Genomic DNA, 56,966 nt, shown 5'->3' on the forward strand with positions numbered 1-56,966 from the left:
CCTGACATCAGCGACCCGAAATATTTTGGCCGAGGCGCCGGGATCGCGGTGCGTAAAGGCGACAGCGTGAACGTTGCACGTCTGAGTACAGCGATCGACGCCATCCGCGCCAACGGCAAGTACCAGCAAGTGATGGCCAAGTACTTCGCGTTCGATATCTACGGCGAATAAACCTTACCTGAAACCCTGTGGCGCCGGCCTCCTGCGGGCGCTTTGGGCTCGTCTCGCGCGCCTTTTGGCGCTCGTTTGAGGAACTTCATCATGCTTCACGGCTACGGATCGAGCATTCTCGATGGCGCCTGGCTGACCATTAACCTGGCCCTGACCTCCATGAGCATGGCGATTGCTTTGGGTCTGATCGGCGCGGCCTTTCGGTTGTCGCCACTGAAATGGCTGGCGATGCTGGGCGAAGGCTACACAACCCTGATTCGCGGTATTCCTGACCTGGTGTTGATCCTGCTGATCTTCTACGGCGGCCAGGATCTGGTGAACCGCATCGCCCTTGCGCTCGGTTACACCCGCTATATCGACATCAACCCCTTTATCGCCGGCGTCTGCACCATGGGCTTCATTTTTGGCGCCTATCTCTCGGAAACCTTTCGCGGCGCGTTTATGGCGATCCCTAAAGGTCAGGCTGAGGCTGGTGTGGCGTATGGCATGAGTGGCGGCCAGGTGTTCTGGCGGATTCTGGTGCCGCAGATGATTCGTTTTGCCATCCCGGGGTTCACCAACAACTGGTTGGTGCTGACCAAATCCACCGCGCTGATCTCGGTGATCGGCTTGCAGGACATGATGTTCAAAGCCAAGAACGCAGCGGACGCCACCCATGAGCCGTTTACGTTTTTCCTCGCGGTGGCGGCGCTGTATCTGATGCTGACCAGCGTGTCATTGCTGGTGCTGCGCTATCTGGAAAAACACTACTCGGTCGGCATCAAAGCCGCCGAATTGTGATTGGGAGCAACCCCATGATTCTCGACTACAACCTGATCTGGGAAAACCTGCCGCTGTATTTCAATGGCGCCTTGTTGACCCTCAAAGTCCTGCTGATTTCCCTGGCCTTCGGCCTGGTGCTGGCGATTCCGTTGGCATTGATGCGGGTGTCCCGATCGCCCCTGATCAACTTCCCTGCGTGGCTCTACACCTACGTGATTCGCGGCACGCCGATGCTGGTGCAATTGTTCCTGATCTATTACGGCCTGGCGCAGTTCGCAGCGGTACGTGAAAGCGCGCTCTGGCCGTACCTGTCCAGCGCAACCTTTTGTGCCTGCCTGGCCTTTGCGATCAATACCAGTGCCTATAGCGCGGAACTGCTGGCCGGCAGTCTGAAGGCCACGGCCCACGGCGAGATCGAAGCCGCCAAAGCCATGGGCATGTCGCGCTTTACCCTGTACCGCCGCATTCTGCTGCCGTCGGCCTTACGCCGGGCGTTGCCGCAGTACAGCAACGAAGTGCTGATGATGCTGCAAACCACCAGCCTGGCATCGATTGTCACCCTGGTGGACATCACCGGTGCCGCGCGTACGGTCAGTGCGCGGTTTTATCTGCCGTTCGAGGCGTTCATCACTGCCGGCCTCATCTACCTGGCCCTGACCTTCATCCTGGTTCGTCTGTTCAAGCTGGCCGAGCGTCGCTGGCTGGCGTACCTGGCACCGCGCAAGCACTAAGGAATTTTATGAAGCACATTGAATACCTGTTGCCGTGGAGTGCCTCGGGCACTGAACGCAAGCTGTCGCTGTTTCGTTTTGGCAGCGGGCCGCGCAAGGCCTACATTCAGGCATCCCTGCACGCCGACGAGTTGCCGGGGATGCGCGTGGCGGTTGAACTCAAACGACGTCTGCGGGTGCTGGAAGAACAAGGCCGACTGACCGGGGTGATCGAGCTGGTGCCGATGGCCAATCCGATCGGCATCGCCCAGATGTTCCAGGCCACCCATCAGGGGCGCTTTGAGTTTTCCAGCGGGAAGAATTTCAATCGCGACTTCCCTGAGTTGGCCGAAGCCGTGGCGGCGCTGCTGGAAGGAAAACTGGGAGACGATGTCGACGTCAACACCGCACTGATCCGCCGTGCCATGGCCGATGTCCTCGCCGACATGCCACCACCGATGTCGGAACTCGATGGCTTGCGCCGCCTGTTGCTGCAACATGCCTGTGACGCCGACGTGGTGCTGGACCTGCACTGCGATTTCGAGTCGATCATGCTGCTTTATGCCATGCCGCAAAACTGGCCGCGCTTGCGTTCGTTGGCCGCTCGACTCGGTGCCGGCGCCGCGCTGCTGGCCGAGGGTGCGGGCGGCAGTGCCTTCGATGAAGCCTGTGCGATCCCTTGGTTGCGGTTGGCCGAGCTCTTTCCTGAAGCCGATATTCCGCTGGCCTGTGTGGCCACCACCATCGAGTTGCGTGGCATGGCCGACACCGAACGCGAACAATGTGTCGATAGCGCCGAGGCCATTCTTGGCTACCTCGCCGAACAAGGCCTGATCAGCGGTGACTGGCCAGCAGCGCCACCGAACTGTTGTGAAGCGACGCCATTCGCCGGTGCGCAGTATGCCTATGCGCCGCATCCGGGGGTGGTGAGTTTTCTGCAACCGCTGGGTGCCCGGGTCAGGGTGGGCGATCCGCTGTTCGAAGTGCTGGATCCGCTGACCGATCGCCACAGTATCGTGCGCGCCAGCACCGACGGCATCCTCTATGCCCGAGAACGCCTGCGCTTTGCCCAGCCCGGTTTGTGGCTGGCCAAAGTCGCCGGTACCCGCCTCATTCGCCAGGGTCGCTTGCTCAGCGACTGATTCCAGAGAATAAAAACCATGTACAAACTTGAAGTTCAGGATCTACACAAAAGCTACGGCAGCCACCACGTGCTCAAGGGTGTGTCCCTGGAGGCGAAGGCCGGTGATGTGATCAGCCTCATCGGCTCCAGCGGCTCGGGCAAAAGCACTTTCCTGCGTTGCATCAACCTGCTGGAGCAGCCCAACGCTGGCAACATCGTGCTCAACGGCGAACAATTGAAACTGGTGACCAACAAACTCGGCGGGCTCAAGGCCGCCGAACCCAAGCAGCTACAACGCATGCGTTCGCGGCTGTCGATGGTGTTTCAGCACTTCAACCTGTGGTCGCACATGAGCGCTCTTGAAAACGTCATGGAAGCCCCAGTGCATGTGCTGGGCATAAGCAAAAAAGAAGCCCGGGAAAAGGCCGAGCACTACCTGAACAAAGTCGGCGTGGCGCACCGCATGGACGCCTGGCCGGCTCATATGTCGGGCGGCGAGCAGCAGCGTGTGGCGATTGCCCGCGCGCTGGCCATGGAGCCGGAAGTGATGCTGTTCGATGAGCCGACCTCGGCACTCGATCCCGAACTGGTCGGCGAAGTGCTGAAAGTCATGCAAGACCTCGCCCTCGAAGGCCGCACTATGGTGGTCGTGACCCACGAAATGGGTTTTGCCCGCGAGGTCTCCAATCAACTGGTGTTCCTGCACAAGGGTCAGGTCGAAGAACGTGGCGACCCGCGCGAAGTGCTGGTCAACCCACAGTCCGAACGCCTCCAGCAGTTTCTTGCCGGCAGCTTGAAGTAATCCGGCGCACGTTCTCGGCAGTCCTTTGTTCAGCGTTGCACACCAACGGTTGGCTTCGGATACACTCCAGCCAACCTTGTGCCACCCCTTCTCCAACCCTCAGGAAATGTTGAGCCGGATATGCCGACCCCATCGAAAAACACCACGGTCTATGCCGCACCGGTTATGCGCAAACTGGCGGAGATCGTTGGCGATTTGCAGCCGTCACTGCGCAAGGTGGCGGACTTTATCCTGCGTCACCCGCTGAGGGCCGCGACGCTGACCATCGAGGAGATGGCTCTCGAAACGTCCACCTCGCCAGCCGCGGTCAACCGTTTGGCCAAGGCCCTGAACCTGGGTGGCTACACCGGCATGAAGGCCGAGCTGGTCGCGACGTTGCAGCAAATGGTGTCGCCGGTCGACAAACTGCGTAACGAACTGGCGCATCGCCCTGGCGGCGCGTTTGGCCTGCATGAGCAAATCCAGAGCGCCAGCAGCAACCTCGCCACGGCGGCGACCAACAACCATGCAGACACCTTCGAAGCCTTCGTCACGCGCCTGACCACCGCGCGCAAAATCTACATTCTGGGCTTTGGCAACAGCGTCTACTTCGCCGGCCTCGCCGCCTCGACCCTGATGCCCTTCTGCGCCGACGCCACCGCCATCAGCATGGAAGGCGGCAACGAAAACGCCGCTTACCGTCTGGCCGCGATTACCGATCAGGATGTGTTGTTGGCGATCTCCCTGCCGCGCTATTCCCTCGACACCCTGCAACTCGCCCGTTTCGCCAATGAGCGTGGCGCCACAGTGCTGGCAATTACCGATTCACCCGCCTCGCCGCTCACCAGCATTGCCGAACACGTGCTGTTTGCTCCCGCCGACCATCCGGTGTTGACCAGTTCCAACATCGCGGTTCTTGCCTTGATCGAAGGCTTGGTGGCGGGCGTGATGGCGCGCAACAAGGAAGCCGTCAAGCTGGCGACCGAGCTGACCGAAAGCGTGATGGCTTACCTGCACATGCCGGGCAACAGCAAATCGGCGAAAGCCACAAAGCCGCGCTGACGTGTCCGGGCTTACCCGCGACCTGGTGCGCCACAGGGTTTGCGGGCGAGCGTCTGACTGGGAAGTTCGTTGAACAACGCCCGATAGCTGCTGGAAAATCGCCCCAAATGCCAGAACGACCAGTGCATCGCCACTTCGGCAACGGTGGTGTCCATCGCTGTGCGGCTGAGCAATTCGCGGCGTGCGCTGTTGAGTCGGCGCAAGCGCAGCCAATGGGTCGGGGTCATCCCGGTATACGCCTTGAACGCATGCTGCAACTGCCGCAACGAAACCCCGGCGACCTGCGAAAGCTCCAGCAGATTCAGGGTTTCCTCCGGGGCATCAGCCGCCCACTCACCGATGCGCTTCATCACCGAACGCTCTTCGGCGCGGCGCTGTAAGCCTCCGCGATCAAGGCAAACACACGCGTTGTCGAGGATGTACAGGCAGTCTTCCAGCAACTGCTGGGTCAACGCCTCCTTGCTCGGCGGATCGAGCGTCTGCCCCAGTCGGGTCAATGTCCCGCTGAGCCAGCGACTGAACAACGCGTTCTGCCCCGAATTCAGTGGCGCCATGAACAGGCCTTCGAGCCTGGCCACGTTCAAACCGTGACGCTGCACGAACTCCGGACCGAACACCACGGCGATTTCCTGGTAGTTCTCCGGGGTGATCCAGATGTTGCGGCTTTCGCCATTCAACACGTACAGCGCGTTGTCGCTGCGATCGAAACAGAACGCCAGCGAACCTTCGGGCGCGCTGAAATTCTGCTCGACCCGCGTGTTCATCTGTTCCTCGTAAATCTCCACGCCTTGCAGGTCCAGGTAGCGCACGCGCCCGGCGAAATGCCCCGGTGACATTTGTTGGTAATGCTGCACCCAACCCGGCGTGGCGCGGATTTGCTCGGCTACATCGGCGGTGTTGAACGCTTGGACTTGCAGGGGGTTGCACGTTGTCATGGGTGACCTTACGCACTCGTTTGGTGCGTTTTGGTGCTGCTGAAAGTGGATAGATGGAACGTCAAGGCTCGCCCAAGATAGTCGTCAACGCGCCACAGGGGAAGTGTGTGGTGGATGAAACCAGCCTCCCCGGCGTTAATAAAACCAATAACGAGGTCTTTATGAATGTCCCTTTCGATCAGCTGCTCACGTGGCTGAAAGATCACAAGATTACCGAAGTCGAGTGTGTGGTCAGCGACTTGACCGGCATCGCACGCGGCAAAATTGCACCCACCAACAAGTTCCTGCATGAGCGAGGCATGCGCCTGCCGGAAAGTGTGCTTTTGCAAACGGTAACCGGGGACTTTGTCGACGACGACATCTACTACGACCTGCTCGACCCGGCCGACATCGACATGGTGTGCAAGCCCGTCTCCGACGCGGTGTACGTGATTCCATGGGCCATCGAGCCCACCGCCATCGTGATTCACGACACCTTCGACAAGTTCGGCAACCCGATCGAGCTGTCACCGCGTAACGTGCTGAAAAAAGTCCTGCAGCTGTACACCGACAAAGGCTGGCGGCCGATTGTCGCGCCGGAAATGGAGTTCTACCTGACCCAGCGCTGCGAAGACCCGGACTTGCCGCTCAAGGCACCGCTGGGGCGTTCGGGCCGTGCGGAAAGTGGTCGTCAGTCGTTTTCCATCGACGCCGCCAACGAATTCGATCCGCTGTTTGAAGACGTGTACGACTGGTGTGAGCTTCAGGGCCTGGACCTCGATACCTTGATCCACGAAGACGGCCCGGCGCAGATGGAAATCAACTTCCGTCATGGCGACGCACTGGATCTGGCCGACCAGATCACCGTGTTCAAGCGCACCCTGCGCGAAGCGGCGCTCAAGCACAACGTCACCGCGACCTTCATGGCCAAACCGATTGGCGATGAGCCCGGCAGCGCCATGCATATCCACCAGAGCGTCGTGGACATCACCACCGGCCAGCCGATCTTTGCCGATGCCGACGGGCAGATGAGCGAGCTGTTCCTGCACCACATCGGCGGCCTGCAAAAGTACATCCCCAAAGTGCTGCCGATGTTTGCGCCGAACGTCAACTCGTTCCGCCGCTTCCTGCCGGACACCTCGGCGCCAGTGAACGTCGAATGGGGCGAAGAAAACCGCACCGTGGGCCTGCGTGTGCCGACCTCAACGCCGGACGCGATGCGCGTGGAAAACCGTTTGCCGGGCGCTGACGCCAACCCTTATCTGGCGATTGCAGCGAGCCTGTTGTGCGGGTATCTGGGGATGGTCGAGCGCATAGAGCCGAGTGCTGCGGTGCAAGGTCGTGCCTACGAGCGTCGCAATCTGCGCCTGCCGATCACCATCGAAGACGCTCTGACGCAGATGGAAGAATGCGAAACCATCGGCCGATATCTGGGTAACAAATTCGTCCGTGGTTATGTGGCGGTCAAGCGCGCCGAACACGAGAACTTCAAGCGCGTGATCAGCTCGTGGGAGCGAGAGTTCCTGCTGCTCAGCGTCTGAGATTTGTAGTGTCTATGACGGCCTCTTCGCGAGCAAGCCCGCTCCCACATTTGAAATGCGTACCCCTGTGGGAGCGGGCTTGCTCGCGAAGACGGCCTACCAAGCACCGAAGAAACGCCTGAAAAATCCAACAATTAGAAGAGGTGTCGTATGCGTCTATTGAAATCCGTGGCTCCAGTCGCACTGGCGTTGTTGTTCAGCGCCGTTGCACAGGCTCAGCCAACGGTCAGCGTCTACAACTGGACCGATTACATCGGCGAGACCACCCTCGTCGACTTCCAGGCGAAAAGCGGGATCAAGGTGATCTACGACGTATTCGATTCCAACGAAACCCTGGAGGGCAAATTGCTCGCTGGCCGCACCGGGTATGACGTGGTGGTGCCGTCCAACCACTTCCTCGCTCGCCAGGTGAAGGCTGGCGCGTTCCTGAAGCTCGATCGTTCGCAGCTGCCCAACTTCAAGAACCTCGACCCGAAACTGTTGGCGCTGCTGGAGAAAAACGATCCGGGCAACGAGCACTCGGTCCCGTACCTGTGGGGCACCAACGGTATCGGCTACAACGTCGACAAGGTCAAGCAAGTGCTCGGCATTGACCGCATCGATTCCTGGGCGGTGTTTTTCGAACCGGAGAATTTGAAAAAACTCAGTCAGTGCGGCGTGTCGATGATGGATTCGGCCGATGAAGTGTTCCCGGCGATCCTCAACTACATGGGCATGGACCCGCGCAGCGAGAATCCTGAGGATTACAAAAAGGCTGAAGCCAAGCTGTTGACCCTCCGCCCTTACATCACCTACTTCCACTCCTCCAAGTACGTGTCTGACCTGGCCAACGGCGACATCTGCGTAGCTTTCGGTTACTCGGGTGATGTGTTCCAGGCCGCGAACCGGGCCAAGGAAGCCAAGAACGGCGTGAACATCGCCTACGCGATTCCCAAGGAAGGCAGTAATTTGTGGTTCGACCTGTTGGCGATTCCCGCAGACGCCAGCAACCAGAAAGAGGCGCATGCTTTCATCAATTACCTGCTCGATCCGCAAGTGATTGCCAAGGTCAGTGCGTCGGTCGGTTACGCCAACCCTAACCCGGCGTCCAAGCAAGACATGGACCCTGAGCTGGTCAACAACCCTGAGGTTTACCCACCACAGGCAGTCCTCGACAAGCTCTACATTTCCACCACCCCGCCCCAGGCAATCATGCGTTTGATGACCCGTTCCTGGAGCAAAGTGAAGTCCAACCAATGAACCAGTACAGCAACGAACATGCTCGTTCCTATTACGCGGCATCGGCCAATGGAATGGCGCCCTACCCTACACTGGCCGAGGACCTTGAAGCCGATGTCTGTGTGATCGGCGGCGGCTTTACCGGCGTTAACACGGCGATCGAACTGGCGCAGCGCGGGCTCTCGGTGATTCTGCTGGAGGGCCGGCGAATCGGCTGGGGCGCCAGCGGGCGCAACGGTGGTCAGTTGATCCGCGGCATCGGCCACGACGTCAGCGGTTTTGCCCGTCATGTCGGTGAAGAAGGTGTGCGCTACCTTGAGCATGCGGGCGTCGAGTCGGTAGCGCTCGTGGGCAACCGCATTCGTGAGCACGGGATTGATTGCGACCTGCGCTGGGGGTTCTGTGAACTGGCCAATACTAAAGCGCAGTTCGCGGCGTTCAAGGCTGAGCAGCAAGGCCTTGCCGAATCGGGTTACGCCCACGAAACCCGACTCGTCGGGCCGGAGCAGATCCGTCAGCAAGTGGTGAACTCAGGCGTGTATGCCGGTGGTCTCGTCGACATGGGCTCGGGTCACTTGCACCCGCTCAATCTTGTCCTTGGCGAAGCGCTATTGGCGCAATCCCTCGGGGTGAAGATCTTCGAACAGAGCCCGGTGCTGGAGTTGATCCATGGCAGCACGGTGCAGGTTCGCTGTGCCGGCGGCACGGTGCGCGCCGGCAGTCTGGTGCTGGCGTGCAACGCTCACCTGGAAGAGCTCGAACCTAAGCTGAGCGGCAAGGTTCTCCCGGCGGGCAGCTACATCATCGCCACCGAACCGTTGGCGCCCGACGTTGCAGCGCAATTGATCCCGCAGAATCTGGCGCTCTGCGACCAGAAAGTCGGCCTGGATTACTACCGGCTCTCGGCAGACCGGCGTTTGCTGTTCGGCGGCGCCTGTCATTACTCCGGGCGCGATCCGGCGGACATCGAAGCTTACATGCGCCCACACATGCTCAAGGTCTTCCCGCAATTGGCCAACGTGCGCATCGACTATCAATGGGGCGGCAAGATTGGCATCAGCGCCAATCGTTTCCCGCAGGTCGGGCGCTTGAGCCAGCATCCGAACGTGTTTTACGCCCAGGGCTACTCAGGTCATGGCCTGAACGTGACCCACTGGTGCGCAAAGCTGTTGGGCGAAGCGATCCACGTCGGACACAGTCAGGGCTTTGACGTGTTCAGCGCCGTGCCGCACATGACTTTCCCCGGTGGACCCATGCTGCGCTCCCCGCTGCTGGCGCTCGGCATGTTCTGGTATCGCCTGCGCGAACTGCTCGGCTGACCGCCCAACTGATCGTTCCCACGCAGAGCGTGGGAACGATCTGTAACACCTCGTTCAGCCTTTAGATTTGCTCAATCGCTAGGCGCTTCTATATTGAGGAGGTGCTCTGACTTCCCTGCGTCCTGGCGAGTGCAGCCTATGGCTACGACTGACCCACTGATCATCTGCGAGCACTGCGACTGCGTGTATGAAAAAGTCACGCTCGCCAAACATCAGAAAACCCTGTGTACACGCTGCGGCGGCGTGCTTCAGCGCTATAACGGCCTGACGGTGGAACAACGTCTGGCGTTGACCTTCACCGCGTTGATGCTGTGGATTTTCGCCAACTTCTATCCCGTCATGAGCATCAGCCTCAAAGGCCTTAAAAACAGCGCAACACTCTGGGATTCGGTGCTGGCCCTGAGTCTGGGGCCGATCACTTTCATCGCCATGGTGGCGGCGATCGCGATGATCATCGCGCCGATGTTCCAGCTGTTGCTGCTTATCTGGGTCCTGAGCTTCGCCCTCGCCCACCAGCGCTCGCCCGGTTTCAGGTTCTGCATGCGCTGGCTGGAAACCCTCAGGCCCTGGAGCATGCTGGAGGTCTGTCTGCTGGGGGCGATGGTCGCGGTCATCAAACTCGCCGGATTGCTGGATGTGCTGCCCGGCATCGGCCTGTTTGCCCTGGCCATTCTCAGTCTGATGATGATCCGCATTGCCGGGCGCGACATCCGTGATCTATGGGACATCTTATGAACAGGCCCCCGGTGGCGAGTGAACTCAACCTGTGCCTGTGTCATAGCTGCGGCCTGGCCTGTGACATGACCGATGAACCTCACGAATGCACACGGTGCGGCGCGCCGCTGCATCGGCGCAAAACCAACTCATTGGCCCGGACCTGGGCCTACATGTTCACTGCCCTGGCGTTTTACGTCCCGGCTAATCTGCTGCCAGTGATGAACACCAAGATGGTCGGAAACGGCGCCGATAGCACGATCATGAGCGGTGTAGTGGAGTTCTGGCAGCACGGCGCCTGGGACATCGCCCTGATTATTTTCATCGCCAGCATCGCGGTGCCGGGCATCAAGTTCGTCGCCCTGACGCTGTTACTGGTGACCGTTCAGCGTGACAGCCAATGGGCGAACAAGCAGCGGTCAACGCTGTACCGCTTCGTCGAGCTCATCGGTTACTGGTCGATGCTCGATGTGATCGTGGTTGCCCTGGTGGCCTCACTGGTGAAGTTTCAAGCCTTGGCCGATATAGAACCGCGCCCCGGCATTCTGTTCTTTGGCCTGGTGGTGGTCTTCACCATGCTCTCGGCAATGAGTTTCGATCCACGCCTGATCTGGGATAAAGAGCGGAAAAATCCGCAAAACGAGGAGGTCATGGATGAAGTCGCAAGCCACTGATGGGCCGCAAGCCCCCGGCCAGGCCCCTGTTAAAACCCGTCGTTTCAGCGTTTCGCTGGTATGGATCGTGCCGATCGTCGCGGTGCTGGTGGGGATTTCCCTGGTCGTACACACCATGTTGCAGGAAGGTCCGACCATTACCGTTATGTTCAAAACCGGTAGCGGCCTGACGGCCAACAAGACCGAGGTCAAATACCGCAACGTGGTGATCGGCCATGTCTCGGACGTGGAACTGAGCAGCGATCAGAAGAGCGTCAACGCCACCATCAAACTGTCCAAGCAGGCGGAAAGTTTCACCCGCGAAGACTCGGAATTCTGGGTTGTGCGTCCGCGTATTGGCGCGGGCGGGGTGTCGGGTATCGATACTCTGCTGTCCGGGGACTACATTGGCGCCGACATCGGCCAAGCCGACGCCCGCGCAAAAAACTTTACCGGCCTGGAAAACCCGCCGCCGATTACCTATGGCGAGCCGGGCAAGCGCTTCACCCTGCACACCGATGACCTCGGTTCGCTGGATATCGGCTCTCCGGTTTACTTCCGCAAGATTCCGGTCGGCCAAGTGGTGGCCTACGCCCTGAATGCCGACGGTAAAGGGGTCGATATCGAGATTTTCGTGCATTCGCCCAATGATGCCTACGTGACCGAAAACACCCGTTTCTGGAACGCCAGCGGCATCGACGTAAACGTCGGCGCCAACGGCTTTTCGGTGAAAACCGAATCGCTGTCATCCATTCTGGTGGGCGGTATCGCCTTCCGCGCTCCGGATTACAGTCCCAATGATCAACCGGCCGTAGAGGACAAAGCCTTCGATCTGTTCGAAGACCAGCTAACCGCCCTCGCCCCGCCCAGCGGCAAGGGGCAATTTTTGAGCTTGCGTTTCGATCAGGCCTTGCGCGGGCTCAAGGTCGGTGCGCCGGTGGAATTCCTTGGCATCGAGTTCGGCAGAGTCGTGGCGGTCAATCTGGATTTCGACGCAAAAAAACGCAGTTTCCCGGTCAATGTCGGCATCCTGATCTACCCGCAACGACTCGGCCAGGCCCACACCAAAATGCTCGAGGTGTTGAAGCATGATCCCAATGACGAAGCCGCTGGCGTACGCCTGATCGGCAGCTTCATCGAAAACGGCCTGCGGGCCCAGGCCAGGAGCGGCAATCTGTTGACCGGTCAGCTCTACATTGCGCTCGACTTCTACCCCAAAGCGGAGAAAGTCGTGTTCGATCCAACCGCCCGTCCAGTCTCCATCCCAACCGTTCCTGGCAGCCTCGAACAATTGCAGGAAAAACTGGAGGGCATGGTCAACAAGATCAACCAACTACCGATCGAGCGAATTGCCGGCAACCTGGACAGCAACCTCGTCGAACTGCGCAAAGGCCTCGCACAGTTCAACGCCAAGACCCTGCCCGGCGTGCAGACTACGCTGGCGGATGTCAGCAAGACGCTGCAATCGGCCAGTTCGACCTTGGCCGAAGACTCGCCGCAACGCGAACAATTAGGTCAGACCCTCGACGAACTCGGGCGCATGTCGCGCTCCTTGCGTGAACTCTCGGATTACCTGGGACGGCATCCGGAATCGCTGATTCGCGGTCGTCCCGACAATGCCGCGCCGATGGACCTGCAGGGGCCGCCGCGCAAATGACCACAGGAGCATCACTCATGGTTTATCCGCTGAAGATCAGCTTGGTCACTGCATTGTTGCTACTCACCGCGTGCCGCAGTGAGCCGATTCAATTCCACACCCTGACCCCGGCCCAACCGAGCAGCAATTCAAGGACCAGCACTGCGGATATCCAGATCGAGGGGCTCAGCGTCCCTCCTCAGGTCGACCGCCCGCAGATCGTCATTCGCCAGGGCAACAGTGGCATGGCGATCCTCGAAACCGAGTGGTGGGGCGCGAGCCTGTCGGATGAATTGCGCACTGCCCTGGCGGACCAACTGGTCAACAGTAATCCCCAGCGCAAAATGTCGGTGCGCCTGGACGTGCAACGGTTTGACTCGATCCCCGGCCAATACGCGCTGATTGACGTCAAATGGCGCCTGCGCAACCTCGGCGAAAGCGATAACGCGCTGGTCACGTGCCGAAGCACTTTGCAAACACCTTCAGGGCCGTCCATCGATGAACTGGTAGCGGCTCAGCAGAGCAACGTCAAGCGCTTGGCCGCGTTGATCAGTCAGGCCGCCGCCGGAACACCGAGAGGCTGTCCATCGGCTCAGTAAAAGGTTTACTCGCGGTCCAGCTCAACGGTGAAACAACAACCGTTGGGCTGGCCGCTACTGAGTTGTACTCGCCAGTTCTGATTGCTGCAGATCCGTTGTACCAGTGAAAGGCCCAACCCCAACCCTTCACCTCGACTCTCGTCACCGCGCACGAACGGCTGAAATATCGCATGGCGTTCTTCTTCCGGGATGCCTATGCCGCTGTCTTCGATAATGAAGCCGTGTTCACGCAGGGTCAGTCGAATGTGGCCTTGATCCGTGTAGTGCCAGGCATTTCGCAACAAATTGCCCATGACCGATTGCAGGAACGTCAGGTTATGACGATCCGACGAAACGTGCTCGATGTCGTAAATGAATTCGATGCCCTTCTCCCGGATCAGTCGCCCCCAGATTTCAACCAGCGCATCGGCGACTTCTTTGAGGGTGGCATTCGCCTCCGAACCGGAATCCTCTCGAGCGCGAGCCAGCATCAAAAACGTTTCGACCAATTGACGCATTTCGTCGGTGGCCCGGGCGATTCGGCTGACCTGAGCCGCGGAACGAGGGTCCAGCGAGGGATTGCTCAGCAAAAGCTCACAGGAGCCGCCCAGCACCATCAGCGGTGTACGCAATTCGTGACTGACATCACTGGTGAAGAGTTTTTCCCGGCCCAGTGCTGCGCGCAGACGTCCCAGGGTCTGGTCAAAGGACTGCGCCAGCTCTCCCACCTCATCAGCCGCATAGTCGGGTCGAAGCGGCGACGCGAGGTCCAATAGTTGATCGCGATGACGCACCTGGCGCGCCAGGCGAATCACCGGAGCCATCACACGCCGAGCCAATAACCGGCCCAGCAGAATCGCCAGCAGAATGCTCAAAACGAAACCGACCATGACGATACCAAACAACATCCGCTCGCGCTGTTCGAGGCTTTGCTGATCGCGCAGCAACACATACTTGCGTCCATCCACGACCTCGACCATCGCGTAGAAATCGGCGCCGTGATACAGGATTTCCTGAAATCCAAGACGTAGCGATTCCAGCTGCGAATCAAGCGCCATGAGGCCCTTCCCTCCCTGGGTAAAAAACAGCTCGTCTTTTTCCGGTTGATGGGTCCACTGACCGGGATTGTCCATCGACAGCAGACGGTGCATCCCTCCTGCCAATCGTGTCGTCGTGAGCTTTCGTTCAACCACGTGCACTGTTGCGACGATGCCCACCGCAAATACGCCCGCCACCAACGCGCTCATCAGGGCGAATACGATGACGATCCTTTTCGTCAGGCTCTGTTTGAAATCCATTCTTTGTTTCCACTAGCAAGGTGTAAAAGATAAGAGTTCGCAAACATAAACTAACTAGACGCTGCCCATAATCCGTGCAAATTTTTCACATCCATTTCACTTGTCCCACACCTGCCGATATTTAGCCTCTCTTATACCACCTCAATTTTGAATCCGCGCTCTGGCTTGACTGATAGGTTACTCGTCATGGGCGTATTGTAAGTTATTCGCTATTGCGTACTGACGGGTAAATAAAACGTGATTAAATCTTCATTGCGCAAGCAGTTACCCAAGCGAGTCTTGAGCCCGCGGCTGACCAGACTGACGTTGTCGGCGGTGGCACTCATCGCTGTGGCGTTAGTGACGGGTTTTGTCTTGTGGCCAAGATCGCCGGTCAATCTGGGCACGACCGGATCCGACGCTACTACGCGCTTGATCAATCAGTGGCAAGCAGGCGAGATCATCGTACTGGTTCGCCATACCGAGCGCTGCGACCGCTCCGCCAATCCTTGCCTGGGCCCGGCCGACGGCATTACCCGAGTCGGCAGCGATGCCGCCGTGGCCGTGGGCCAAGGGTTCCAGCGCCTGGGTATGGACCAGACCGATGTCTTGAGCAGCCCGGTCACCCGTACGGCACAAACCTCGCATTCCATGTTTGGCAAAGACGCAATGACCCAGGAATGGTTGGCCAGCTGTGGCAAAACCCTGCGTAATGATGTGGTGGCGCACAAGCGTGCCCAGCACAATCTGGTGCTGGTGACACACAGCGGTTGCATCAGCGATTTCGAAGCCCAGACCGGTTTTAAACACGCGGCTTCGAGTGAGTATGGCAGTTCGTTATTTGTCCGTATTGATGCCAATGGTCAGCTGCAAGTACTCGGCATACTTAATGCCGGTGATTGGCACTCCTTGTTTAAAGACCCGTGGATCAAGCAATAAGTTTGCAGTCTTGATGAGCGGACCCTCGATAAAAGCTCTCAGCGCTCGTCGCAACTAACAAATACATGACCTGATGTTTGCAGTTCGGATCAGTATTGATTTACGACACAGATAAAGTTCCGCGCACGCTGAAATGCCCTGCGCACGTCCCCCTCCGAGCAACCTCTGCTGCGCCAAGGTCGAATCATGACACCTGATAACTTGCGGTCCTACGCTGCTGACGATTTACTGCGCCCCGCTGTCCAGACCTCCACCCTCACCGAACGCTGGGCCCTACCTGCGTTGCTGCTGGCGTTTTTGGTGTTTTATCTCTTGCCCCTGATGTCCCATGGACTGTGGACGCCAGACGAAACCCGTTATGGCCAGATCAGCCAGGAAATGCTGTTGAGCGGGAACTGGACCTCCCCGCATTTCATGGGCATTCGCTACTTCGAGAAGCCGATCGCCGGGTACTGGATGATCGCCATCGCGCAGGCCATTTTTGGCGACAACCTGTTCGGGGTGCGTATCGTCTCGGCACTGAGCACAGGACTGAGTGTCTGGCTGACGTACCTGATGGCCAGCCGCTTATGGGGCGACCGGCGCAAAAGCGTTGCCTGCGCAATGCTGTACATGAGTTTCGGGCTGATCGCCGGTCAGGCCGGATATGCCAACCTCGATCCGCAATTCACGCTCTGGGCCAACCTGAGTCTGGTCTCGCTGTGGTTCGCCATTGATAGCCGTTCTTTGAGTCGTCGCCTCGGCGCCTGGGCGCTGTTGGGCGTTGCCTGTGGGATGGGTTTCATGACCAAGGGCTTTCTGGCGTGGCTACTACCGGCGTTGATCGCCCTGCCCTACATGCTCTGGCAACGACGCATGGGTGAGCTGTTGCGCTACGGGCCGTTGGCGGTGCTTGTCGCCATGGTGGTTTGTCTGCCGTGGGCGCTCGCAATCCACCATCAGGAACCGGATTTCTGGCGGTTTTTCTTCTGGAACGAACACATTCGCCGTTTCGCTGCCGATGATGCTCAACACGCTCGTCCGTGGTGGTTCTACCTGCCGCTGCTGGTCGTGTCGAGTTTGCCATGGGCTGCGTTGTTGCCCACGACATTCGTCCAGGCCTGGAAACAAAAACGCCAGCCAACGATCGGTTTCCTGTTGCTCTGGCTGCTGTTGCCACTGGGGTTCTTCAGCCTGAGCAGTGGCAAATTACCGACCTACATCATGCCGTGCCTGTTGCCCTTGGCGTTGCTGATGGGCCATGCACTGATGACGCTGCTGAACCAGGCACGAGGGCGCGCGATTCGCATCAACGGAGTGCTTAACACCGTCATCGCCACGTGCGCCCTGATCGCCTTGTTGTATTTGCAGGCCACCAAAGAGGTCTATGAAAACACCGAGATGTTCAGTTTGTCCCTGGTGTTTATCGTGTTGGTCGGCTGGATTATCGCCAATGCCTTGCAAGTCCTGCGTCCATTGGTGTTCTGGGGAGCGCCGGCGTTGGGTATCTGGCTGCTGGTTGCGTTGCTGCCTGCCGCGATGCCCGCCCAGATCGTCGATAGCAAGATGCCCGATCAGTTCATTGCCGAGCATCTGGATGCCTTGAGTCAGACGACCTCGTTGCTGAGCAACGATTTGGGGGCGGCGGCGGCCTTGTCCTGGCGCCTGAAGCGGCCGCAGATCGCTCTTTACAACACTGTCGGCGAGTTGAAGTACGGCCTCGACGATCCCGCGATGGAATCAAGAAAAGTGACCAAGGACAGTGTCGGCCAATGGATGACCGAGGCCCGCAAAAAAGGCGCGGTCGGCGTGGTGATGCGAGTCAACAGTGTCCAGGAAGTGCAAGAAGTCGAGTTGTTGCCCATCGATGGCAAGCGTTATGAGCGCGGCAATCTGGAGATTCTGATTTTCCCGCAAAGCCAACCCTGACAATACCGGCAAAAAAGAGAGGCCCTTGGGGCCTCTCGATTCATTCGGGTTTAACAAACTGTCAGTGCGCGCTTTTACTGGTGATCTTCGTCGACAAGGTATCCAGCGCCTCAGTGCAGGCTGCCAGGTCCGGCGACCCCGTCCTGACCTGCTTCAATGCCCGGTCCAATGACTTGTCGATCGAGGTCCAGCCTTCAGGATCGATCGCACGCAATTTTTCCTCGGCCTGATCCCAGGCACTCTCCAGGTCGGTGATCCGTGCGCGGGCACCCTTCATGTCGCCGCTGGCGAGCAGCTGTTGAGTGTCGGACAGAATGACCTTCAGGTAAGACAAATCGCCCATGGACCCCGCGGTCGCGGCCACCACTGAGGGGGCGGTACTGCTCTGCTTGTTTTCCAGCTTCGCCAGCAGGGTTTTCAACGCCTCTGCACAGGCTGCCGGATCTGGCTTACCCGAACGCAATTGCGACAGCGCGCGGTCAATTGACTTGTCGACGGAGGTCCAGTTAGCCGGAGACTTGGGTTGCAAGGTTTCTTCGGCCCGATCCCAGGCGGTTTCCAGGTCAGTGATCCGGGCCTTGGCTGCCTTTATATCTCCTGCATCCACTAAGCGGGCGGTGTCCACGGTGATTTGCCGGAAGTTCGACAAGTCTCCCAGGGAACCCGTATCGGTCGAAATACTGAGCGCCGACTTGCCTGCCGTTGCCTGGGCGGGAATCCACAACCACCCGCCCACACCAACCATACACACCGCCAGCAGCGCGCCAAGGAACGGCGTTGATGCCAGGTGCGGGACAGACCGAGGATTGATCTTCAAGGGTGATCCAGCCTTGGCCGGCCATAGCTGGCGGCGCGACAGGGTCAGCCAGATCGCACTGGAGATGAAAATTGACGACGCTGCACCTGATATCAGCCCCAGCACAAGTGCCAGCGAAAACATTTGCAACGGCTCACACGCGAACAAATAAAGGCAGGTCGACGCCATCACTACCGTCAGCACGGTGTACAGCGAACGCCCCAGGGTCTGGCGGATACTCAAGTTGATCAAACGCCACAAGGACACTGGATCGCCGGGCGGGGATTTTTTCACATTCTCGACGATGCGCCCGAAAATCACGATTTTGTCGTTCAGCGAGTAGCCGATAATCGTCAATAGGGCCGCGATGTAGGTGACGTCGACCTCAAACTTGAACAGCGAAAATATCGCCGAGACGATCAGAATATCCTGAACGATCGGCAGCAGTGTCGCCAGGGCGATGGCCCAGGAAAAGCGCAGGCCGATGTAAATCGCGATACTGGCGAACGCCGCAATCACGGCGTAGATCGCCCGGGTAGCGAAGTCTCGCGCTACGCCTGGGTCCGCGGTGTTCTCTTCGTATTCGACGCTCTGGTACTTGCCTTTGAATGCAGCAATGATTTGCTTCAGATCAGCCGGTTTGAGCACTTCATCGAAGCGCACGGCGATGTGTTGATTCTGTGCGCCGCCTACAGCCACCGTGGCCGGTATGGTGCCCGCCTCGGTCATGATTTGGGTGGCCGTTTGCTGAGTAATCGCCCGGTCAACGTCGATGTCCAGCGCGGTGCCTGCGGTGAAATCGATGTCCAGGTTCAGACCGTGAGCACGGTAGTACAGCGATCCGGCGACGATGGTCAGCAATGACACAAAAATCGCTGTTTTGCCCAGGCCAATGAAGTTGAAACTGCGGGCTGTGGTCGCGGGTGATTTGCCCTTGCCGATCAACCAGCGCTGGCTGACCCATTGAGTATCGGCCAGCCACAGAACTAGCCGGCGAACCAGGAAAAAATTGGTGGCGATGCTGATCACGATGCTCACCAGCATCGTCAGCGCAAAACCCTGGATCGGGCCAATGCCCGCCGCAAACAGGGCGATCATGGCCAGTGCGGTCACCAGGTTCGCGTCGCGAATTGTCGGCAGCGAGCCGTTGAAACCGTTTTGCACGGCCTCGCGCAATGACCGACCGAGGCCGAGTTCTTCACGAACGCGCTCCAGACAGATGATGCTGGCGTCTGCCGCCATGCCAATGCCCAGCACGAACGCGACCACCGCCGACAGCGATAAGGTCGCCCCCGAGGCTGTGAATACAATCAGCAATAACCAGAGGTAGACCACCGTACAAAACGCGGCAAGCAAACCGGCGATGCGATACAGACCCACCAGCAGCAGGAAAATACAGGCGATACCGATCAACCCCGCTTGTACCGTTTCCGCCAGAGCCGTCTTGCCCAGCACGCTGCCGACGGTCTGGGTGTATTTCTCCGTCAATAGGGTGGGCAGTCCCTGAGCGCTGCCGAGCAGGGAACGCGACTCCTCGGCAGACGTCAGGCCGGCCAGTTTGACCCGAATGTGGTTGGCGCCTTCAACCCGGATGTCCGGCTCGGTAATGCCGATGCTATCGGCGCGCTTACTCAGGATCGCGACCGTTTGCAAAAGGTCATCCTTTGAAACCTCGGTTTTGCCCGGCGCCGGGTTTACAACGTAATAAATCTCGTAACCACCGCGAAACTCCAGTCCGAAACGCACATGGGTGGCCAGGCTGGAAAATGTCGCGGCCACCAGACAGGCCAATAGCACCGTCAGGAAGATGAACGACAGACGTCGACTGGAAAGGCTCATAAGGGAAGTCCAGGTGAGAAATTGGAAGGCGAATCGAACCCGCAGGATCATCGTTCGCCACTGCCGGGCAGTCTAAAGAGGTGAAAATGAACCGCTTGTTAACGAAGCCACGTTATTGCGCGATGGCTTGCCAGCGCGTGGCGGACATGCAATGAATGCCCTCCTGCGCAACGCCCGGACAGGGAGCGAGTGATGAAAGTTCTGGTGGCTGAAGACAATGTTTTGCTGGGCAACAGCATCAAGCGCGGGCTTGAGGAAGAAGGCTGGGTGGTGGACCTGGCCAGGGACGGCAAAGAGGCGTTGTACTACGCGCAATCGAGCGAATACGACGTACTGGTGCTGGATTGGATGCTGCCGCACAGATCGGGCCTGGACGTGCTGAAGGAACTGCGCGGCATGGGCAACGAGGTGCCGGTGATCATGGTCACCGCCCGAAGTGAAGTGGCGGATCGGGTTCAGGGACTGGATCGCGGCGCCGACGATTACCTGACCAAACCGTTCGAAATGATCGAACTGGTGTCGCGCTTGAATGCGCTCTATCGACGCTCGATCGCCCGAGGCGCGAGATTGCTGTCTCTGGGCAATCTGAACATCGAACTCGACACGTTGCGGGTCAGCATCGGTGACCGACCGCTGGTACTGACGGGCATGGAATACGATCTGCTGGTGGCTTTGGCCGGCAAGGCCAATCAGTTGCAGACCCGCACGGTTTTGCTGGGGCTGCTCTATCCTTTTGACAGCGAGCCGGACAGCAACAGCCTGGACGTTCTGCTCAACCGTCTGCGGCGCAAGCTGACAGGTGCCAACGTCGAGATTGAAACCATTCGCGGCAAGGGGTTGATCCTTCGTGTGGCGTAGCCTGGCACTCAACATAAAAATTGCCATCACCTTGTTCCTGGTGCAGGCGTGCGTGTTACTGATCGGGTTTGTGTGGCTGAGTCATTGGGTGCAAACCACCCGCCTCGATGAATTGCGTCACCATCTCGATACCCAGTCGGATGTCATCGAATCATTGATCAGTGTCGAAGACGGTGATCTGGTCTATCAGCGCCACGGCGAGTTTGCCTCGGAACTGGATCACGATCACGACATGTACTTCGCACTGTCATCGATATCCGGTGCGCTGCTGCAAGACTCTCAAGGCCCGACTCCGCCCATGCGCGAATCACTTCGCCGCGCCATGAATCAGGTTCGGGCGGGCGGCGAAGAAACGTTCCTGTTCGACGTCGGTTACGAAAAATGGATTGCGCAGATGGGCGACCTTGAGCGCAATAGCCCCGAGGGACCGATGAAGGCCAGGCTGCTGGTGGCTAGCAACGCACAACCGGTACTTGATGCGGTCGCCGCCTTCAAACGCGTGGTGGCGCTTGCTGCATCGGGAATACTGTTGCTGACGACGCTCGGCAGTTTTTTCGTGGTGTCGTTCTCCACCCGAAACCTGCGCAGCTTCGCCCGACAACTGCGCACATTGAAGCCGCCGGAGTTCACCCGTCGAGTGGTGTTCGAGCCGCATTCGGCGGAAGAAAAGCTGCTGTTCGACAGCTACGCGCAAATGGAAACCGCGGTCCAGGAGGTGTTGGAGCGCCAACGGCTGTTTATCGCCAACGCCTCCCATGAACTCAAGACGCCGATCGCTGCGGTGACCTCGGCACTGGAGGTGATTCTGGCCCGGCCCCGACAGGCCGAAGACTACGCACAGACCTGCCGTGATGTACTGACCGAAATGCAAGTGCTCAAACGCCTGTCACTCGGCCTGCTGAACCTGGCAGAACTGGAAGGCACCGCAGACACCGCCGGGCAGTCGAGCGTGCTGAATGACAACGTACTCGATGCTGTCGAGCGTTGGCGTAAAGCGGCGGAACAAAAGCAGCTCAATCTTTCCCTACGGTCGCTCGACGATGCCGGGGGCCGGGTGATGGGCACTCAGGAACAGTGGGAAGTGGTCATCGGTAACCTGCTGGACAATGCCATCAAGTACACCGACCCGGGCGGTGAAATTAATGTACTCGTTGCGCACCACCCAGGCACTGGCTTCACAATCGACATTTGTGACAACGGCATGGGCATGTCCGCCGATGAACTCAAGCAACTGGGCCAGGTGTTCTTTCGCGCCGATGCAGCTCGCTCACAAACATCTTCGTTCGGGCTGGGCTTTGCCCATTGCAAACGCATTGTCGAAACACTCGGTGGCCACATCACCGTGCACAGCGCTCCAGGCAACGGCTCGCGAGTGACTGTCTCGGTACCCGAGCCACACGCCAAATGACAGGAATTAACGATTAAATTGACGTTTTTTTCTCATTTCAGGCACTACATTCGCCGCGTCTTAAACATGCAAATGATTCGTATTGATCTACACTCATCGACGACCTACCTCGTCGACGCTGTCGAATCTGCGCGCACGATTAAAAAAACAGGAGCTGCCGACGCATGAATGCCCATTTTCCCTCTTTCCTGAAAACCGCACTGCTGGCCACCGCTCTGCTGAGCGCCGGCCACGTATATGCAGCTGAGGCCGATGGCATTGTGGTCTACAACGCCCAACACGAAAGCCTGACCAAATCCTGGATCGAGGGCTTTACCAAGGAAACCGGGATCAAGGTCACCGTGCGCAATGGCGACGACACCGAGATGGGCAATCAGATCGTGCAGGAAGGTGCTGCCTCCCCGGCCGACGTGTTCCTGACCGAAAACTCCCCGGCCATGGTGCTGGTCGACAACGCGGGGCTGTTTGCGCCGGTTGCGCCGGCCACTCTGGAACAGATCGGCAATGCTTACCGCCCGGCCCATGGCAAATGGGTGGGGATCGCCGCGCGCTCCACGGTGTTTGTCTATAACCCGAGCAAACTGCCCGAAGCCGAACTGCCCAAGTCGCTGATGGACCTCGCTGGCCCGAACTGGAAAGGTCGCTGGGGCGCTTCACCGGCCGGTGCCGACTTCCAGGCCATCGTCGCCGCCGTGCTGGAACTCAAGGGTGAAGCCGCCACGCTGGAATGGCTCAAAGGGTTGAAGGCCAATGCCACGATCTATCGCGGCAACAGTGCGGTACTGAAAGCGGTCAACGCCGGGCAGGTCGACAGCGGCGTGATCTACCACTATTACAGCTTCGGCGACCAGGCCAAGACCGGCGAAAACAGCAAGAACACCGCCCTGCACTACTTCAAGCACAAGGATCCGGGCGCGTTTGTCAGCGTCTCCGGTGGCGGCGTGCTGGCGTCCAGCAAACACAAGGAACAAGCCCAGGCGTTCCTCAAATGGGTTACCGGCAAAGATGGCCAGGCCATCCTCAAAACCGGTAAATCGTTCGAATACGCGGTGGGCAAGAACGCTGAATCCAATCCAAAACTGGTGCCTTTGCAGCAACTCGACGCCCCGACAGTCGATGCTTCAAAACTCGACAGTAAAAAAGCCGTGGAGTTGATGACTCAGGCGGGACTGCTCTAATTGATGCCTGAAACCTTGCCAGCGGGTGTCGCCGAGGCGATACCCGCGAACTTGCGACGACGATCCCGCGGCCTCTTCGCGGGGCGTGGTGGCGCGTGGGTGATCGGTTTGTCGGTGCTGGTGTCGCTGTTGTCGCTGCTGCCGATTGCCTTCGTCATCGGCGTATCGTTTCAGACAGGCTGGGCGACCCTTGTGCCGCTGGTATTCCGGCCGCGGGTCGCTGAACTGTTGATCAACACCGTTTTACTGGTGGTGATCACGATTCCGTTGTGCGTCACGTTAGGCCTGTCTCTGGCCTGGCTGACAGAGCGCACCAACCTGCCGGGGCGGCGCTGGTGGTCGTTGTTGGCGACCGCGCCGCTGGCGGTGCCGGCGTTCGTTCACAGCTATGCGTGGGTCAGTCTGGTCCCACCGATTCACGGGCTGTTTGCCGGGGTTCTGGTCTCGGTCATCGCCTACTTCCCGTTCCTCTACCTGCCGATTGCAGCAACCCTGCGCAGGCTCGATCCGGCCATCGAAGACGTTGCCGAATCGCTGGGGCTAAAACCCTGGGCGATATTTTTCCGCGTGGTGCTGCCGCAATTGCGCCTGGCTATCTGCGGCGGCGCTTTGCTGGTGGGCCTGCACCTGCTCGCCGAGTATGGCCTGTACGCAATGATCCGCTTCGACACCTTCACCACGGCCATCTTCGATCAGTTCAAATCCACCTTCAACGGCCCCGCCGCCAACATGCTGGCCAGCGTGCTCGCGCTGTGTTGCCTGGTGATGCTGACCGCCGAATCGGCCGCTCGCGGCACGGCGCGTTACGCCCGGGTCGGGTCGGGAAGCGCTCGCGAACAGCGAGTGGTGCGCCTGAAATCTGGAACCACCCTCCTCGCCCTGACCGTGCAGGTCGCGACCTGTGCGCTGGCGCTGGGCGTGCCACTGGTGACCTTGGGTAACTGGCTGATAGCCGGCGGTACGCAGGTCTGGCAGATGGACGAACTTCTGCCGGCGCTGGAGCAGACGCTGCTGCTCGGCCTTGCGGGTGCAGCCCTCACCACCTGCGCCGCCATTCCGATTGCCTGGCTGTCAATTCGCTCTCCGGGCCGGTTGCAACGTGTACTGGAAAGCTGCAACTACATCACCAGTTCGTTGCCCGGGATCGTCGTGGCCCTGGCATTGGTAACCGCCACCATCCATTTCGCCCGGCCGATCTACCAGACGACCATCACGGTGCTGCTGGCGTACCTGCTGATGTTTTTGCCCCGCGCCCTGGTGAGTTTGCGCGCCGGGATCGCACAGGCGCCGGTGGAGCTGGAAAACATGGCCCGCAGCCTCGGCCGCTCCCCCGCCCGGGCATTGTGGCTGATCACCCTGCGCCTGGCCGCGCCTGGTGCTGCCGCTGGCGCCGCACTGGTGTTCCTGGCGATCACCAATGAGTTGACCGCCACCCTGCTGCTCGCCCCCAACGGCACACGCACCCTGGCCACCGGATTCTGGGCCATGACCAGCGAAATCGATTACGCCGCGGCTGCGCCCTATGCCTTGCTGATGATTTTGCTGTCGCTTCCCTTGACCGGACTTCTTTATCACCAATCCAAACGAACGGCTGGCCGATGAACGCTCTTGAACTTCATTCCATTTCCAAGTCCTACGGCGCCCATCAAGCGCTGGAGAGCATCAACCTGTCGGTGCCAACGGGCAGCCGAACGGTCATCGTCGGCCCGTCCGGCTCAGGAAAAACCACGCTATTGCGGATGATTGCCGGCTTCGAATTCCCGGACTCGGGCCGACTATCACTCAATGGCCAAACGCTCGTCGACGATACCCATGAAGTCCCGGCGCACCAGCGTTTGATTGGTTATGTTCCGCAGGACGGCGCGCTGTTCCCACACATGACCGTGGCCGCCAACATCGGTTTCGGGCTTTCGATCAAGGGCGGTGCAAAACAGGAGCGAGTCGCAGAGTTGATGGACAGCGTGGCGCTGGATGCGAACATGGCCAATCGTTGGCCTCATGAACTCTCCGGTGGCCAGCAACAACGCGTGGCGCTGGCGCGGGCGTTGGCGCAACAGCCGCGCTTGATGTTGCTGGACGAGCCGTTTTCGGCCCTCGACACCGGACTTCGAGGCGCCATGCGCAAAATGGTCGCACGGCTGCTGACCGACGCCGGCGTGACCACCATTCTGGTCACCCATGACCAGAGTGAAGCCTTGTCGTTTGCCGATCAGCTGGCGGTAATGCGCGATGGTCGGCTGGTGCAGTCAGGCCATCCGCTGGACCTTTACCGCTACCCCGAGGATGAACAAACCGCGCTGTTTCTGGGGGATGCCGTGGTCATGCCCGCCAGAATCGAAGCCGGCTGGGCCCATTGCGATCTCGGTCGGATACCGGTGAACAACCACCGGAACAACAAATCGGCGCAGATCATGCTGCGTCCCGAACAACTGCAACTCGTCAGCATCCAGCCCAGCCCAACCGAGGCTGCCGGGTGTCGTGCCGTTGTGACCGAGCGGGATTTCAGCGGCAATACCTGCACGTTGACGGTGGAACTGGAGGCTTTGGCTTCCGGGCAACAGCCAGGTCGATCATTGATGGTGCGCAGTTCGGGCCTGTATGCGCCACCCGCCGGCAGTGCGGTTCACGTCTCGACGATCGGCCATGCCCACGTACTGAGCGAATCCTGAACCCCGACCATCAAAGATCGAACCGGTCCACGGCCCGACGCCGTTCGTTGTCATCGCGCACATCGTAGTTGGCCGTGGTCTGGATGTTGCTGTGATGGGCGAGTTTCTGGGCGATCGACAAGTCATATTCCTCAATCACTCGGGTAATGAACGAACGTCGAAAATCATGCGGCATGATTTTCACACCGACCTGCGCGCCCCGCTGTCGGGCGATGTAATAGATCGCATGTTTGGTGATGCGCTCGCGGGTGATGTGGCTGCCGCGGCGGATGCGGTTGAACAGGAACGAATCGTCCACTTCACCCTCCTTCAGTAGCGAGCGCCGCAGTTCCAGCCAGTCATTGAGCTTGGCGAATGCCCAGGCCGGTGCGTACTTGATCAATTGCTTGTTGCCCTTGGCGGTCACACGAAGGCTGCGCTCGGTGAAATCGACCTGGTTCAGGTCCAGGTTGACCGATTCCGATTTGCGCATGCCCGAGCCATACAAAATCCCGATGATCGCCGCATCCCTCAACCCTTGTGGCCGTGGATCGGCGGCGCAGACCGCCATCAATTCCTGGATCAGCGTGCGCCTGAGGTTTCGCCCCTGGGACAATCGCGTGCCGGCAATCCCTTTCACCGAACGCATTTTCAGCAAGTGTTCCTGACTGATCAGGCTCATGCGCCACGCCTCGTTCATCACCCCACGCACCGCGTTGACATAAAGCGAAGAGGTGTTCGGCGCGTAGCCATCCGTGCGCAAGGTGGCCACCAGTGCGATGACATCTTCAGGTTGCAGGTTGTGCCAGGGAATCTCCTCGACGTTCATGTCTTCGAAGCCCAACCGGTCAGCGGCGTCCTGCAAAACATAACGCATGGTCAGTTGGCTGGAGGGCGCCAGACGCGCCAGATACAGGGTCAACGGATTGGTCTTTGAGGGAGTTGAGTCGGTAGCGGGTAAGTCGATCAAACGAAACGGCCTTCAGTGGAAACAGTTCATTAAACAACTAAGGATTGAAACATCCTTCATGAAAAGCAGGACACTTCTGTAGGACTTTCTACTAGAAAACGCGATGAACGGCAGAAGCCTGAACAGTGGCTGTATGACCTCCAGATAAACGATTCGCCGACCGGTTTTTCATGTTCCTTTCACAAAATCGGGAATAACCTCAATGGACCCGCCCTGTCTCTTTGCGAGGGACCAACCTGCCGACCATCGCAGAAAATGTCAACCTATCTAAATCGTCAGGTATTTCGAGTAAGTAATTGATGCAGCTTTTGTTTTAGCGTCTACTCTTGCAATGGATCCAAATTTTTTTTAGCCTCACAGGCTATTCACTCTTCAGCCCCGAGGTGTCCATGAGTCAGGCTTTTCTCCCCTTCTCCCGCCCCAGTATCGGCGATGAAGAAATTGCCGCCGTAGAGCAAGTATTGCGCTCCGGCTGGATCACTACCGGGCCGAAAAACCAGGAACTGGAAGAGCAATTCGCCAACTACGTGGGATGCCGTCATGCCGTGGCACTGTCCTCGGCCACCGGCGGGATGCACATTACTTTACTGGCACTGGGAATTGGTCCGGGCGATGAAGTCATCACGCCGTCGCAGACCTGGGTGTCTACCGCCAACATGATCTGCCTGTTGGGCGCGACACCGGTGTTCGTCGACGTTGATCGCGACACGCTGATGAGTGACCTGGCCAGCATCGAAGCTGCGATCACGCCGCGCACCAAAGCCATCATTCCGGTGCATTACGCCGGTGCCGCATTCGATCTCGATCCGCTTTATGCCCTGGCCGACAAACACGGCATCCCCGTCATCGAAGACGCCGCTCACGCCGCAGGCACCTTCTACAAAGGTCGTCATGTCGGCGCGAAAGGCACGGCGATCTTCTCGTTCCACGCGATCAAGAACATGACCTGCGCCGAAGGCGCCATGTTTGTCAGTGACGATGAAGCCCTGGCCAGTCGTGTGCGCATGCTCAAGTTCCATGGCCTCGGTGTCGATGCCTATGACCGCCTGACCCACGGCCGCAAACCTCAGGCTCAGGTCATCGAGCCCGGCTTCAAGTACAACCTGGCCGACATCAATGCCGCCATCGCCTTGGTGCAGCTGAAGCGACTGGACGAAATCAACGCCAAACGCACGGAGCTGGCCGGCACTTATTTGCAGCGACTGGAAGGTTTGCCGGTGCAACCCCTGGCCCTTCCAGCGTATGCGCAGCAGCACGCCTGGCACCTGTTCATCCTGCGTATCGACACCGAGCGCTGCGGGCTGGACCGTGAAGCGTTCATGAAGGCCCTGCAGGCGCAGAACATCGGCACCGGCATTCACTTCATCGCCACTCACCTCCACACCTACTACCGCCAGCGCTTCCCCAACATCTATCTGCCCAACACTGAATGGAACTCGGCACGGCTGTGCTCGATTCCGTTATTCCCCGACATGACCACCGATGACGTCGATCGTGTGGTCGGCGCTATTGAAAACGTTATGGACTCAAGCCTGTGAAACCTTACCCGATCCGTTGCGTGTCAATCGTCATCCCGGTCTACAACGAGCAAGACAGCCTGCCCGAGTTGCTCCGGCGTACTGAAGCGGCATGTCAGCAGTTGCACCATGACTACGAGATTGTGTTGGTGGACGACGGCAGCCGCGACAACTCGGCGCAAATCCTCGAAGAGGCCGCCCATCGCGAGTGCAGCTCGGTGGTGGCGGTCATTCTCAACCGCAACTACGGCCAGCACGCGGCAATCATGGCCGGTTTCGAGCAGTGCAAAGGTGATGTGATTATTACCCTCGACGCCGACCTGCAAAACCCTCCCGAGGAGATCCCGCGGTTAGTGGCTCAGGCCGAGCTGGGTTATGACGTGGTCGCCACCGTGCGCAACAACCGTCAAGACTCGGCACTACGCCGTTGGCCGTCAAAGCTGATCAATCTGGCCGTGCAGCGCTCAACCGGCGTCGCCATGACCGACTACGGCTGCATGCTCCGCGCTTACCGGCGAACCATTGTCGACGCCATGCTCGCCTGCCGTGAACGCAGCACCTTCATCCCGATCCTCGCCAACAGCTTCGCCCGGCACACCACGGAAATCCTCGTGCCCCACGCTGAGCGCGAGCACGGGGAATCGAAGTACAGCCCCATGCGCCTGATCAATCTGATGTTCGACCTGATCACCTGCATGACCACCACGCCCCTGCGTTTGCTGAGCATCGTCGGCTTCGCCATGGCGGCCCTCGGCGTGCTGTTCGCCATTACGCTGATCGTGCTGCGCCTGGCCTTCGGCGCCCATTGGGCCGGCGACGGGACATTCGTGCTGTTCGCCGTGCTGTTCATCTTCACCGGTGGCCAGTTCATCGGCATGGGCCTGTTGGGCGAGTACCTGGGACGCATGTACGGCGATGTTCGCGCCCGCCCCCGGTTCTTTATTGAAAAAGTCCTGCGTAACCAACCCGCTGCCCCTGCTCCCGTTGTCACCGTTGACGGTCTCACCTCCATTTCTTCAGATCAGGTTCACTCATGAGTGCAAAAGCTGTTGTCTTCGCCTATCACGATATTGGCTGTGCCGGCATCGAATCCCTGCTCAACTCGGGCTTTGATATTGCCGCCGTGTTTACTCACCCTGATGATCCGAAGGAAAACGCGTTCTACGGCTCCGTTGCGCAACTGTGCGCACGCAAGGGCATCCCGGTGCACGCCCCGGAAGATGCCAACCACCCGCTGTGGATCGAGCGCATCAGCAAGCTCAACCCGGATTACCTGTTCTCGTTCTACTACCGCAACCTGTTGAGCGAGCCGCTGTTGGCCACTGCCAGCAAAGGCGCCTTCAACCTGCACGGTTCGTTGTTGCCGCGCTACCGTGGTCGTGCGCCGGCCAACTGGGTGCTGGTCAACGGTGAAACCGAAACCGGCGTCACCCTGCACCGCATGGTCAAACGGGCCGATGCGGGCGCAATCCTCGCCCAGAAAGCGGTGGCGATTGAGCGCAGCGACACGGCGCTGAGCCTGCACGGAAAACTGCGTCTGGCCGCTAGCGACTTGCTGCGTGACACGCTACCGGCGTTGCTTCAGGGCAAAGTCAGCGAAACCCCTCAGGACGAATCCAAAGCCACGGTGTTTGGCCGTCGCACGCCAGCCGACGGCAAACTGCTCTGGAACAAACCGGCGGAAGAACTGTTCAATCTGGTTCGCGCCGTCACCCAGCCTTACCCGGGCGCATTCTGCGCCGTGGGCGAACACAAGCTGATTGTCTGGAATGCAGAAGTCGCCCAAGGCAATGAAGGTCAAGCGCCTGGTCGCGTCATCAGCGTCGACCCGCTGCGTATCGCCTGTGGCGAAGACTCCCTGGTGATCACCGCTGGCCAGCGCAATGACAACGGCCTGTACCTCAGTGGCCCGCAACTGGCCAACGAACTGGGTCTGGTGGACGGTTCCGTACTGCGTGGCGCCGAGTCCGGTCGCGCCCCGCGTCGCACCCGCGTGCTGATCCTCGGCGTCAATGGCTTCATCGGCAATCACCTGTCCGAGCGCCTGCTGCGCGACGACCGATACGAGGTGTATGGCCTGGACATCGGCTCGGACGCCATCGAGCGCCTGCGCAGCCATCCGAATTTCCACTTCGTCGAAGGCGACATCAGCATCCACTCCGAGTGGATCGAATACCACATCAAGAAGTGCGACGTGGTCCTGCCACTGGTGGCGATCGCCACGCCGATCGAGTACACCCGCAACCCGCTGCGGGTGTTCGAGCTGGACTTTGAAGAGAACCTGAAACTGGTTCGTTACTGCGTCAAATACAACAAACGCGTGATCTTCCCGTCGACCTCGGAAGTCTATGGCATGTGCCAGGACCAGAACTTCGACGAAGACACCTCCAACCTCATCGTCGGTCCGATCAACAAACAGCGCTGGATCTACTCGATCTCCAAGCAACTGCTCGACCGAGTGATCTGGGCCTACGGCCAGAAAGGCCTGAATTTCACGTTGTTCCGTCCCTTCAACTGGATGGGCCCACGCCTCGACCGCCTGGACTCGGCGCGTATCGGCAGTTCCCGGGCGATCACCCAGCTGATCCTCAACCTGGTGGAAGGCACGCCGATTCGCCTGTTCGATGGTGGTGAGCAAAAACGCTGCTTCACCGACATTGCCGACGGCGTAGAAGCCCTGGCGCGGATCATCGACAACGACAACGACGCCTGCAACGGCCAGATCATCAACATCGGCAACCCGGACAACGAAGCCAGCATCCGCCAGTTGGGCGAAGAGCTGCTGCGTCAGTTCGAAGCGCACCCGTTGCGCGACAACTTCCCGCCGTTCGCCGGGTTCCGCGATGTCGAAAGCAAAGCGTTCTACGGCACCGGTTATCAGGACGTTTCGCACCGCAAACCGAGCATCGCCAACGCCAAGCGCCTGCTGGACTGGACGCCAACCGTGGAGATGAGTGAAACCATCGGCAATACGCTGGATTTCTTCTTGCGTGAAGCCATGCTAGAAATCGCGGACAAGCGCTGATGCGGGCAGGTCTGCGGATTGATGTCGACACTTACCGAGGCACCCGTGAGGGGGTGCCGCGGCTGCTGGAAATCCTCGATGAAGCGCAGGTCAAGGCGACGTTTTTCTTCAGTGTCGGGCCGGACAACATGGGGCGTCATTTATGGCGCCTGATCCGCCCGCAATTTCTCTGGAAAATGCTCCGTTCCAACGCGGCAGGCCTGTACGGCTGGGACATCTTGCTGGCCGGCACCGCGTGGCCCGGTAAACCGATCGGCCGTGATCTTGGGCATTTGATGCGTCAAACCGTGGCAGCCGGGCATGAAGTCGGCCTGCACGCCTGGGATCACCACGGCTGGCAGGCCAATGCCGGACGCTGGAGTGACAAGCAGCTGATCGAGCACCTTCGTCGGGGCGTCGACACCCTCGCCGACATCCTCGGGCAAAACGTCGAATGCTCGGCGTCCGCCGGGTGGCGGGCGGACGAGCGCGTGATCGAGGCCAAGCAGGCGTTCAGCTTTCGCTACAACAGCGATTGCCGGGGCCAGAGCCTGTTCCGACCGCGATTGGCCGATGGTGGTTTGGGTGCGCCGCAGATTCCGGTGGACCTGCCGACGTTCGATGAGGTGGTCGGCCCCAACGTGGCGGCCAAGGACTTCAACGCCTTCATTCTTGATCGCTTCAGCCCCGAAAAACTCAACGTCTACACGATCCATGCCGAAGTAGAAGGGATTCTGATGGCCAACGATTTTCGTCAACTGCTGGCCGATGCGCGCCAGCGAAACATCCGTTTTCAACCCTTGGGCGATCTGCTGCCCGAGGCCCCCGACACCTTGCCGGTCGGCCGGGTGCTGCGTGGCGCACTCGAAGGACGCGAAGGCTGGTTGGGAGTGCAAGGCGTATGAGCAAGCGCTGGGCATTGCCGTTGTTGCTGGTCATCTTCTCTCTGGCGTATCTGCTGCCGCTGGGCAGCCATGGCTTATGGATTCCCGACGAAACCCGCTACGCCCAGATCAGCCAGGACATGCTCCTGAGCGGCAACTGGGTGTCGCCGCATTTCATGAGTTTGCGTTATTTCGAAAAACCCGCGGCCGGCTACTGGATGATCGCCGCCAGCCAGGCACTGTTTGGCCAGAACCTGTTCGGCGTGCGGTTTGCCTCCGCCCTGAGTACCGGGCTGAGTGTGTTGTTGTGTTACCTCATCGCTCGCCGGATGTGGAACGATCCACGCAAGAGTTTTGCCTGCGCGCTGTTGTACATGAGTCTCACCGTCATCGCCGGCGCGGCGGGCTACGCCAATCTCGATCCGCAATTCACGTTCTGGGTCAATTTGAGCCTGGTCGCTTTGTGGTTTGCGCTGGACAGCGTCGACCGCACCCAACGCCTGATCAGTTGGGCCGGGTTAGGCCTGGCCTGCGGCATGGGGTTCATGACCAAGGGTTTCCTCGCCTGGTTATTGCCGGTGTTGATCGCCCTGCCCTGGATACTCTGGCAAAAACGCTGGCGTGAGCTGCTGATCTACGGGCCGCTGGCGATTGTCGTGGCCATCGCCGTCAGCTTGCCGTGGGCCTTGGCGGTGCATGGCCAGGAGTCCGATTACTGGCGGTTCTTCTTCTGGCACGAACACATCCGCCGTTTTGCCGGGGATGATGCCCAGCACGACGCGCCGTGGTGGTACTACTTGCCGTTACTGGTTGCGTTCAGCCTGCCGTGGGTGGCGTTGTTGCCACCGGCGCTCAAGCAAGCGTGGCAAACACGTCGCCAGGCGAATATCGCTTTCCTGTTGTTGTGGCTGTTGATGCCGCTGCTGTTTTTCAGCCTCAGCAAAGGCAAATTGCCGAGCTACATCCTGCCGTGCCTGTTGCCATTGGCGTTGCTGCTGGGCCACGCACTGATGGACCGCTTGAAGCTTGAGCAAGGCCGGGTACTGGGCATCAATGGTCTGCTGAACCTGCTGCTAGGCCTGACAATCCTGGTGGCCCTGGTCTACCTGCAACTGAAAAAACCGCTCTACAACCATGAACTGCACAACCTGGTGCTGGTGTTCATCGGTCTGACCGGCTGGATCATGGCCAACCTGCTGCAAGCCTTCAGACCTTTGCAATGCTGGGCGGCGCCGGCCTTCGGCAGTCTGCTGCTGATCGCCTTGTTGCCGGCCGGGCTGCCCGAGTCGGTGGTCGCCAACAAGATGCCCGACCAATTCATCCTCGAGCATGCCCAGGAACTCGGCCAGACCGATCAGTTGCTGAGCAACGACCTAGGCGCCGCCGGGGCGTTGGCCTGGCGTCTGAAACGTCCGGACGTGGCGTTGTACAACACGATAGGCGAATTGAAATATGGCCTCGCCTATCCTGACGGCGCACAGCAGCAAGTCGACCCGCGCCAGGTTCAAGCGTGGATGCGCGATGCCCGCCAGAGCGGTTCGGTCGGCGTGGTCATGCGCATCAAGGGTGACGACGAACTGCGCGAAATCGAACTGCTGCCCAAGGATGGCAAGCGTTATGAACAAGGCAACATTGTGATTCTGATTTTTCCTCAGGAGGCGTCATGAGCCTGTTACTGCTCTTGGCCGCCTGCCTGCTGACCTGCCTGGGCCAGATCGCCCAAAAATACGCCGTTGAAAGCTGGCGCGACAAGGCGTCGCACTGGAGCGAGAAACTGCGTTCGCCGTGGTTGTGGCTGGCGCTTGCCTCTCTGGGATTGGGCTTGCTGGTGTGGCTGCTGGTGTTGCAGCGCCTCGAAGTCGGCATCGCCTACCCGATGCTGAGCCTCAATTTCGTACTGATCACCCTGGTCGCCCGCTTCGTTTTCCACGAAACCATCGACCGTCGCCACTGGTTGGGTGTGGCGCTGGTGATCGGTGGCGTGGTGCTGCTGGGGCAACACACATGAATCTGCGTCGCGGAATTACCTTCGCGCTGGGCAGCGTGCTGCTGGTCAGTGCCGCGCAATTGGGCATGCGCTGGAGCATGAGTCGCCTGCCATCGCCCGAGCACTGGTTCACCACCAGCATCGATCTGAGCGCTGTCGCCGTGGTGCTGGTCGCCATTCTCGCTTACGCCCTGTCGATGCTCTGCTGGCTCGCCGCCCTGCGGGATTTACCGCTGGGCCGGGCCTATTCGCTGCTGAGTATCAGCTACGCGCTGGTCTACCTGCTGGCCGCCAGCCTGCCGCTGTTCAACGAAGCATTCAGCCTTTCAAAAACCATCGGGGTGACCCTGGTCATCCTCGGTGTCATTACCATTAATTCTCGGCCTGCTCGCGCGCGCGAACTCAGGAGTGCCCCATGAAAATCAGTGTATTTGGTAGCGGTTACGTTGGTCTGGTGCAAGCCGCCGTCCTGGCAGAAGTTGGCCACGACGTGGTCTGCATGGACATTGACGAGAAGAAAATCGAACTGTTGCAACAAGGCCACGTGAGCATTTTCGAACCGGGGCTTGCCAGCCTGGTGCGCGAAGGCCTGGAAGGCAAACGTCTACAGTTCACCACCGACGAAAAACTCGCGGTGCAGCATGGCCAGGTGTTGTTTATCGCGGTCGGCACACCGTCCCGGGACGATGGTTCGGCGGACCTGCGTTATGTGCTGTCGGTAGGAGAGGCCGTGGCGCGTCATCGTGAACAACCGGTGATTCTGGTGGAGAAATCCACGGTGCCGGTGGGCACGGGTGACGCCTTGCGCGCGCATATCGACAAGTGCCTGATCAAGGTCGGCCGCTTGCTGCAGTTCGATATCGTCTCCAACCCGGAGTTTTTGAAAGAAGGCTCGGCCGTGGCTGATTGTCGGCGCCCGGACCGGATCATCATCGGCTGCGAACGCGATGAGGTGCGTGACGTGATGCGTGACCTCTACGCGCCCTTCAACCGCAATCATGACCGGGTCATGTTCATGGACCTGCGCAGCGCCGAGCTGACCAAATACGCCGCCAACTGCATGCTGGCGACCAAGATCAGCTTCATCAACCAAATCGCCGAACTGGCCGAACACCTGGGCGCCGACATCGAATCGGTGCGCCTGGGCATCGGTGCCGATTCGCGCATCGGCTATCACTTCATCTACCCCGGTTGCGGTTATGGCGGCTCGTGCTTTCCCAAGGACATGCGCGCGCTGATCCACAGCGCTGAAGAGGCGCATTGCTCCAGCGATCTGCTGCAAGCGGTGGAAGCGATCAACGAGCGTCAGAAGCACAAGCTGTTTGAGCGCATCAACGCGTTCTACAAGGGCGATTTGCGCGGCAGGACTTTCGCCGTGTGGGGGCTGGCGTTCAAACCGAACACCGACGACATGCGCGATGCACCGAGCCGGGTGCTGCTTGAATCGCTGTTTGCCGCCGGGGCCAATGTCCGCGCGTTCGACCCGGAAGCCATGCAGGAAACCCAGCAGCTGTACCCCGATGAGTCCAAGTTGATGCTCATGGGCACCCCGGAGTCGGTATTGTCCGGCGCTGACGCGTTGATCATTTGCACCGAATGGCAGCAGTTCAAGGCCCCGGATTTCAGCCTGATCCAACAGCGGCTCAACGCACCGGTGATTTTCGACGGACGCAACCTCTACGACGCCGATCGCCTGGCTCGTGCCGGTTTCAAGTACTTCCCGATGGGTCGCGGTGAATCGCGCAATCTGCCGATTCCGCATCAGCAGTGGCCCGCCACTTCGGTCATCGCTTGATTTCGACATCACCCGGTATCCGCCGACAGTCTCTAGGCATAGGGCTGTTGGCGCTGCTGCTGTTCAGCGCCGGGGTGTATCAGCAGACAGTGATCGGCTTCGATTCGCGCTTCGTGCTGTTTGCTCAGGAAATGCTGCGCCACGGGCCGTCCGTTTTTCCGACGACCTATGGCCAGCCGTATGCGGACTATTCGGCGCTTTCGACGCTGTTCACCTGGCTGCTGTCGCTGCCGTTCGGTCAGGTCAACAGTTTGACTGCCTGGTTGCCGAGCGCCATTGCCGGGGCGGTGATCGTCACGTTGATGTACCGGCTGCTGGCGCCCTACTCCCAGCGCTGGGCGTTGCTGAGCATCGCCCTGATGATGCTGACCAACACCTTTGTCACCGAAGCCCGTGCCGTGTCCCTGGACTTGATGCTCGCGGCGGTGGCGTTTTCAGTGTTCTACCTGGGTTATGCCGCCGATCATTTCGCCGCAAAGCGCCGGTGGTGGCTGATCTTTGCCTTGTTGTTGCTGGGTTTCGGGATTCGCGGGCCGATCGGGCTGGTGATTCCCACGGGCATGCTGTGCAGCTATTTCTTGCTCAATCGTCAATGGCAGCATTTTTTTGGTTTTGGCTTGGTGGCCGCCGTACTGCTGGCAGTGTGCATTGGCGTGCTGCTGTGGCTGGCGGAAACCATCGGCGGGGCGGACTTCATGCATGACGTGGTTCGCATGCAGTTCATGGGGCGCATGGACGGTAGCGAAGGCGTCAGCGGTTCGCTGTACTACTTCACCAGCTCGGTGGGCAACTATGCGCTTGCGTATCCGTTGGCGTTGCTGGTACTGGCCGCGGTCTGGCTGACAAATCCGCGGCAGGCGGGTCCTGCGTTGCGCCTGTTGCAGTACTGCATGGCAGCCGGCCTGATCGTGATGGTCGGGCTCTCGATCCCCCAGGCAAAAAAAGCCCGCTACCTGCTGCCGATGTTACCCATGGCGGCGATCATTGCGGCGTATCCGTTTCAGGTAGCGCAAGGTCGGGTATTCGAGTGGTTTCGGGGGTTGATGCAAGGGGTGTGGCTGGTGGTCCCTGCCCTGTTGATCGGCGGACTGCTGGTCGCCCAGCGACGGTTTCCCGATGAACTGACGACGCTAACTTCGATACTGATCATTCTCGGCGTGCTGCAAGTCATTGCCCTGGCGGTGCTCGTGCGACCGCACTGGCGGGCGCAAACACTTGCCTTTTGCGCAGTCCTGGCGCTGTGGTCGGTGTATGTTTTGGTGTTCGAGCCGGTCGAACGTCAGCTCTACGACTCCCGGGCCTTCAGCCGCGCAGCATTCGCACTTGTCCAGAAAGACCCGGCGCCGCTGGTGCTGCACGCCATGGGTAAAGACGCCAAGGCGATCAAGTTCATGGTCAATATCGATCAGGACTTTCAGCCGGTTTTCACCGAATCGACCCAAGAACTGGAAAACCTTCAACGGCCAGCGTGGCTGATGATGGATGAAAACGACTACCGCGCCCTGCAGGGCACGCCTTTGGGTGCATTGCCGCCCGTGTTGAGCGGGCGTTTCGACAAAAACGATTACGTGTTACTGCATTACACTCTGTAACGCGTTACGCCCGCAGATTCGCTCTTGTCCTACCGGACACCCGGAAACGCCCTACATATACCCGAAGACATTTTCAATAAGGTGCCCCCTCGACAAGAGGAGCGGCACCTACATGGCTAATCACGGTTATATGACCATCACTGGGAAGACTCAAGGACTGATATCGGCGGGTTGCTCAACTCAAGATTCAATCGGAAATAAATGTCAAACAGCGCATACCAATGAAATTATGGTGCTGTCGTACAGTCACAACATGTCCAATATAGGAAACATTAATAAGCCGACGCACCGCCCGCTCGTCATCACAAAAAATGTCGACAAGTCATCTCCTTTACTCGCGCAAGCGCTATCTAGCAGAGAGGAAATTAGCTGCACGATAAGTTTCTACCGGATTTCTTCGTACGGTCTTCAGGAGAAATTCTTCAGCATTGAAATTGAAGGCGGCATTATTGCCGACCTGACACTTGATATGCCCCATGTGGTTTTACAAAACGACGCCGAACCCCCAGAGCACGTTGCTATTCGTTATCGCGAAATCACGTGGAGACACCACCTCGCAGGAACCAGCGGGTACGCCTCATGGGGAAATAACGAATGGGACAATTAAAGAATCGCTGCGAGTCAAGTAGTTGTGATTATTGGGCAGTCAGTAAGGCGGCGGGCAATTTAACCAATCAAGCCTGCACGTTGGGCGCACGACATATAAATGACGGGACGTTGCGTCTGCAATTCAATCGCGAAGTGTCTTACTACGCGAGAGGGATTGTTAATGATGTGGCGCTGGGACGGAAGAGTGCTGAGCAGGGTCTCAAGGAGATCAAGAACGAACAGAGCAGTTTGCTTAGCCAGTCGAAAGAAGTGGCCCAGAAGGGTGTTGGCGTTATTGCTGGGGCACTGCAAATCGTGACTGGAGCAAGTATTTGCTACGGTTCGGCCGGTACGCTGTGTCTGCTCGCCGGTACGCCGTTGATGCTACATGGAACCAACAATGTTTATGAAAACGGTAGAAACCTATGGGAGGGACGCTCAGATGTGCAAGGACCTGTCAGGAAAGGTTATCAGGAAATTGCTAAAGTAGTAGGCCATGGGGATGCTGAAGGAAATATGATGTACGGGGCTGGTGAACTAGTAATGTCCGCATATGGCGTGACAAGACTAGTTCTAAAGCCCGACTCTTGGCGTTTATTTAGATTTGTTCGCGCCGACTATGTTCGAGCATATAAAAACACGCCAATACCCGTGCTCGTTTTGGACAGAACCGCAGACGCTATAACGGTGGACGGAATGCTAGATCAGTGGGAAAGCAGCAAATAAACCAATTACTATAATGCGTTGAGTTTTGCATGAAACAATTAATTTCAGATGTGCGAATGTATTTATTTGCCCTTGGGTGTGCTGGCTTTCATACAGTCTGGATCTCACTATTAATAGTTTATTTTTTTGAGTTGGACGTTTTCGCAGCTAGAGTAGTGGTGGTTATATGCCTTGTTACTGTGTCAGCTTATTGCGTAAAAATCATACCTAAAGAGCTTAAAAAACTTGAAGGAAAATAAAGCCTTTTACTCCAATGATACGGAAGGACTGACCCGGAAGGTTTGCCATGCACTAGCAAAGATAGTTGGAAAATCTGAAAGAGAAGGCAATATTGCGTATGGCTCATTAGATCTTGCGATGTCTGCGTATGGTCTTAACCGACTCGTTCTAAAGCCGGATGCTTGGCGCTTGTTTAGATATGTCAGGACGGATTATGTGCGCGCATACAAGACTATGACGCCTCAAACGCTGATCTTGGAAGGACAAGCCATTCTGCAGACAGGAAAGCAAATGCACGAGGAGATGGAAAAGTGATCGCTTGGATTTTTTTGATAGCGCTCCGCGCTGTTGGGATGGCCTACTATCTAGAAATTCGGACGGTTATATGTTTGCTCTCGAAAAAATAGTTTCTGCTGCGAGGATATATATTTTGATCATTGCCTGTTCCGGCTTTCATACAGTCTGGATCTCTCTTTTGACTATTGAATTTTTTGAGTTGGATTTCCTCGCGGCTAGGACAGTGGGTGTTATTTGCTTTGTGACTGTGTCTGGATACGCTTTGAAAGTCATGCCAAAAGAGCTACGAAAACTTGAAGGAAAATAAAAAATTTTTTCCATATAGCCTTTCAACCCAATGCCCTCAAATCAACCCCCAACGCCTGGGCAAACGCCTTGACCAACGGACTGCGCACGGTGTTGTGGCGAAGGATCAGATTGAACGGTGTGACGATGTTGATGAGGTCCGGACGCACCGCCCGGAACTGCCCCTGTTCCACCAGCGACGCGGCGTAATGTTGGGGAAGAAAACCCACGAAACGCCCGGTCTTGATCAGTAATGCCACCGCTTCGACCTGGGTGGCCGAGGCGGAAAAGCTGTCGTAGTGGGCAAAATTCAGTTTGTCGCGATGGATCGCATAGCGGTGGTTGATGCACTCGTAATCCTTGAGCACATGACTGCCGATTTCTGCGTCCGGCACCGTAAATAACGGATGACCGACGGCGCAATAAACTTCGGAGCGTTCTTCATAAAGCGCGTAGTAATCAAACTCTTCGCGCTTCTGATAAACCGGCACGATTCCCGCCACTAATCGCCCCTCTACCACGCCTCTTTCCACCTCATCCAACTGAGAGGATTGAAGTTGGAACCTGACTTTAGGCGATGTCTCATTAATTATTCTAAGCGCAGCAACTAACGGCGAATTAACATCAGAAATCGTATTATCAATAACCCCCACACCAAGGTCACCGATCAGTTCGTTTTGCGCTGAACTAAGCCGATCACGAAAGTTGTCGACCGAGGCAAATAAATCAATCGACGCCTGATACACCAGACGGCCCTCTTCGGTCAGGTGAAAACCCTCGCGACCTCGGGTGCACAGGCGCATGCCGATACGGATCTCCAGGTCGGAAATCTGTTTGCTGATGGCTGCCAGTCCCACATTCAGCTCGTTTTGGGCGGCACTGAAGCCGCCGGCCTCGACCACGGCCTTGAACACTTTGAGCAATTTGAAATCCAGGCCACTGAGGGTCAGCGGTGCCCGATGGCTCGTTTTCAACGGCGGGTTTCCGGAATTGGAAAGTGGGGTTTCCATAATGCCTATTTACCTCTGGCGCCCTATTCAACAACCTGTGTCCAACAACAAAAATAGTGCTGGTAAATAATAATGACCACAGAAAACCAGGCTTGGCAACCGCTAATAAATCCCGCACATCAGTGCCAACTCACTGATTTCGAACTATTAAAAGCTGACACTTCGATCAGCTCTCGCAACGATGCAACTGCGCTTTTCCCCTGCCCTTGAATAATGTTTAGGCCAAACCACGCCCAATTGATTTGTGGCGAGTGTTTCAGGCCCGGCACGCCGATTTCAGTTCGCTTTACCGACGAGGAAAACAACAATGTCTCAAACCACCGACCGTCTCTGGGGTGCTCGCTTCAAAAGCGGCCCGTCCGAAGCCCTGGCGGCCTTGTCCCGTTGCCCCGAGCGCTACTTTCGCCTCACCCCGTATGACCTCGCCGGTTCCAAGGCACATGCCCGTGAATTGCAGCGCGCCGGGCTGCTGAGCGAACAAGAAACCCAGACCATGCTCGACGCTCTTGAGCGCATCGGTGATGACTTCCGCGCCGGCAGCATCGCACCGACGCTGGACGATGAAGACGTCCACACCTTCATCGAACGCCTGCTGACCGAACGCCTCGGCGCCCTCGGTGGCAAGCTGCGCGCCGGTCGTTCGCGCAACGACCAGACCGCCAACGACCTGCGCCTGTTCCTGCGTGATCACGTCCGCACCCTGGCCGTTGAAGTGCTGGCCCTGCAGCAAGCGCTGGTGGATCAGGCCGAGCAACACATCGAAAGCATCTGCCCGGGGTTCACTCACCTGCAGCAGGCTCAACCCATCGTTTTCGCTCACCACTTGCTGGCCCACGCCCAATCCATGCTGCGTGACGTGCAACGCCTGGTGGACTGGGACGTGCGCACTTCGCTGTCGCCACTCGGCGCGGCGGCCATGGCCGGTTCCGCCATCGCTCGCCTGCCGCAGCAGTCGGCCAAGGAAATGGGTTACAGCGGCGTGTGTGAAAACTCCATCGACGCCGTGGCCAGCCGCGATCACGTTGCCGAGTTCCTGTTCATTGCCAGCATGCTCGGGATCAACATCTCGCGCCTCGCCGAAGAGTTCTGCCTGTGGTCGTCGCGGCAATTTCGCTGGGTCGCGCTGGACGATGCCTACGCCACCGGCAGTTCGATCATGCCGCAGAAGAAAAACCCGGACATCGCTGAACTGGCACGCGGCAAGGCGGGTCGCCTGATCGGCAACCTCACCGGCCTGCTTTCCACCCTAAAATCCCTGCCGCTGTCGTACAACCGCGACTTGAGCGAAGACAAAAACGGCGTGCTCGACAGTGTCGACACCCTGCTGCTGGTGCTGCCGGCCATGGCCGGGATGGTCGCGACCATGAAGGTCAACGTCGAAGAGTTGCGTCGTCAGGCGCCACTGGGTTTCACCCTCGCCACCGAAGTCGCCGACTGGCTGGCCATGCGCGGCGTGCCGTTCAAGGAAGCCCACGAAATCACCGGTGCGCTGGTCCAGGCCTGCGAGAAACACGACATCGAATTGTGGGAAGCATCCCCGGCATTGTTGGCCGAGATTGATCCGCGCCTGACCGCGGAAGTACGCGAGAGCCTGACCCTCGAAGCCGCCATCGCCGCCCGCAGTGGCTGGGGCGGCACCGCGCCGCAACAGGTGCGCGAGCAGATCGGTCGCTTGAAAACCGCCCTCACCGCGCAGCGTGAATGGACCGAGAACTATCAAGGTTTCCGGCTCTGAAGCAGGACACAAAACCTGTGGGAGCGAGCTTGCTCGCGATTGCGGTATCACATTCAACATCCATGTTGATTGATCCGCCCTCATCGCGAGCAAGCTCGCTCCCACAGGGAATTGTGGTTGGCTTGAATGACCAAGTGTACGGAGAAACAACATGAGCCAGACTCAGGCAGAACGACTCCAGTCGGAGCGCAAACTGGCGGAAAACCAGTTCGATATCACCCAGTACCACCATGTGCCACGGCGTTACTACGGTCGGATTTTCTTCGCCACCGTCATCGTCATTGCGATTCTCGGGTTGGTGCGGGCCTTCGCCGAAGGCAAGATCGAATGGTCCTACATCGGCCAGTTCCTCACTTCCCAGGCGATCATGTGGGGCTTGCTCAACACCATCGTCATGGCGGTGCTGGCGATGGCGCTGGGCATTGTTTTCGGGGTGATCACAGCGATCATGCGCATGTCGGCCAACCCGATCCTGCGCTACGTGGCGGTGACCTACACCTGGCTGTTTCGCGGTACGCCACTGATTCTGCAACTGCTGTTGTGGTTCAACCTGGCGCTGATCTTCCCCACCATCGGCATCCCCGGCCTGTTCGAAATGGACACCGTGAGCCTGATGACGCCGTTCGTGGCCGCCCTGCTCGGTTTGAGCATTAACCAGGGCGCCTACACCGCCGAAGTGGTGCGTGCCGGCCTGCTGTCGGTGGACACCGGCCAGTACGAAGCCGCCAAGTCGATCGGCATGCCGCGCCTGCAAGCGCTGCGCCGGATCATCCTGCCCCAGGCCATGCGCGTCATCATTCCGCCGGTCGGTAACGAGTTCATCGGCATGGTGAAGATGACCTCGCTGGCGAGCGTCATCCAGTACTCGGAACTGCTCTACAACGCCCAGAACATCTACTACGCCAACGCCCGGGTCATGGAGCTGCTGATCGTCGCCGGTATCTGGTACCTGGCCACCGTCACCGTCCTGTCCTTCGGTCAAAGTCGTCTGGAGCGTCGTTTCGCTCGCGGCGCCGGCAAGCGTTCTTGAGGAGTTCAACATGAGAAGCATCGTCAAGGCCGTGAGCCTGAACAAGTACTACGACCATTTCCACGCCCTCAAGGACATCAACATCGAAGTCGAGCAAGGCGAAGTGCTGTGCATCATCGGCCCGTCCGGCTCCGGCAAAAGCACCTTGCTGCGCTGCATCAACCAGCTGGAAAAAATCGACAAGGGTGGCCTCTGGGTCGACGGCGAACTGGTGGGTTACCGGATCGTCGGCAACAAACTGCACGAGCTCAACGAGTCGCAGATCGCCCGTCAACGCCTGTCCACCGGCATGGTGTTCCAGCGTTTCAACCTGTTCCCGCACATGACCGTGCTGCAAAACATCATCGAAGGGCCATGCCAGGTGCTCAAGCGTTCGCCCAAAGAGGCGCACGAAGAAGCCGTGGAATTGCTCGCTCGCGTCGGCCTGGCCGACAAGCGCAACAGCTACCCGATCGAACTTTCGGGTGGTCAGCAACAACGCGTCGCCATTGCCCGTGCACTGGCCATGCGCCCCAAGCTGATGCTGTTCGATGAACCCACTTCGGCACTCGACCCGGAACTGGTCGGTGAGGTGCTGTCGGTGATGCGCGACCTCGCGCAGACCGGCATGACCATGATCGTCGTCACCCATGAACTGGGCTTCGCTCGCGAAGTTTCCAACCGCATGGTGTTCATGGACGGCGGGCAGATCGTGGAGGCTGGAAGCCCCGAAGAAATACTAATAAGTCCGCAAAACCCGCGCACCCAAAGCTTCATTTCTGCCGTTCGAACCTAAGCGCTCTTTGGCGCTCACAACACTCATAAGAGAACGACCATGAAGAACTTCGTTATCCCAGCAGTACTCGCAGGCGTTATGTCTTGCGGCTTCACCATGGCCGCCGAGTTGCCGGCGAGCATCAAGGCCAAGGGCGAGATCGTCGTTGCGATCATGCCGAACTACCCGCCGATGGATTTCAAGGACCCGGCCACCAACACCCTCACCGGGCTCGACTACGACCTGGGCAACGCCCTGGCCGAACGTCTGGGCGTGAAGATCAAATGGCAGGAAACCGGCTTCGAGCAAATGATCAATGCACTGACCACGGACCGCGTGGACATGGTGCTGTCGGGCATGACCGACACCGTCGAACGGCAGGCCAGTGTGACCTTCGTCGACTACTTCACCAGCGGTCCGCAGTTCTACACCTTGCAGAAGAACAAGGATTTCAACGAAATCACTGATCTGTGCGGCAAAAAAGTCGGCACCAGCCGACGCACCACGTTCCCGGCGGAAATCGCTGAGTACAGCAAGGCTAACTGCGAAGCCGCCGGCAAGCCTGCGATCAACGTTATCGGCACCGAAGGTTCCGCGGACGCCCGTGCGCAACTGCGTCAGAGCCGTATCGACGCCGCCATGCAGGGCAGCGAGACCTTGTCCTACCTGAAGACTCAGGAAAAGGACATGTACAAGACCGTGGGCCAGCCGATTTCCGTGCAGTTCTCCGGGATGGGCGTGAGCAAGAAAAAGCCTGAGCTGAGTGAGGCGGTGAAGGTCGCGTTGCAGAGCATGATCGATGACGGCACCTACCAGACGATCCTGAAGAAGTGGGATCTGGAACTGGGTGCGATCAAGACTGTGACCATTAACGCCGGCAAATAACCTGGTTTGAAATCGCCCCCTCACCCCAACCCTCTCCCCAAAGGGGCGAGGGAGCTGACTGCCGTGATCTTTCGACATTCTGCGACCTGAGATATCGAGTCGAGCTCAGGTTCTGAAAAACATGGAGATCAGCTCCCTTTCCCCCTCGCCCCTTTGGGGAGAGGGTTGGGGTGAGGGGGCGATTTTGACCGCACCAACGATCAACAACCGGAGCGCCACACCCATGTCCTCCTCACCCCAACCCACCTGGCCCGACCAGCACAAAGCCTGTCTCGCCCTGGCCTTCGACCTCGACGGCCCGACTGGCGATGCCATGCTCAACGGCTCGATCTGGCGCAAGCCCGAGTACTTCGGTTTCGGTGGTTACGGCCCTTACCGGGCCTTGCCACGCATCCTCGATGTCCTCGACGAGTACCAAATCCCGACGACGTTCTTTGTCCCGGCCTGGGTCGTGGAGAACTGGCCGAAACAGTGCCAGGCGATTGTCGAGCGCGGGCATGAAGTGGCCTACCACGGCTACAAACACGAATCCTTTTACGCCCTGACGCTGGACCAGCAAAAGGACGTGATGAACAAATCCCGCGAGGTGTTCTGGAAGCACTTGAACATCCGCGCCGAAGGTTTCCGCACCCCGTCCGGCGACTGGCGCGCCGAAACCCCGGCGATGCTGGTGGACGCCGGCGTGACCTACTCCAGCAGCATGCGCGGCGATGACCGACCGTACCTGGTGAAAGTGCCAGGTCACGAAACACCGCTGGTGGAAATCCCCGGCCGCTGGGAAATGGACGATTACGCCTCCCTCGCCTACACCCGCGCGCCGGACTTTCCTTCCGGGCTGGACCGCACCGCCAGCTACGCGCTGACCCTCGATAACTGGTGCCGCGAGTACGACGGCGCCATGAACGAAGGGTTGTGCCTGACCACCCTGTTCCACCCCAAGATCACCGGCAAACCAGGACGCATCCTGTTGCTGGAAAAACTCTTCGAACACATGCGCCAGCGCGATGACGTGTGGTTCGCCACGTGCCGCGATGTCGCCCAGTGGTGGCTGAAGGAGCATCACCATGGCTGAGTCCACTGTCTGGCCCAAAGGCTATCGCTGCGCCGTGGTGTTGACCGTCGATTACAACGACATCCACGGCATCCTCACCCAGGCCCCGGAGGTCGCCGGGCGCGACAAGACACTGTCGGTCTGGCGCTATGGCACCCAACGCGGCGTCGACCGTTTGCTCGGTTTATTCGAAGCACTGGGGGTTTCCAGTAGCTGGTTTGTGCCCGGTATCGTCGCCGAGGAAAACCCCGGGCACATTCGGGCAATCCAGGTTGGCGGGCATGAAATTGCCTGCGCCGGTTATCGCCATCAGAACTACGACACCCTGAGTCTCGCCGAGCAAAGTGCCGAAATTGCCAAAGGCTGCGAGGCGTTGACCGCGCTGACGGGCCAGCGCCCGACGGGGTTTCGCATTCCGGCCGGCAACGGTGCGCCGGGTTTCATCGAGGCGTTGAAGGATCACGGCATTCGCTGGTCCTCATCCTGGCGCGGTGATGATTTGCCGTTTGCTCACCCGACCGCGCCCGACGTCATTGAGTTGCCGTTGCACTACGAACTGGAAGACGAACCCTACTTCGCCTTCAACCTCAGCCCGGCCGTGCCGCCGGCGCAATCGCGGATTGCCTCTTACAGCCACACCCTGGGTAACCTGCAAATGGACTTCGCCGGGTTTCACCGGTTCGGCTTGTGTTATGTGCTGCGGCTCCATCCGGAGATCATTGCTACGCCCGGACGGATTGGCGTGTTGCGCGAGTTGCTGGAGGGGATTCAACAGCACGATGACGTGTGGATCGCCACGGGCGCCGACGTCGCTCAATGGTGGGCTGAATCGGCGCGGCCTGTGACCGAGGACCATCCGGCGGCCGTGTATGAGCGGCATTATCGGGATTACATCGTATGAGTGAGCGGATGCAGCGATTGGCGCAGTTCTGCGTCGACACCCGATTCGAAGACTTGCCGCCAGCGCTGGTGGCACAAGCCAAGCGGCACATACTCGACACCTTTGGCGTGACCCTGGCCGGGGCTGGCAGCAATGTCGCGAAACAGGCACGACAGGTCTTCGACGGTGAAACCGGGAGCACGCTGATCTGGGGCACCGATCAACGCACCGGCGCGGCTCAGGCCGCCATGCTCAATGGTGTCGCCGCCCATGCCCTGGAACTGGACGACACCGGCGGCTGCGACCATTCCGGCGCGGTGGTGCTGCCGGCGGTCATGGCGGCGGTGTCGATGTCTGGAAAACCGGTGAATGGCCGGGAGTTGATCACGGCCGTGGTGATCGGCTACGAAATCGGCCGTCGGGTGCTCGAAGCCTGCGGCAGTTATTCAGCCCACAACGGCGCCGGCTGGCACTCCACCGCCACCTGCGGTGTGTTCGGCGCGGCGGCGGCCAGTGCACGAATTCTCGGACTGGATACCGCGCAAACCGTCTCGGCACTGGGCATTGCCGGCAGTTTCAGTGGAGGGTTGTGGGCGTTTATTCACGACGGTTCGCAAAGCAAGAAACTTCACAGTGGCCGTGCCGCCGAGGGTGGATTGCTGGCGGCGAGATTTGCCCAACGAGGCATCACCGGGCCGACGAAGTTGTTCGACGATGTCTGGGGCGGGTTTCTCAAGACCCTGGCCGGTGAGACTGCACAACCTGAGGCGCTGGATGCCGATCTGGGCGTCGTATGGAAACTCGCTCGCTGTTCGATCAAACCTTATGCCGCGTGCCGAGGAACGCATTCGGCAATCGATGCGCTGGGCCTGTTGCTGGATCAACTGCAGGTCAGCGCGGATCAGGTCGAGGATGTTCAGGTGTCGTTGTGCGGGTTTCTGCAGGACATGTGCGGCGGGCGCGATGTCGGCACGTTGGCGGCGGCGCAGATGAGCCTGCCGTATGCCCTCGCGGCCCGGCTGGTGCAGGGTCATTGCCGGTTGGAGGCTTATGACGATGAACAACGGGGCGATCCACGGATTGCTCAATGGATGTCGCGCATCCACCTTGAAGTGGACTCGCAACTGTCAGAGGATGGCGAGCCCATCGTCAGCGTGCGGACCGTGGACGGTCGGCAGGCGAGCCTGTGTGTCGACCCGCCGTTGGGTGCACCGGGCAATCCGTTGAGTGATGCGGCGCTGGAGGAGAAGTTTTTCAGTCTGGCGGTGCGGGTGATGCCGCGACAGCAAGCGGCAGAACTGCTTGAGCAGTTGTGGCGGGTTGAAGAGCTGGAATCTGTCGAGGCTCTGGGTGCATGGCTTGAGGGGTTGGGTGGTCGTTAAAACCACCCCTCACCCCAACCCTCTCCCCATGGGGGAGAGGGGAAAGGGAGCTGATCTTCATGCTCTTCAAACCTGAGTTCGACTCGGAATTCCAGGTCGATGTAATTCGAAAAACACCTCGATCAGTCCCCTCTACCCTCTGGGGCGGTCCGACGCTTCGGGAGGGTTAGGGTGAGGGGTGGATCCCAAGCCAAACACCAAAATAAGGACATCCGCACCACCGTGGCCACTTACTCACTCGTTATCCGCCGGTTGATGATCGTTTCGCTGACCATCGTCGTCAGCCGCGCCATCACCAGCCCGCTGCTGACGTTGTTCCTGAGCAACAAACTCGGCCTCAACCAACAGGACGTCGGCTTGCTGCTGGGCATCGCGGTGTTCATCGCCACCCTGCTCGCCCTCTACGGCGGTTACATCATCGACCGCCTCGAGAAGCGCCGGCTGCTGATCCTCGCGATGCTCTCCAGCGCCATCGGCTTCGTGCTGCTGACCTTCGCCGAAAATCTCTACCTGACCACCGCCACGCTGGTGATCACCGAAACCGCCTCGGCGCTGTTCCTGATCGGCTCGAAGGCGATCCTCAGCGAAAACCTGCCCATGGGCCAGCGCGCCAAGGCGTTTTCCCTGCGCTACACCTTGACCAACATCGGCTACGCCACCGGCCCGATGCTGGGCGTGGTGATTGCCGGCGTGTACCCGATTGCTCCGTTCCTGATCGCCGGCGGCATCGCGTTCTTCAGTATTTTCCTGATGATCGGGATACCGAAGGACTCGGCCCAGACACCCGCGATTGGCCAACCCGCGAGTTTTCTCAAGACGCTGGTCACCCTGAAAAACGATCGCACGTTGATCATGTTCACCTGCGGCTGCCTGCTCAGTACCGTGGTCCACGGCCGTTTCACCCTGTACCTGTCGCAATACCTGCTGGTGACCCACGACTCCAAACGGGCATTGGAAACCATGGCCGCCCTGCTCGCCTGCAATGCGATCAGCGTGATCCTGCTGCAATACCAGATCGGCCGATTCCTCAAACGCGAGCAATTGCGTTACTGGATCGCAGGCGGCACCAGTCTGTTCATCGTCGGGTTGATCGGCTTCAGCCTGGCCGACAGCCTTGTGAGCTGGTGCGTGGCCATGTTCATCTTCACCCTCGGTGAAATGATCATTTACCCCGCCGAATTCCTCTTCGTCGACACCCTGGCCCCGGAAGAGCTGCGCGGCAGCTATTACGGCGCGCAAAACCTCGCGGCCCTCGGCGGTGCCCTGAGCCCGGTGATTTGCGGTTACCTGCTGATGCACACCCCGGCACCAACGATGTTTTATGCCCTGAGCGCACTGACCGCCATGGGCGGATTCCTGTGTTTCATGAGCGGTCGCCGGGTGGCCTTACAGCAAAATTAATGCACTAAAGCTGCATTAATATGAATTTGTCAGCATCAGGAATGAACGGCACACTGTGCCCGTTCCTCCCCCAATAGTTGGAACAACTTCAAGGGCTTTCTGGGTATCCCAGCTAAGCCTTTTTTTTGCCTCGGTTTTTTTCAACGGATCGTCTGCCTCATGTTCGCTCGCTGGTTTCCCGCCGCCATCAACACCCGCCCCTCCGAATGGAGCCGCGCCGCCATCGGCATGTCCCTGGGCACGATGTTCAGCGTCTGGCTCTGCAGCCAGGTATTCGGCATGCAAGTGGCGCAGCACCTGATCGGTCCGCTGGGTGCATCGGCGGTGTTGTTGTTCGCGGTGTCCTCCGGCGCCCTTGCCCAGCCCTGGTCGATTCTTGGCGGCTACCTCAGCGCCGGGGTGGTTTCGCTGCTGGTCGCTCACGTGCTCGGACGAACCCTCGGCAGCGCCTGCCTGGCGGCTGGCATGGCACTGATTCTGATGTGCTGGCTGCGTTGCCTGCATCCTCCGGCCGGGGCGTTGGCGTTGCTTTTAGTGTTGGCAGACCCGGCGACCATTGCCCTGGACTGGAAAGCCCTCGGCCCGGTGATGCTCAGCGGATCGACCATGCTGCTCAGCGCCCTGGCCTACAACAACCTGACGCGCATTCGTTACCCAAAACGCGCGAGCGAACCGGTGTCCAGGGTGCCGGCCGATCACCCGCCCACCGACAGCCAGGCGATCACCGCTCAGGACTTGAAACTGGCCTTGGCGGACATGGAGGCGTTCTTCGATGTCACGCCCGAAGACCTCGAACAGTTGATCCATGCCAGTGAGCTGCATGCCAAACGGCGCAGCATTGGCGATGTGTTTTCCAGTAAGAGTTGAAGATCAAAAGATCGCAGCCTGCGGCAGCTCCTACATTGAAATGCGATCCCCTGTAGGAGCTGCCGCAGGCTGCGATCTTTTGATTTTGGGATTTATCTATGCTGCAGATAATTGTCGTGCAGGTACTGCCAGGCTCACCGCACGCACCGATGAACCGGCATTCAACCCCAAGCTCTTCGCAGTCTCTGCATCGACAATCAACGTACCGGCAGCCACCCGCGCCGGTGCCGCGGTAATCCGGCATTCGGCAAACTGGCGGTTATGAATCAGGTACGTCGCCGCCTGCTCTCCCGGTGTGCCGATGCTCAGTTGCAGCACCTGACTGTCGCGCACCGCACGAATATCCCCGGTGGCGCATTCGATCAGCGGGCCGCCGTCGAAGATGTCGATGTAATCGCGGTGTTCGAATCCTTCAGCCTTGAGCATGCCCAGCGCCGGTTCGGTGTTGGGGTGGACGCGACCGATGACGGTTCGCGCCGCTTCCGGCAACAGGCAGGTCGGCAGCGGAAACTTCGGCATCAATTCGGCAATGAACGTTTTGTTGCCCAACCCGGTCAGGTAGTCGGCATCGGCAAAATCCATCTTGAAGAAGTGCCGTCCCAGACCTTCCCAGAACGGTGAAACGCCTTCTGCATCCGAGTAGCCGCGCATCTCGGCAATGACCTTCTCCCCGAAATGCTGACGAAATTCCGCCAGAAACAGGAACCGCGCCTTGGACAGCAAGCGCCCGTTCAGACCGCTGCGGTGATCGGCATGCAGGAACAGCGAACACAGCTCCGAATGGCCGGTCATGTCGTTACCGAGGAACAATGTCGGCAGTTGCTGATTGATCCCGAGGTTTTTCGAGGCCGCGACAAACAGGCCCAGTCGATAGTTGTACCAGGGCTCGCGAAGGCCGACAGCACCGGCCAGTGCGCAAATACCGATGGCTTCATGATGGTCATTCTCGAGCACAAACAGGTAATCGGCATCGGCGCGCTCGGCCTCGCCAGAGAAGGTTTTCGCCGCCCATTCCAGACGCTGACGTAGACGCCCCGCGTCGGCCGGCAAGGTGGTCAAACCGGTTCCGGCGCTATGGGCCAGGGCTAACAGGGCCGGCAGGTCTGCCGGTGTGGCTGGACGAACGATCATCGTACTTGCTCCTTGGTAGCCAGACGTTTGGTTAGAAAGACTTCCGCCAACATGCAGCGCGCGCTGCCGCCGCCGATGCGCTCGATGGTGTCGATATTGACGGGGAGTGGCGTGGTGTGGGCTTCGATCAATCGACGCTGCGCCGCATCCAGCGATAGCCAGGCCGTGCGCGACATCACCAGCAAGGGTTCGCCCGCAGCGTTGTGGACCTCCAGCATGTTGCCGGCGAAGGACTCCAGCTGCTCCCAGCTCAGGGCGATGACCTTCTTGCCGCTGTCTTCGAGTCGCGATCGCAGGGCCAGGCGTTCGGCCGGCTGAGTGACCGACGCCAGGCAAGCCACGGCCAGGCGCGTGCCGACACTCATCATCACGTTGGTGTGGTAAATCGCGACGCCCTGGCGGTCCACCGCATTGAATGCGCACAGCTCGTAACCCAAATGACTGACCACCTGATCCAGGGCACGGGCATGGGTGCGGGTGGAATAACCGGCGTAGCAAATCCGCTGCTGACGATCCAGCACCATGCTGCCGGTGCCTTCGAGGAACACTTCCTGCTGTTCGAGGCTGGAAAGGTCCAGCAACTGTTCCACCCGGTACTCGTCCCGCAACCAGTCGAGCACGCCTTTGTCCCGCTCCAGACGCCGGTTGTGGCCCTGCATCGGGTACAGCACCAAGGTACCGTCGGGATGGCTGCTCCACCAATTGTTTGGGAAGATCGAATCCGGGGTATGCGGCGCTTCGCGGTCGTTGTGCACCATGACCTCGACGCCATGGTTGCGCAGCGCGGCAACGTAGCCATCGAACTCTTGCAGGGCCTTTTGCTGAACGTCTTCGCTGACGTCGGCCGGCTGCTGGAAACGGTTGTTCGCCGCCGTGTCCTGATTGAAGGAGAAACGTGTCGGGCGAATCATCAAAACAGTATTGGTGGTTTGCATGGGCACAGATTCAATGAGGGTTAAGAGGTACCCATTGTCTGTGTCGCAGGCTAAAAAACCCGGTTGATAAGTGTCTGCGGCGTGATGGAAACGGCTGAAAAACGTGTGTGGCGCAGCCGATTCGGCGGCGACCAGACAAAAAAAATCGCAGCCCGAAGCTGCGATTTTTTTGCTCTGCCAAACCTATTCCATCGTGGTCTTGACCATCGCCAATTCCGGATGGCTGACCAACTTGTCGATGTGCAAATCCGGATCATCGAACCAGACTTCGGTCAGCACCCGATAGTGCTCCATGTCCCGGCAACGCATGCGCAAGCTGTAGTCGAACGCACCGCTGATCAACCGACATTCCAGCACCTGCGGACAGGCGCGGACCTTGGCTTCGAACGCCTTTTGCGCCGCCCGCCCACTCTGGTTCGACAACGCAACCAACACCAGTAACGACAAGCCTGGTGTCAGTTTCTTTTCATCGAGAATCGCGCCATACCCACGAATGACCCCGAGCTGTTCGAGTTTGCGCACCCGTTCCAGGCACGGCCTGGGCGTCAAGTGCACGCGCTCGGAAAGCTTTTGATAAGTGATGCGCCCTTCGTGGCGCAGCACTTCGATGATTGCCTGATCGATACGATCAAGCACGATCGACAGATCGCGGATATCCGCCATGTACGTCTTGCCTCACTTCAAACGACCCGATAGAAATTGCTGCAAACGTTCACTTTTTGGCTGGTCGAGGATCGTTGCGTCACCCTGCTCCTCGACCTTGCCCTGATGCAAGAACAACACTTGACTGGAAACCTGCCGGGCAAACCCCATCTCGTGGGTCACCATCAACATGGTACGGCCTTCTTCGGCCAGTGCCTGAATGACCTTCAACACCTCACCCACCAATTCCGGATCGAGTGCCGAAGTCGGCTCGTCGAACAACAGAATTTCCGGTTCCACTGCCAGGGCACGCGCGATAGCCACCCGCTGTTGCTGCCCACCGGACAGAAACGCCGGGTATTGATCGGCCACTCGTTGCGGCAGACCAACCTTATCCAGATAGGCTCGCGCACTTTCTTCGGCGGCCTTTCGGCTGATCCCCAGCACCCGACACGGCGCCAGCACGATGTTCTCCAGCACCGTCAGATGGCTCCACAGATTGAAATGCTGGAACACCATCGCCAGGCGCGTGCGCAAACGCTGCAATTGCGCCGGATGAGCGACACGCATGCCACCGGCACCCGGGCGCGTGATGACGCGCTCGCCGTCCAGTTCAATGGCGCCTTCGTCCGCGCGCTCCAGAAAATTGATGCAGCGCAGCATCGTGCTTTTACCCGAACCGCTGGCGCCGATCATGCTGACCACATCGCCTGCCCGTGCATTCAACGAGACGCCCTTGAGCACTTCGTTGTCACCAAAACGTTTATACAGATTTTCAACCGTGAGTTTGTACATGTCAGCACTCCTGGAGTGGCGCGCCTGGCGGCACCGCTCTGGATAGAAAATGGGATTCAGTGAGTCGGGCCGAGAAAACTCAGCCAGCGCTTCTCAGCCAACCGAAAGGCTGCGACCAGGCCGAACGACAGCGCGAGGTACAGCAGGCCGGCAATGCCGAAGGCCTGAAAGGTCATGAAGGTCGCGGCATTGGCGTCCCGGGCGATTTTGAGGATGTCCGGAATGGTGGCGGTGAACGCCACTGAAGTCGCGTGCAACATCAGGATCACTTCGTTGCTGTAATACGGCAGTGCCCGGCGCAACGCCGAAGGAAGAATCAGCCGCAGGTACAGGCGCCAGCCACTCAAGCCATACGCATGGGCGGCCTCGATTTCCCCGTAGGGAATGCTGCGAATCGCCCCGGCGAAGATTTCCACGGTGTAGGCGCAGGTGTTCAGCGTGAACGCGAGCAAGGTGCAATTCATCGCATCGCGGAAAAATGCTTCAAGCAATGGTTGCGAGCGCACCACGGCGATGCCGTAGATCCCGCTGTAGCAAATCAGCAACTGGATATACAGCGGCGTACCGCGAAACACATAAGTGAACAGCTGAACCGGCCAGCGCAGCAGGCCCCAGCGCGAGGTGCGCATGATCGCCAACGGCAACGACAGGAAGAACCCCATCACAATGCTCGCCACCAGCAGCCACAACGTCATCGCCAACCCGGTGAGGCTGTAGCCGTCGCTGAACAGAAAGGGTTTCCAGTATTCGGCAATCAACTCGATCATCGTGCCATCCCCCGCACACCCTGGTTATAGCGCCGTTCCAGCACGCGCAAAACGTAGTTGGAAGCGCTGGTGATCAGCAAGTACAACGCCGCTGCCAGCAGCAGGAAATCGAGCATATTGAAGGTGCTTTTACCGGCTTCCTGCGCGACTTTTACCAAGTCCGACAAACCGATGATCGACACCAGCGCCGTGGCCTTGAGCAGCACCAGCCAGTTATTGCCGAGGCTCGGCAAGGCGAAACGCATCATTTGCGGGAACACCACGAAGCGAAATCGCTGCCAGCGATTCAGACCAAAGCACGCGGCGGCTTCCTGCTGACCGCGCGGCACACTCAGAATCGCCCCGCGAAAGGTCTCGGTGAAATACGCGCCATAGATAAACCCGAGGGTGATGACGCCAGCCACGAACGGGTCGATTTCCATGTAGGGCCAGTCCATGGCCTCGGTCAGGCTACTCAGCCAGCCTTGCAAGCTGTAGAAAATCAGCAGCATCAGCACCAGGTCCGGCACACCGCGAATCAGCGTCGTGTAGAAGGTCGCCGGCAGGTTCAACAGCTTCAGCGGCGACAGTTTCGCCGCCGCGCCGAGCAGGCCCAGCGCCATGCTCACCAGCAGCGAGAGCGCTGACAATTTCAGCGTGACCCAGGTGCCGTGCAGCAACAAAGGGCCATAGCCTTGCAGGGCCGAGAGATCGACCCCGATCAGATTCAGGAAGGAGTTCACGTCAGTCACCTGTCTTGAGGCGCCCGCGCGCAAGCGCTGCGCCTGTTACCAGGACGCAGCCTTCGGGGCGCGAGGATCAGTAGTTGTAGAGGTCCAGATCGCCGAAGTGTTTCTGCTGGATCTGCGCGTAGATACCCTTGTCATGCAGGGCTTTGATGGCGGCATTGAGCATGCCTTTGAGTTCTTCGTTGTCCTTGCGCACGCCGATGGCGATGTCGGATGGCACTAACGGGTCGCTGATGCCTTCACTGTTCTTGAAGTCAGCGCCTTGGGGGGAAGTCAAAAAGCTCATTTGCGCCTGCATCTTGTCCTGGATGGAGGCGTCGAGGCGGCCAAATACCAGGTCGGCGTAGACCTGATCCTGATTCTGATAGGCCCGCAGCTTCACGCCGCCGGGTGCCAGTTTGGCCTTGGCGTAGGTTTCCTGAATCGTACCCTGCATGTAACCGATGGTCTTGCCCTGCAGCGACTCGGCGGTGGGCAACAGCCCGGAATCCTTGCGGGTGACGATCGCGGTCGGCCCGGCATACAGGCGATCGGTGAAGTCGATCTGCTTTTTACGCGCATCGGTCACCGTCATCGACGATTCGATGGCATCGAACTTGCCCGCCTTGAGCGCCGGAATCAGCCCGTCGAAGTCATTGCTGACCCACACGCACTTCACCTTCAATTCGGCGCAGATCGCGTTGCCCAAATCCACGCCAAAGCCCTGCACGCCGCCATCGGCGGTGGTGGACTCAAAAGGCGGATAGCTCGGGTTGACGCCGAATCGCAGCTCTTTCCATTCCTTGGCACTGGCGCCGGTGGTGCAGCACAGCAATGCGAGTACCGACAAGCTCAGCCATCTAGTCTTCATCTTCTTGAATCCCGATTTGTTTGGAGTTATCGCGGCCAGGCTAACCAGGCCACCTTTATGGGCAGGAACAGAGAGTCGATGCGGCTAACACCGCAACAGCGTTCTTATTGTTTTGCACGGTGGGCCGCACTCAGCGGCACCCGGCCTGAAACCCTCGGCACAGACGGCTTCAAACCCGAGGCCAGAATGCCAACAGATGAGCGGGTGCAGGTGTCGTACGGGCCGG

Annotated in this window: 53 protein-coding genes (1 of these 53 cut by a window edge); 41 read left to right on the plus strand and 12 right to left on the minus strand. The window is 59.0% G+C overall.

Annotated elements, in window-relative coordinates; all coding sequences use genetic code 11:
• The 6 genes from ACYZTZ_RS12950 to ACYZTZ_RS12975 form a co-directional block, all read left to right on the plus strand.
• A protein-coding gene (locus ACYZTZ_RS12950) for an ABC transporter substrate-binding protein (RefSeq protein ID WP_046047038.1) crosses the window boundary here: on the plus strand, positions 1 to 171 show its 3' end. It extends 606 nt beyond the left edge of the window; 171 of the gene's 777 nt are visible here — the last part of the coding sequence; its start codon lies off the left edge, out of view; it ends in the stop codon at positions 169 to 171.
• 90 nt (positions 172 to 261) lie between these two features.
• Complete coding sequence (locus ACYZTZ_RS12955; RefSeq protein WP_046047037.1) at positions 262 to 951, plus strand: ABC transporter permease; 690 nt, start codon at positions 262 to 264, stop codon at positions 949 to 951.
• 14 nt (positions 952 to 965) lie between these two features.
• Positions 966 to 1,664, plus strand: a complete 699-nt coding sequence (locus ACYZTZ_RS12960; protein WP_056746042.1) for an ABC transporter permease — start codon at positions 966 to 968, stop codon at positions 1,662 to 1,664.
• 8 nt (positions 1,665 to 1,672) lie between these two features.
• Entirely contained in the window at positions 1,673 to 2,785 is a 1,113-nt protein-coding gene (locus ACYZTZ_RS12965) for a succinylglutamate desuccinylase/aspartoacylase family protein (RefSeq protein ID WP_461998476.1), read from the plus strand.
• Positions 2,786 to 2,803: 18 nt separating this feature from the next.
• Positions 2,804 to 3,568, plus strand: a complete 765-nt coding sequence (locus tag ACYZTZ_RS12970) for an ABC transporter ATP-binding protein (RefSeq protein WP_415767547.1) — start codon at positions 2,804 to 2,806, stop codon at positions 3,566 to 3,568.
• Between the two features lie 120 nt (positions 3,569 to 3,688).
• The gene (locus ACYZTZ_RS12975; protein ID WP_046047033.1) at positions 3,689 to 4,609 is read left to right on the plus strand and encodes a MurR/RpiR family transcriptional regulator; all 921 of its coding nucleotides are present in this window, start codon (positions 3,689 to 3,691) and stop codon (positions 4,607 to 4,609) included.
• Between the two features lie 11 nt (positions 4,610 to 4,620).
• On the opposite strand, the gene ACYZTZ_RS12980 is transcribed toward ACYZTZ_RS12975, so the two are convergent.
• The gene (locus tag ACYZTZ_RS12980; RefSeq protein ID WP_461998477.1) at positions 4,621 to 5,544 is read right to left on the minus strand and encodes a helix-turn-helix domain-containing protein; all 924 of its coding nucleotides are present in this window, start codon (positions 5,542 to 5,544) and stop codon (positions 4,621 to 4,623) included.
• A gap of 161 nt (positions 5,545 to 5,705) precedes the next feature.
• Here ACYZTZ_RS12980 and ACYZTZ_RS12985 point away from each other — a divergent pair, with 161 nt between their 5' ends.
• The 7 genes from ACYZTZ_RS12985 to ACYZTZ_RS13015 all read left to right on the plus strand — a co-directional run bounded on the left by ACYZTZ_RS12985 (position 5,706) and on the right by ACYZTZ_RS13015 (position 13,203).
• Entirely contained in the window at positions 5,706 to 7,064 is a 1,359-nt protein-coding gene (locus ACYZTZ_RS12985; protein WP_461998478.1) for a glutamine synthetase family protein, read from the plus strand.
• A gap of 150 nt (positions 7,065 to 7,214) precedes the next feature.
• Positions 7,215 to 8,303 carry a polyamine ABC transporter substrate-binding protein gene (locus ACYZTZ_RS12990; protein WP_461998479.1) on the plus strand — a complete coding sequence of 363 codons (1,089 nt, stop codon included), beginning with the start codon at positions 7,215 to 7,217 and terminating at the stop codon, positions 8,301 to 8,303.
• Complete coding sequence (locus tag ACYZTZ_RS12995; RefSeq protein ID WP_461998480.1) at positions 8,300 to 9,601, plus strand: NAD(P)/FAD-dependent oxidoreductase; 1,302 nt, start codon at positions 8,300 to 8,302, stop codon at positions 9,599 to 9,601. Before ACYZTZ_RS12990 ends, ACYZTZ_RS12995 begins: the two co-directional genes overlap by 4 nt.
• 138 nt (positions 9,602 to 9,739) lie before the next feature.
• Positions 9,740 to 10,336, plus strand: coding sequence for a paraquat-inducible protein A (locus ACYZTZ_RS13000; protein WP_461998481.1), 597 nt, complete (start codon positions 9,740 to 9,742; stop codon positions 10,334 to 10,336).
• A complete protein-coding gene (locus ACYZTZ_RS13005) occupies positions 10,333 to 10,989 on the plus strand; it encodes a paraquat-inducible protein A (protein WP_461998483.1) in 657 nt (218 codons plus the stop codon). The genes ACYZTZ_RS13000 and ACYZTZ_RS13005 overlap by 4 nt, the downstream gene beginning before the upstream one ends.
• Positions 10,970 to 12,625, plus strand: coding sequence for a PqiB family protein (locus ACYZTZ_RS13010; protein ID WP_461998484.1), 1,656 nt, complete (start codon positions 10,970 to 10,972; stop codon positions 12,623 to 12,625). The genes ACYZTZ_RS13005 and ACYZTZ_RS13010 overlap by 20 nt, the downstream gene beginning before the upstream one ends.
• A gap of 17 nt (positions 12,626 to 12,642) precedes the next feature.
• The gene (locus ACYZTZ_RS13015; RefSeq protein WP_461998485.1) at positions 12,643 to 13,203 is read left to right on the plus strand and encodes a PqiC family protein; all 561 of its coding nucleotides are present in this window, start codon (positions 12,643 to 12,645) and stop codon (positions 13,201 to 13,203) included.
• Between the two features lie 5 nt (positions 13,204 to 13,208).
• Here ACYZTZ_RS13015 and ACYZTZ_RS13020 read toward each other — a convergent pair whose 3' ends face one another.
• Positions 13,209 to 14,480 (minus strand): sensor histidine kinase, encoded by a 1,272-nt coding sequence (locus ACYZTZ_RS13020; RefSeq protein WP_461998486.1) that lies wholly within the window; start codon positions 14,478 to 14,480, stop codon positions 13,209 to 13,211.
• Positions 14,481 to 14,717: 237 nt separating this feature from the next.
• Here ACYZTZ_RS13020 and pmrG point away from each other — a divergent pair, with 237 nt between their 5' ends.
• On the plus strand, positions 14,718 to 15,398 hold the full coding sequence (gene pmrG / locus ACYZTZ_RS13025) for a lipopolysaccharide core heptose(II)-phosphate phosphatase PmrG (RefSeq protein WP_461998487.1): 681 nt from the start codon (positions 14,718 to 14,720) through the stop codon (positions 15,396 to 15,398).
• Between the two features lie 186 nt (positions 15,399 to 15,584).
• Positions 15,585 to 17,306: a lipid IV(A) 4-amino-4-deoxy-L-arabinosyltransferase gene (gene arnT / locus ACYZTZ_RS13030; RefSeq protein WP_461998488.1), complete on the plus strand. Its 1,722-nt coding sequence runs from the start codon at positions 15,585 to 15,587 to the stop codon at positions 17,304 to 17,306.
• A 61-nt stretch (positions 17,307 to 17,367) separates the two neighbouring features.
• On the opposite strand, the gene secF is transcribed toward arnT (ACYZTZ_RS13030), so the two are convergent.
• Positions 17,368 to 19,941 (minus strand): protein translocase subunit SecF, encoded by a 2,574-nt coding sequence (secF, locus tag ACYZTZ_RS13035; RefSeq protein WP_461998489.1) that lies wholly within the window; start codon positions 19,939 to 19,941, stop codon positions 17,368 to 17,370.
• Between the two features lie 192 nt (positions 19,942 to 20,133).
• Here secF and ACYZTZ_RS13040 point away from each other — a divergent pair, with 192 nt between their 5' ends.
• The 5 genes from ACYZTZ_RS13040 (at position 20,134) to ACYZTZ_RS13060 (ending at position 26,054) form a co-directional block, all read left to right on the plus strand.
• Entirely contained in the window at positions 20,134 to 20,799 is a 666-nt protein-coding gene (locus ACYZTZ_RS13040; protein WP_461998490.1) for a response regulator transcription factor, read from the plus strand.
• Positions 20,789 to 22,207, plus strand: a complete 1,419-nt coding sequence (locus ACYZTZ_RS13045; protein ID WP_461998491.1) for a sensor histidine kinase — start codon at positions 20,789 to 20,791, stop codon at positions 22,205 to 22,207. The genes ACYZTZ_RS13040 and ACYZTZ_RS13045 overlap by 11 nt, the downstream gene beginning before the upstream one ends.
• Positions 22,208 to 22,371: 164 nt before the next feature.
• The gene (locus tag ACYZTZ_RS13050) at positions 22,372 to 23,385 is read left to right on the plus strand and encodes an iron ABC transporter substrate-binding protein (protein WP_461998492.1); all 1,014 of its coding nucleotides are present in this window, start codon (positions 22,372 to 22,374) and stop codon (positions 23,383 to 23,385) included.
• Positions 23,386 to 23,388: 3 nt separating this feature from the next.
• Complete coding sequence (locus ACYZTZ_RS13055) at positions 23,389 to 24,987, plus strand: ABC transporter permease (RefSeq protein ID WP_461998493.1); 1,599 nt, start codon at positions 23,389 to 23,391, stop codon at positions 24,985 to 24,987.
• Complete coding sequence (locus tag ACYZTZ_RS13060; protein ID WP_461998494.1) at positions 24,984 to 26,054, plus strand: ABC transporter ATP-binding protein; 1,071 nt, start codon at positions 24,984 to 24,986, stop codon at positions 26,052 to 26,054. Before ACYZTZ_RS13055 ends, ACYZTZ_RS13060 begins: the two co-directional genes overlap by 4 nt.
• 10 nt (positions 26,055 to 26,064) lie before the next feature.
• Here ACYZTZ_RS13060 and ACYZTZ_RS13065 read toward each other — a convergent pair whose 3' ends face one another.
• Positions 26,065 to 27,003: a site-specific integrase gene (locus ACYZTZ_RS13065; RefSeq protein ID WP_371928194.1), complete on the minus strand. Its 939-nt coding sequence runs from the start codon at positions 27,001 to 27,003 to the stop codon at positions 26,065 to 26,067.
• 389 nt (positions 27,004 to 27,392) lie between these two features.
• On the opposite strand from ACYZTZ_RS13065, the gene arnB reads away from it, so the two are divergent.
• From arnB to ACYZTZ_RS13125, 12 genes are all read left to right on the plus strand, one after another.
• Complete coding sequence (arnB, locus tag ACYZTZ_RS13070) at positions 27,393 to 28,541, plus strand: UDP-4-amino-4-deoxy-L-arabinose aminotransferase (RefSeq protein ID WP_461998495.1); 1,149 nt, start codon at positions 27,393 to 27,395, stop codon at positions 28,539 to 28,541.
• Positions 28,538 to 29,557: an undecaprenyl-phosphate 4-deoxy-4-formamido-L-arabinose transferase gene (gene arnC / locus ACYZTZ_RS13075; RefSeq protein WP_046047014.1), complete on the plus strand. Its 1,020-nt coding sequence runs from the start codon at positions 28,538 to 28,540 to the stop codon at positions 29,555 to 29,557. The genes arnB and arnC overlap by 4 nt, the downstream gene beginning before the upstream one ends.
• Entirely contained in the window at positions 29,554 to 31,545 is a 1,992-nt protein-coding gene (gene arnA, locus ACYZTZ_RS13080) for a bifunctional UDP-4-amino-4-deoxy-L-arabinose formyltransferase/UDP-glucuronic acid oxidase ArnA (RefSeq protein WP_461998496.1), read from the plus strand. Before arnC ends, arnA begins: the two co-directional genes overlap by 4 nt.
• Positions 31,545 to 32,429, plus strand: coding sequence for a 4-deoxy-4-formamido-L-arabinose-phosphoundecaprenol deformylase (arnD, locus tag ACYZTZ_RS13085; RefSeq protein ID WP_056745989.1), 885 nt, complete (start codon positions 31,545 to 31,547; stop codon positions 32,427 to 32,429). The genes arnA and arnD overlap by 1 nt, the downstream gene beginning before the upstream one ends.
• Positions 32,426 to 34,075 carry a lipid IV(A) 4-amino-4-deoxy-L-arabinosyltransferase gene (gene arnT, locus ACYZTZ_RS13090; protein ID WP_461998497.1) on the plus strand — a complete coding sequence of 550 codons (1,650 nt, stop codon included), beginning with the start codon at positions 32,426 to 32,428 and terminating at the stop codon, positions 34,073 to 34,075. The genes arnD and arnT (ACYZTZ_RS13090) overlap by 4 nt, the downstream gene beginning before the upstream one ends.
• On the plus strand, positions 34,072 to 34,416 hold the full coding sequence (gene arnE / locus ACYZTZ_RS13095) for a 4-amino-4-deoxy-L-arabinose-phosphoundecaprenol flippase subunit ArnE (RefSeq protein WP_461998498.1): 345 nt from the start codon (positions 34,072 to 34,074) through the stop codon (positions 34,414 to 34,416). Before arnT (ACYZTZ_RS13090) ends, arnE begins: the two co-directional genes overlap by 4 nt.
• Entirely contained in the window at positions 34,413 to 34,814 is a 402-nt protein-coding gene (gene arnF, locus ACYZTZ_RS13100; protein ID WP_461998499.1) for a 4-amino-4-deoxy-L-arabinose-phosphoundecaprenol flippase subunit ArnF, read from the plus strand. The genes arnE and arnF overlap by 4 nt, the downstream gene beginning before the upstream one ends.
• Positions 34,811 to 36,190 (plus strand): UDP-glucose dehydrogenase family protein, encoded by a 1,380-nt coding sequence (locus tag ACYZTZ_RS13105; protein WP_461998500.1) that lies wholly within the window; start codon positions 34,811 to 34,813, stop codon positions 36,188 to 36,190. The genes arnF and ACYZTZ_RS13105 overlap by 4 nt, the downstream gene beginning before the upstream one ends.
• Positions 36,187 to 37,782: an ArnT family glycosyltransferase gene (locus tag ACYZTZ_RS13110; RefSeq protein WP_461998501.1), complete on the plus strand. Its 1,596-nt coding sequence runs from the start codon at positions 36,187 to 36,189 to the stop codon at positions 37,780 to 37,782. Before ACYZTZ_RS13105 ends, ACYZTZ_RS13110 begins: the two co-directional genes overlap by 4 nt.
• A gap of 112 nt (positions 37,783 to 37,894) precedes the next feature.
• Positions 37,895 to 38,389 (plus strand): Hcp family type VI secretion system effector, encoded by a 495-nt coding sequence (locus ACYZTZ_RS13115; protein ID WP_461998502.1) that lies wholly within the window; start codon positions 37,895 to 37,897, stop codon positions 38,387 to 38,389.
• On the plus strand, positions 38,377 to 39,096 hold the full coding sequence (locus ACYZTZ_RS13120; RefSeq protein ID WP_461998503.1) for a DUF4225 domain-containing protein: 720 nt from the start codon (positions 38,377 to 38,379) through the stop codon (positions 39,094 to 39,096). The genes ACYZTZ_RS13115 and ACYZTZ_RS13120 overlap by 13 nt, the downstream gene beginning before the upstream one ends.
• A gap of 225 nt (positions 39,097 to 39,321) precedes the next feature.
• Positions 39,322 to 39,630, plus strand: coding sequence for a DUF4225 domain-containing protein (locus tag ACYZTZ_RS13125; RefSeq protein WP_461998504.1), 309 nt, complete (start codon positions 39,322 to 39,324; stop codon positions 39,628 to 39,630).
• Between the two features lie 311 nt (positions 39,631 to 39,941).
• Here ACYZTZ_RS13125 and ACYZTZ_RS13130 read toward each other — a convergent pair whose 3' ends face one another.
• Entirely contained in the window at positions 39,942 to 40,907 is a 966-nt protein-coding gene (locus ACYZTZ_RS13130; RefSeq protein ID WP_461998505.1) for a LysR family transcriptional regulator, read from the minus strand.
• 307 nt (positions 40,908 to 41,214) lie between these two features.
• On the opposite strand from ACYZTZ_RS13130, the gene argH reads away from it, so the two are divergent.
• The 9 genes from argH to ACYZTZ_RS13175 all read left to right on the plus strand — a co-directional run bounded on the left by argH (position 41,215) and on the right by ACYZTZ_RS13175 (position 50,892).
• Positions 41,215 to 42,642 (plus strand): argininosuccinate lyase, encoded by a 1,428-nt coding sequence (gene argH / locus ACYZTZ_RS13135; RefSeq protein ID WP_461998506.1) that lies wholly within the window; start codon positions 41,215 to 41,217, stop codon positions 42,640 to 42,642.
• Positions 42,643 to 42,793: 151 nt separating this feature from the next.
• Positions 42,794 to 43,672 carry an amino acid ABC transporter permease gene (locus tag ACYZTZ_RS13140; protein ID WP_056745976.1) on the plus strand — a complete coding sequence of 293 codons (879 nt, stop codon included), beginning with the start codon at positions 42,794 to 42,796 and terminating at the stop codon, positions 43,670 to 43,672.
• Between the two features lie 10 nt (positions 43,673 to 43,682).
• Entirely contained in the window at positions 43,683 to 44,447 is a 765-nt protein-coding gene (locus tag ACYZTZ_RS13145; RefSeq protein WP_033054778.1) for an amino acid ABC transporter ATP-binding protein, read from the plus strand.
• Between the two features lie 39 nt (positions 44,448 to 44,486).
• A complete protein-coding gene (locus ACYZTZ_RS13150; RefSeq protein WP_461998507.1) occupies positions 44,487 to 45,311 on the plus strand; it encodes an ABC transporter substrate-binding protein in 825 nt (274 codons plus the stop codon).
• A gap of 223 nt (positions 45,312 to 45,534) precedes the next feature.
• A complete protein-coding gene (locus ACYZTZ_RS13155) occupies positions 45,535 to 46,383 on the plus strand; it encodes a polysaccharide deacetylase family protein (RefSeq protein ID WP_461998508.1) in 849 nt (282 codons plus the stop codon).
• Positions 46,376 to 47,263 (plus strand): polysaccharide deacetylase family protein, encoded by an 888-nt coding sequence (locus ACYZTZ_RS13160; RefSeq protein WP_461998509.1) that lies wholly within the window; start codon positions 46,376 to 46,378, stop codon positions 47,261 to 47,263. Before ACYZTZ_RS13155 ends, ACYZTZ_RS13160 begins: the two co-directional genes overlap by 8 nt.
• The gene (locus ACYZTZ_RS13165; RefSeq protein ID WP_461998510.1) at positions 47,260 to 48,624 is read left to right on the plus strand and encodes an MmgE/PrpD family protein; all 1,365 of its coding nucleotides are present in this window, start codon (positions 47,260 to 47,262) and stop codon (positions 48,622 to 48,624) included. The genes ACYZTZ_RS13160 and ACYZTZ_RS13165 overlap by 4 nt, the downstream gene beginning before the upstream one ends.
• Before the next feature lie 222 nt (positions 48,625 to 48,846).
• Positions 48,847 to 50,025: an MFS transporter gene (locus ACYZTZ_RS13170; RefSeq protein ID WP_461998511.1), complete on the plus strand. Its 1,179-nt coding sequence runs from the start codon at positions 48,847 to 48,849 to the stop codon at positions 50,023 to 50,025.
• Between the two features lie 159 nt (positions 50,026 to 50,184).
• Positions 50,185 to 50,892, plus strand: coding sequence for an HPP family protein (locus ACYZTZ_RS13175; protein ID WP_461998512.1), 708 nt, complete (start codon positions 50,185 to 50,187; stop codon positions 50,890 to 50,892).
• 96 nt (positions 50,893 to 50,988) lie between these two features.
• On the opposite strand, the gene astA is transcribed toward ACYZTZ_RS13175, so the two are convergent.
• The 7 genes from astA to ACYZTZ_RS13210 form a co-directional block, all read right to left on the minus strand.
• The gene (gene astA, locus ACYZTZ_RS13180) at positions 50,989 to 52,023 is read right to left on the minus strand and encodes an arginine N-succinyltransferase (protein ID WP_461998513.1); all 1,035 of its coding nucleotides are present in this window, start codon (positions 52,021 to 52,023) and stop codon (positions 50,989 to 50,991) included.
• Positions 52,020 to 52,958: a citrulline utilization hydrolase CtlX gene (ctlX, locus tag ACYZTZ_RS13185; protein WP_461998514.1), complete on the minus strand. Its 939-nt coding sequence runs from the start codon at positions 52,956 to 52,958 to the stop codon at positions 52,020 to 52,022. Before ctlX ends, astA begins: the two co-directional genes overlap by 4 nt.
• A gap of 183 nt (positions 52,959 to 53,141) precedes the next feature.
• Entirely contained in the window at positions 53,142 to 53,621 is a 480-nt protein-coding gene (locus tag ACYZTZ_RS13190) for an Lrp/AsnC family transcriptional regulator (RefSeq protein ID WP_007974731.1), read from the minus strand.
• Positions 53,622 to 53,633: 12 nt separating this feature from the next.
• Positions 53,634 to 54,395, minus strand: coding sequence for an ABC transporter ATP-binding protein (locus ACYZTZ_RS13195; RefSeq protein WP_008155281.1), 762 nt, complete (start codon positions 54,393 to 54,395; stop codon positions 53,634 to 53,636).
• A 56-nt stretch (positions 54,396 to 54,451) separates the two neighbouring features.
• The gene (locus ACYZTZ_RS13200) at positions 54,452 to 55,162 is read right to left on the minus strand and encodes an ABC transporter permease (RefSeq protein WP_436273913.1); all 711 of its coding nucleotides are present in this window, start codon (positions 55,160 to 55,162) and stop codon (positions 54,452 to 54,454) included.
• Positions 55,159 to 55,884, minus strand: a complete 726-nt coding sequence (locus tag ACYZTZ_RS13205) for an ABC transporter permease (RefSeq protein ID WP_033054762.1) — start codon at positions 55,882 to 55,884, stop codon at positions 55,159 to 55,161. Before ACYZTZ_RS13205 ends, ACYZTZ_RS13200 begins: the two co-directional genes overlap by 4 nt.
• Positions 55,885 to 55,960: 76 nt before the next feature.
• Entirely contained in the window at positions 55,961 to 56,740 is a 780-nt protein-coding gene (locus tag ACYZTZ_RS13210) for a transporter substrate-binding domain-containing protein (protein WP_150657935.1), read from the minus strand.
• Positions 56,741 to 56,966: the final 226 nt, after the last annotated feature.

The organism is Pseudomonas sp. LB3P58, from assembly GCF_054897895.1.

Excerpts from the sequence above, each read along its gene's own strand:
- ACYZTZ_RS12955 (WP_046047037.1), top strand. The coding sequence starts at position 262 with ATGCTTCACGGCTACGGATCGAGCATTCTCGATGGCGCCTGGCTGACC.
- ACYZTZ_RS12960 (WP_056746042.1), top strand. The coding sequence starts at position 966 with ATGATTCTCGACTACAACCTGATCTGGGAAAACCTGCCGCTGTATTTC.
- ACYZTZ_RS12965 (WP_461998476.1), top strand. The coding sequence starts at position 1,673 with ATGAAGCACATTGAATACCTGTTGCCGTGGAGTGCCTCGGGCACTGAA.
- ACYZTZ_RS12970 (WP_415767547.1), top strand. The coding sequence starts at position 2,804 with ATGTACAAACTTGAAGTTCAGGATCTACACAAAAGCTACGGCAGCCAC.
- ACYZTZ_RS12975 (WP_046047033.1), top strand. The coding sequence starts at position 3,689 with ATGCCGACCCCATCGAAAAACACCACGGTCTATGCCGCACCGGTTATG.
- ACYZTZ_RS12980 (WP_461998477.1), bottom strand. The coding sequence starts at position 5,544 with ATGACAACGTGCAACCCCCTGCAAGTCCAAGCGTTCAACACCGCCGAT.
- ACYZTZ_RS12985 (WP_461998478.1), top strand. The coding sequence starts at position 5,706 with ATGAATGTCCCTTTCGATCAGCTGCTCACGTGGCTGAAAGATCACAAG.
- ACYZTZ_RS12990 (WP_461998479.1), top strand. The coding sequence starts at position 7,215 with ATGCGTCTATTGAAATCCGTGGCTCCAGTCGCACTGGCGTTGTTGTTC.
- ACYZTZ_RS12995 (WP_461998480.1), top strand. The coding sequence starts at position 8,300 with ATGAACCAGTACAGCAACGAACATGCTCGTTCCTATTACGCGGCATCG.
- ACYZTZ_RS13000 (WP_461998481.1), top strand. The coding sequence starts at position 9,740 with ATGGCTACGACTGACCCACTGATCATCTGCGAGCACTGCGACTGCGTG.
- ACYZTZ_RS13005 (WP_461998483.1), top strand. The coding sequence starts at position 10,333 with ATGAACAGGCCCCCGGTGGCGAGTGAACTCAACCTGTGCCTGTGTCAT.
- ACYZTZ_RS13010 (WP_461998484.1), top strand. The coding sequence starts at position 10,970 with ATGAAGTCGCAAGCCACTGATGGGCCGCAAGCCCCCGGCCAGGCCCCT.
- ACYZTZ_RS13015 (WP_461998485.1), top strand. The coding sequence starts at position 12,643 with ATGGTTTATCCGCTGAAGATCAGCTTGGTCACTGCATTGTTGCTACTC.
- ACYZTZ_RS13020 (WP_461998486.1), bottom strand. The coding sequence starts at position 14,480 with ATGGATTTCAAACAGAGCCTGACGAAAAGGATCGTCATCGTATTCGCC.
- arnT (WP_461998488.1), top strand. The coding sequence starts at position 15,585 with ATGACACCTGATAACTTGCGGTCCTACGCTGCTGACGATTTACTGCGC.
- secF (WP_461998489.1), bottom strand. The coding sequence starts at position 19,941 with ATGAGCCTTTCCAGTCGACGTCTGTCGTTCATCTTCCTGACGGTGCTA.
- ACYZTZ_RS13040 (WP_461998490.1), top strand. The coding sequence starts at position 20,134 with ATGAAAGTTCTGGTGGCTGAAGACAATGTTTTGCTGGGCAACAGCATC.
- ACYZTZ_RS13050 (WP_461998492.1), top strand. The coding sequence starts at position 22,372 with ATGAATGCCCATTTTCCCTCTTTCCTGAAAACCGCACTGCTGGCCACC.
- ACYZTZ_RS13055 (WP_461998493.1), top strand. The coding sequence starts at position 23,389 with ATGCCTGAAACCTTGCCAGCGGGTGTCGCCGAGGCGATACCCGCGAAC.
- ACYZTZ_RS13060 (WP_461998494.1), top strand. The coding sequence starts at position 24,984 with ATGAACGCTCTTGAACTTCATTCCATTTCCAAGTCCTACGGCGCCCAT.
- arnB (WP_461998495.1), top strand. The coding sequence starts at position 27,393 with ATGAGTCAGGCTTTTCTCCCCTTCTCCCGCCCCAGTATCGGCGATGAA.
- arnA (WP_461998496.1), top strand. The coding sequence starts at position 29,554 with ATGAGTGCAAAAGCTGTTGTCTTCGCCTATCACGATATTGGCTGTGCC.
- arnD (WP_056745989.1), top strand. The coding sequence starts at position 31,545 with ATGCGGGCAGGTCTGCGGATTGATGTCGACACTTACCGAGGCACCCGT.
- arnT (WP_461998497.1), top strand. The coding sequence starts at position 32,426 with ATGAGCAAGCGCTGGGCATTGCCGTTGTTGCTGGTCATCTTCTCTCTG.
- arnE (WP_461998498.1), top strand. The coding sequence starts at position 34,072 with ATGAGCCTGTTACTGCTCTTGGCCGCCTGCCTGCTGACCTGCCTGGGC.
- arnF (WP_461998499.1), top strand. The coding sequence starts at position 34,413 with ATGAATCTGCGTCGCGGAATTACCTTCGCGCTGGGCAGCGTGCTGCTG.
- ACYZTZ_RS13105 (WP_461998500.1), top strand. The coding sequence starts at position 34,811 with ATGAAAATCAGTGTATTTGGTAGCGGTTACGTTGGTCTGGTGCAAGCC.
- ACYZTZ_RS13115 (WP_461998502.1), top strand. The coding sequence starts at position 37,895 with ATGGCTAATCACGGTTATATGACCATCACTGGGAAGACTCAAGGACTG.
- ACYZTZ_RS13120 (WP_461998503.1), top strand. The coding sequence starts at position 38,377 with ATGGGACAATTAAAGAATCGCTGCGAGTCAAGTAGTTGTGATTATTGG.
- ACYZTZ_RS13130 (WP_461998505.1), bottom strand. The coding sequence starts at position 40,907 with ATGGAAACCCCACTTTCCAATTCCGGAAACCCGCCGTTGAAAACGAGC.
- argH (WP_461998506.1), top strand. The coding sequence starts at position 41,215 with ATGTCTCAAACCACCGACCGTCTCTGGGGTGCTCGCTTCAAAAGCGGC.
- ACYZTZ_RS13140 (WP_056745976.1), top strand. The coding sequence starts at position 42,794 with ATGAGCCAGACTCAGGCAGAACGACTCCAGTCGGAGCGCAAACTGGCG.
- ACYZTZ_RS13145 (WP_033054778.1), top strand. The coding sequence starts at position 43,683 with ATGAGAAGCATCGTCAAGGCCGTGAGCCTGAACAAGTACTACGACCAT.
- ACYZTZ_RS13150 (WP_461998507.1), top strand. The coding sequence starts at position 44,487 with ATGAAGAACTTCGTTATCCCAGCAGTACTCGCAGGCGTTATGTCTTGC.
- ACYZTZ_RS13155 (WP_461998508.1), top strand. The coding sequence starts at position 45,535 with ATGTCCTCCTCACCCCAACCCACCTGGCCCGACCAGCACAAAGCCTGT.
- ACYZTZ_RS13160 (WP_461998509.1), top strand. The coding sequence starts at position 46,376 with ATGGCTGAGTCCACTGTCTGGCCCAAAGGCTATCGCTGCGCCGTGGTG.
- ACYZTZ_RS13165 (WP_461998510.1), top strand. The coding sequence starts at position 47,260 with ATGAGTGAGCGGATGCAGCGATTGGCGCAGTTCTGCGTCGACACCCGA.
- ACYZTZ_RS13175 (WP_461998512.1), top strand. The coding sequence starts at position 50,185 with ATGTTCGCTCGCTGGTTTCCCGCCGCCATCAACACCCGCCCCTCCGAA.
- astA (WP_461998513.1), bottom strand. The coding sequence starts at position 52,023 with ATGATCGTTCGTCCAGCCACACCGGCAGACCTGCCGGCCCTGTTAGCC.
- ctlX (WP_461998514.1), bottom strand. The coding sequence starts at position 52,958 with ATGCAAACCACCAATACTGTTTTGATGATTCGCCCGACACGTTTCTCC.
- ACYZTZ_RS13190 (WP_007974731.1), bottom strand. The coding sequence starts at position 53,621 with ATGGCGGATATCCGCGATCTGTCGATCGTGCTTGATCGTATCGATCAG.
- ACYZTZ_RS13195 (WP_008155281.1), bottom strand. The coding sequence starts at position 54,395 with ATGTACAAACTCACGGTTGAAAATCTGTATAAACGTTTTGGTGACAAC.
- ACYZTZ_RS13200 (WP_436273913.1), bottom strand. The coding sequence starts at position 55,162 with ATGATCGAGTTGATTGCCGAATACTGGAAACCCTTTCTGTTCAGCGAC.
- ACYZTZ_RS13210 (WP_150657935.1), bottom strand. The coding sequence starts at position 56,740 with ATGAAGACTAGATGGCTGAGCTTGTCGGTACTCGCATTGCTGTGCTGC.